This is a genomic window from Deltaproteobacteria bacterium (genome assembly GCA_016875225.1).
Classification (GTDB): Bacteria; Myxococcota_A; UBA9160; order SZUA-336; family SZUA-336; genus VGRW01.
The window spans coordinates 1-55991 of record VGRW01000007.1 but is presented as its reverse complement, the minus strand read 5'-3'; the positions used below and the strand labels follow the sequence as shown (position 1 = coordinate 55991).

At 70.9% G+C, this 55991-nt stretch carries 56 protein-coding genes and 3 tRNA genes (1 of these 59 running past the window's edge); 19 read left to right on the top strand and 40 right to left on the bottom strand.

The features are described 5' to 3' along the window. Positions 1-380 carry the start of an NAD-dependent epimerase/dehydratase family protein gene (locus tag FJ108_03570; GenBank protein ID MBM4334976.1) on the bottom strand. 568 nt of this gene lie to the left of the window's left edge, so the window shows 380 of its 948 coding nt (coding positions 1-380); the start codon lies at positions 378-380; its stop codon lies off the left edge, out of view. Between the two features lie 62 nt (positions 381-442). Between FJ108_03570 and FJ108_03565 the strand changes: the two genes are divergently transcribed. Continuing rightward, complete coding sequence (locus FJ108_03565) at positions 443-1438, top strand: hypothetical protein (protein ID MBM4334975.1); 996 nt, start codon at positions 443-445, stop codon at positions 1436-1438. A 4-nt stretch (positions 1439-1442) separates the two neighbouring features. Here FJ108_03565 and FJ108_03560 read toward each other — a convergent pair whose 3' ends face one another. The 3 genes from FJ108_03560 to FJ108_03550 form a co-directional block, all read right to left on the bottom strand. Further along, positions 1443-2423 (bottom strand): hypothetical protein, encoded by a 981-nt coding sequence (locus FJ108_03560; GenBank protein ID MBM4334974.1) that lies wholly within the window; start codon positions 2421-2423, stop codon positions 1443-1445. Further along, on the bottom strand, positions 2420-3583 hold the full coding sequence (locus FJ108_03555) for a response regulator (protein MBM4334973.1): 1164 nt from the start codon (positions 3581-3583) through the stop codon (positions 2420-2422). Before FJ108_03555 ends, FJ108_03560 begins: the two co-directional genes overlap by 4 nt. Before the next feature lie 329 nt (positions 3584-3912). Next, on the bottom strand, positions 3913-4635 hold the full coding sequence (locus FJ108_03550) for a protein phosphatase 2C domain-containing protein (GenBank protein MBM4334972.1): 723 nt from the start codon (positions 4633-4635) through the stop codon (positions 3913-3915). A gap of 46 nt (positions 4636-4681) precedes the next feature. Between FJ108_03550 and FJ108_03545 the strand changes: the two genes are divergently transcribed. Then, on the top strand, positions 4682-5674 hold the full coding sequence (locus tag FJ108_03545) for an NAD(P)H-quinone oxidoreductase (protein ID MBM4334971.1): 993 nt from the start codon (positions 4682-4684) through the stop codon (positions 5672-5674). On the opposite strand, the gene FJ108_03540 is transcribed toward FJ108_03545, so the two are convergent. Further along, complete coding sequence (locus FJ108_03540) at positions 5671-6387, bottom strand: SOS response-associated peptidase (protein ID MBM4334970.1); 717 nt, start codon at positions 6385-6387, stop codon at positions 5671-5673. The genes FJ108_03545 and FJ108_03540 overlap by 4 nt on opposite strands. Positions 6388-6414: 27 nt before the next feature. Beyond that, a tRNA-Ala gene (locus FJ108_03535) sits at positions 6415-6490 on the bottom strand. Between the two features lie 73 nt (positions 6491-6563). Here FJ108_03535 and FJ108_03530 point away from each other — a divergent pair. From FJ108_03530 to FJ108_03510, 5 genes are all read left to right on the top strand, one after another. After that, positions 6564-6646 (top strand) — tRNA-Leu (locus tag FJ108_03530). A gap of 108 nt (positions 6647-6754) precedes the next feature. Continuing rightward, on the top strand, positions 6755-8857 hold the full coding sequence (locus tag FJ108_03525; GenBank protein ID MBM4334969.1) for a response regulator: 2103 nt from the start codon (positions 6755-6757) through the stop codon (positions 8855-8857). A gap of 50 nt (positions 8858-8907) precedes the next feature. Continuing rightward, positions 8908-10056 carry a molybdopterin-synthase adenylyltransferase MoeB gene (gene moeB / locus FJ108_03520; protein ID MBM4334968.1) on the top strand — a complete coding sequence of 383 codons (1149 nt, stop codon included), beginning with the start codon at positions 8908-8910 and terminating at the stop codon, positions 10054-10056. A gap of 283 nt (positions 10057-10339) precedes the next feature. Beyond that, positions 10340-11668, top strand: coding sequence for an EAL domain-containing protein (locus FJ108_03515; protein ID MBM4334967.1), 1329 nt, complete (start codon positions 10340-10342; stop codon positions 11666-11668). 9 nt (positions 11669-11677) lie between these two features. Next, a complete protein-coding gene (locus FJ108_03510; GenBank protein MBM4334966.1) occupies positions 11678-12043 on the top strand; it encodes an SCP2 sterol-binding domain-containing protein in 366 nt (121 codons plus the stop codon). 23 nt (positions 12044-12066) lie between these two features. On the opposite strand, the gene FJ108_03505 is transcribed toward FJ108_03510, so the two are convergent. From FJ108_03505 to FJ108_03370, 28 genes are all read right to left on the bottom strand, one after another. After that, complete coding sequence (locus FJ108_03505; protein MBM4334965.1) at positions 12067-12375, bottom strand: HPF/RaiA family ribosome-associated protein; 309 nt, start codon at positions 12373-12375, stop codon at positions 12067-12069. Positions 12376-12412: 37 nt separating this feature from the next. Then, positions 12413-12511 (bottom strand) — tRNA-Sec (locus FJ108_03500). A 13-nt stretch (positions 12512-12524) separates the two neighbouring features. Then, positions 12525-13655, bottom strand: a complete 1131-nt coding sequence (locus tag FJ108_03495; protein ID MBM4334964.1) for a methyltransferase domain-containing protein — start codon at positions 13653-13655, stop codon at positions 12525-12527. A 2-nt stretch (positions 13656-13657) separates the two neighbouring features. Then, positions 13658-15292, bottom strand: a complete 1635-nt coding sequence (locus FJ108_03490; protein ID MBM4334963.1) for a tetratricopeptide repeat protein — start codon at positions 15290-15292, stop codon at positions 13658-13660. Continuing rightward, positions 15289-16776: a glycine dehydrogenase subunit 2 gene (locus tag FJ108_03485; protein ID MBM4334962.1), complete on the bottom strand. Its 1488-nt coding sequence runs from the start codon at positions 16774-16776 to the stop codon at positions 15289-15291. The genes FJ108_03490 and FJ108_03485 overlap by 4 nt, the downstream gene beginning before the upstream one ends. Continuing rightward, complete coding sequence (locus FJ108_03480) at positions 16773-18098, bottom strand: aminomethyl-transferring glycine dehydrogenase subunit GcvPA (GenBank protein MBM4334961.1); 1326 nt, start codon at positions 18096-18098, stop codon at positions 16773-16775. Before FJ108_03480 ends, FJ108_03485 begins: the two co-directional genes overlap by 4 nt. Further along, positions 18095-18502: a glycine cleavage system protein GcvH gene (gene gcvH, locus FJ108_03475; protein ID MBM4334960.1), complete on the bottom strand. Its 408-nt coding sequence runs from the start codon at positions 18500-18502 to the stop codon at positions 18095-18097. The genes FJ108_03480 and gcvH overlap by 4 nt, the downstream gene beginning before the upstream one ends. Positions 18503-18520: 18 nt before the next feature. Next, positions 18521-19627 carry a glycine cleavage system aminomethyltransferase GcvT gene (gene gcvT / locus FJ108_03470; protein MBM4334959.1) on the bottom strand — a complete coding sequence of 369 codons (1107 nt, stop codon included), beginning with the start codon at positions 19625-19627 and terminating at the stop codon, positions 18521-18523. Then, on the bottom strand, positions 19624-20472 hold the full coding sequence (locus FJ108_03465; GenBank protein ID MBM4334958.1) for a bifunctional 5,10-methylenetetrahydrofolate dehydrogenase/5,10-methenyltetrahydrofolate cyclohydrolase: 849 nt from the start codon (positions 20470-20472) through the stop codon (positions 19624-19626). The genes gcvT and FJ108_03465 overlap by 4 nt, the downstream gene beginning before the upstream one ends. Beyond that, the gene (locus FJ108_03460) at positions 20469-20786 is read right to left on the bottom strand and encodes a zinc ribbon domain-containing protein (protein ID MBM4334957.1); all 318 of its coding nucleotides are present in this window, start codon (positions 20784-20786) and stop codon (positions 20469-20471) included. Before FJ108_03460 ends, FJ108_03465 begins: the two co-directional genes overlap by 4 nt. Positions 20787-20880: 94 nt before the next feature. Beyond that, positions 20881-21348, bottom strand: a complete 468-nt coding sequence (locus tag FJ108_03455; protein MBM4334956.1) for a DivIVA domain-containing protein — start codon at positions 21346-21348, stop codon at positions 20881-20883. Positions 21349-21416: 68 nt separating this feature from the next. Continuing rightward, positions 21417-22226, bottom strand: coding sequence for a pyrroline-5-carboxylate reductase (locus FJ108_03450; GenBank protein ID MBM4334955.1), 810 nt, complete (start codon positions 22224-22226; stop codon positions 21417-21419). Continuing rightward, positions 22223-22930, bottom strand: a complete 708-nt coding sequence (locus FJ108_03445) for a YggS family pyridoxal phosphate-dependent enzyme (protein MBM4334954.1) — start codon at positions 22928-22930, stop codon at positions 22223-22225. The genes FJ108_03450 and FJ108_03445 overlap by 4 nt, the downstream gene beginning before the upstream one ends. Beyond that, positions 22927-23517 (bottom strand): septum formation protein Maf, encoded by a 591-nt coding sequence (gene maf, locus FJ108_03440; GenBank protein MBM4334953.1) that lies wholly within the window; start codon positions 23515-23517, stop codon positions 22927-22929. The genes FJ108_03445 and maf overlap by 4 nt, the downstream gene beginning before the upstream one ends. Next, on the bottom strand, positions 23510-24229 hold the full coding sequence (locus FJ108_03435; GenBank protein ID MBM4334952.1) for a HEAT repeat domain-containing protein: 720 nt from the start codon (positions 24227-24229) through the stop codon (positions 23510-23512). The genes maf and FJ108_03435 overlap by 8 nt, the downstream gene beginning before the upstream one ends. Then, positions 24226-25092 (bottom strand): beta-lactamase-like protein 2, encoded by an 867-nt coding sequence (locus FJ108_03430; protein ID MBM4334951.1) that lies wholly within the window; start codon positions 25090-25092, stop codon positions 24226-24228. The genes FJ108_03435 and FJ108_03430 overlap by 4 nt, the downstream gene beginning before the upstream one ends. 58 nt (positions 25093-25150) lie before the next feature. Further along, positions 25151-25912: a hypothetical protein gene (locus FJ108_03425; protein ID MBM4334950.1), complete on the bottom strand. Its 762-nt coding sequence runs from the start codon at positions 25910-25912 to the stop codon at positions 25151-25153. A 10-nt stretch (positions 25913-25922) separates the two neighbouring features. Continuing rightward, positions 25923-26486, bottom strand: a complete 564-nt coding sequence (locus tag FJ108_03420) for a type II secretion system protein M (GenBank protein ID MBM4334949.1) — start codon at positions 26484-26486, stop codon at positions 25923-25925. Continuing rightward, positions 26483-28054, bottom strand: a complete 1572-nt coding sequence (locus FJ108_03415) for a hypothetical protein (GenBank protein MBM4334948.1) — start codon at positions 28052-28054, stop codon at positions 26483-26485. Before FJ108_03415 ends, FJ108_03420 begins: the two co-directional genes overlap by 4 nt. Then, complete coding sequence (locus FJ108_03410; GenBank protein MBM4334947.1) at positions 28054-29589, bottom strand: general secretion pathway protein GspK; 1536 nt, start codon at positions 29587-29589, stop codon at positions 28054-28056. The genes FJ108_03415 and FJ108_03410 overlap by 1 nt, the downstream gene beginning before the upstream one ends. Beyond that, on the bottom strand, positions 29106-30041 hold the full coding sequence (locus FJ108_03405; GenBank protein MBM4334946.1) for a prepilin-type N-terminal cleavage/methylation domain-containing protein: 936 nt from the start codon (positions 30039-30041) through the stop codon (positions 29106-29108). Before FJ108_03405 ends, FJ108_03410 begins: the two co-directional genes overlap by 484 nt. Next, positions 30038-30595, bottom strand: coding sequence for a type II secretion system protein (locus FJ108_03400; protein MBM4334945.1), 558 nt, complete (start codon positions 30593-30595; stop codon positions 30038-30040). The genes FJ108_03405 and FJ108_03400 overlap by 4 nt, the downstream gene beginning before the upstream one ends. Further along, positions 30585-31166, bottom strand: coding sequence for a prepilin-type N-terminal cleavage/methylation domain-containing protein (locus tag FJ108_03395; protein ID MBM4334944.1), 582 nt, complete (start codon positions 31164-31166; stop codon positions 30585-30587). Before FJ108_03395 ends, FJ108_03400 begins: the two co-directional genes overlap by 11 nt. Before the next feature lie 3 nt (positions 31167-31169). After that, positions 31170-31619, bottom strand: coding sequence for a type II secretion system protein GspG (gene gspG, locus FJ108_03390; protein ID MBM4334943.1), 450 nt, complete (start codon positions 31617-31619; stop codon positions 31170-31172). Positions 31620-31645: 26 nt separating this feature from the next. Beyond that, a complete protein-coding gene (gene gspF, locus FJ108_03385; GenBank protein ID MBM4334942.1) occupies positions 31646-32869 on the bottom strand; it encodes a type II secretion system protein GspF in 1224 nt (407 codons plus the stop codon). A gap of 5 nt (positions 32870-32874) precedes the next feature. After that, positions 32875-34614 (bottom strand): type II secretion system protein GspE, encoded by a 1740-nt coding sequence (gene gspE / locus FJ108_03380; protein ID MBM4334941.1) that lies wholly within the window; start codon positions 34612-34614, stop codon positions 32875-32877. Between the two features lie 9 nt (positions 34615-34623). Then, the gene (gspD, locus tag FJ108_03375) at positions 34624-37152 is read right to left on the bottom strand and encodes a type II secretion system protein GspD (GenBank protein MBM4334940.1); all 2529 of its coding nucleotides are present in this window, start codon (positions 37150-37152) and stop codon (positions 34624-34626) included. Further along, entirely contained in the window at positions 37143-38024 is an 882-nt protein-coding gene (locus tag FJ108_03370; GenBank protein MBM4334939.1) for a hypothetical protein, read from the bottom strand. Before FJ108_03370 ends, gspD begins: the two co-directional genes overlap by 10 nt. 167 nt (positions 38025-38191) lie before the next feature. Between FJ108_03370 and FJ108_03365 the strand changes: the two genes are divergently transcribed. The 9 genes from FJ108_03365 to FJ108_03325 all read left to right on the top strand — a co-directional run bounded on the left by FJ108_03365 (position 38192) and on the right by FJ108_03325 (position 47429). Continuing rightward, a complete protein-coding gene (locus tag FJ108_03365) occupies positions 38192-38641 on the top strand; it encodes a hypothetical protein (GenBank protein ID MBM4334938.1) in 450 nt (149 codons plus the stop codon). 106 nt (positions 38642-38747) lie between these two features. Further along, positions 38748-40649: a molecular chaperone DnaK gene (gene dnaK, locus FJ108_03360; protein ID MBM4334937.1), complete on the top strand. Its 1902-nt coding sequence runs from the start codon at positions 38748-38750 to the stop codon at positions 40647-40649. Between the two features lie 22 nt (positions 40650-40671). Continuing rightward, positions 40672-41112 (top strand): Hsp20/alpha crystallin family protein, encoded by a 441-nt coding sequence (locus FJ108_03355; GenBank protein MBM4334936.1) that lies wholly within the window; start codon positions 40672-40674, stop codon positions 41110-41112. Then, positions 41109-43505: an endopeptidase La gene (lon, locus tag FJ108_03350; protein MBM4334935.1), complete on the top strand. Its 2397-nt coding sequence runs from the start codon at positions 41109-41111 to the stop codon at positions 43503-43505. The genes FJ108_03355 and lon overlap by 4 nt, the downstream gene beginning before the upstream one ends. After that, positions 43502-44260: a chemotaxis protein MotB gene (locus tag FJ108_03345; protein MBM4334934.1), complete on the top strand. Its 759-nt coding sequence runs from the start codon at positions 43502-43504 to the stop codon at positions 44258-44260. Before lon ends, FJ108_03345 begins: the two co-directional genes overlap by 4 nt. Beyond that, the gene (locus tag FJ108_03340; protein MBM4334933.1) at positions 44257-45543 is read left to right on the top strand and encodes a DUF4147 domain-containing protein; all 1287 of its coding nucleotides are present in this window, start codon (positions 44257-44259) and stop codon (positions 45541-45543) included. The genes FJ108_03345 and FJ108_03340 overlap by 4 nt, the downstream gene beginning before the upstream one ends. Positions 45544-45549: 6 nt before the next feature. After that, the gene (locus tag FJ108_03335) at positions 45550-46107 is read left to right on the top strand and encodes an ammonia-forming cytochrome c nitrite reductase subunit c552 (protein ID MBM4334932.1); all 558 of its coding nucleotides are present in this window, start codon (positions 45550-45552) and stop codon (positions 46105-46107) included. Positions 46108-46110: 3 nt separating this feature from the next. Continuing rightward, complete coding sequence (locus FJ108_03330) at positions 46111-46932, top strand: hypothetical protein (GenBank protein ID MBM4334931.1); 822 nt, start codon at positions 46111-46113, stop codon at positions 46930-46932. Between the two features lie 11 nt (positions 46933-46943). Next, a complete protein-coding gene (locus tag FJ108_03325; protein MBM4334930.1) occupies positions 46944-47429 on the top strand; it encodes a flavin reductase family protein in 486 nt (161 codons plus the stop codon). On the opposite strand, the gene FJ108_03320 is transcribed toward FJ108_03325, so the two are convergent. Next, positions 47390-48337 (bottom strand): NAD(P)-dependent oxidoreductase, encoded by a 948-nt coding sequence (locus tag FJ108_03320; GenBank protein MBM4334929.1) that lies wholly within the window; start codon positions 48335-48337, stop codon positions 47390-47392. The genes FJ108_03325 and FJ108_03320 overlap by 40 nt on opposite strands. After that, entirely contained in the window at positions 48303-49295 is a 993-nt protein-coding gene (gene galE / locus FJ108_03315; protein MBM4334928.1) for a UDP-glucose 4-epimerase GalE, read from the bottom strand. The genes FJ108_03320 and galE overlap by 35 nt, the downstream gene beginning before the upstream one ends. 59 nt (positions 49296-49354) lie before the next feature. Here galE and FJ108_03310 point away from each other — a divergent pair, with 59 nt between their 5' ends. Continuing rightward, positions 49355-49735: an MAPEG family protein gene (locus tag FJ108_03310; GenBank protein ID MBM4334927.1), complete on the top strand. Its 381-nt coding sequence runs from the start codon at positions 49355-49357 to the stop codon at positions 49733-49735. A gap of 1 nt (position 49736) precedes the next feature. Here FJ108_03310 and FJ108_03305 read toward each other — a convergent pair whose 3' ends face one another. The 4 genes from FJ108_03305 to FJ108_03290 are packed head-to-tail and all read right to left on the bottom strand — an operon-like array spanning position 49737 to position 54176. Continuing rightward, entirely contained in the window at positions 49737-51146 is a 1410-nt protein-coding gene (locus FJ108_03305; GenBank protein MBM4334926.1) for a hypothetical protein, read from the bottom strand. After that, positions 51043-52491 carry a hypothetical protein gene (locus tag FJ108_03300; protein MBM4334925.1) on the bottom strand — a complete coding sequence of 483 codons (1449 nt, stop codon included), beginning with the start codon at positions 52489-52491 and terminating at the stop codon, positions 51043-51045. The genes FJ108_03305 and FJ108_03300 overlap by 104 nt, the downstream gene beginning before the upstream one ends. Beyond that, complete coding sequence (gene ispH / locus FJ108_03295; protein MBM4334924.1) at positions 52488-53444, bottom strand: 4-hydroxy-3-methylbut-2-enyl diphosphate reductase; 957 nt, start codon at positions 53442-53444, stop codon at positions 52488-52490. Before ispH ends, FJ108_03300 begins: the two co-directional genes overlap by 4 nt. 12 nt (positions 53445-53456) lie before the next feature. Further along, the gene (locus tag FJ108_03290) at positions 53457-54176 is read right to left on the bottom strand and encodes a CDP-diacylglycerol O-phosphatidyltransferase (protein MBM4334923.1); all 720 of its coding nucleotides are present in this window, start codon (positions 54174-54176) and stop codon (positions 53457-53459) included. A 36-nt stretch (positions 54177-54212) separates the two neighbouring features. On the opposite strand from FJ108_03290, the gene FJ108_03285 reads away from it, so the two are divergent. Both FJ108_03285 and FJ108_03280 read left to right on the top strand, forming a co-directional pair. Next, on the top strand, positions 54213-54758 hold the full coding sequence (locus tag FJ108_03285) for an NADH-quinone oxidoreductase subunit B (GenBank protein ID MBM4334922.1): 546 nt from the start codon (positions 54213-54215) through the stop codon (positions 54756-54758). 133 nt (positions 54759-54891) lie between these two features. After that, positions 54892-55991 (top strand): FAD-dependent oxidoreductase (locus FJ108_03280; GenBank protein ID MBM4334921.1); only part of this gene is annotated, 1100 nt, incomplete at its 3' end.

Here is a 55991-nt window from a genome sequence, read left to right as displayed (position 1 = left end):
GCCGGGGAGAGACCGTAGACCTCGCCGGTCGAGACGAAGAGCAGCCGTGCTCGCGGGGCGCGCTCGCGCAGGGCGAGCAGCAGGTGATCGAGCGCAACGTAGTTCGCGCGCAAGCCCGATAGCGGCTCCCGCTCGACCTGGCTCGGCGAGGCGATCGCGGCCAGGTGCACGACCTCGTCGGGCCGGGCTGCCGAGACGAGCTCGTCGACCGCGGCGCGGCTGCGCAGATCGCACTCTCGCCAGGCGATCTGCGCATCGCAGGCGGGCTGGCCGGGAAGATCGCTGCCGATCGGCTCGCGTCCCGCGGCGCAGAGCGCCGGCACGAGCCATGAGCCCACGAAGCCGGCCGCACCGGTGACGAGCGTTCTGGTCTGCTTCACGACGAGCTCCGGCCGAGGCTAGCAAACGCGTGGTACGCTGCCGGCCGAGGGGAGGAGAGCGAATGCGAGTCGGAGTCGCCGGTCCCAACGCCGCGGGCAAGGGCGAGGTCGTCCGGCTGCTGGAGCGGCGCGGCTTCTACCCGGTCTCGCTCTCGGACGTGATCCGCGAAGACCTCGCGCGCGAGGGCCTCGCGCCGACCCGCGAGAACATGATCGAGCGCGGCCGGCGCCTGCGCGATCGCCACGGCCCGGCGGTCCTGGCGGAGCGAGCGCAGGTGCACCTTCCCGGCGACCGCAACCACGTCATCGACTCGATCCGCCACCCGGCCGAGGTCGAGTGCCTGCGCGCGGGCGGCGGGCTGCTCCTGCTCTGGGTCGACGCTTCCCCGCGGGTGCGCTTCGAGCGCTCGCGCGAGCGCGCGCGCGGCGGTGACGCGGCGACCTTCGAGGCGTTCGTGGCGCAGGAGGCGCGCGAGCTCGGCAGCGCCGACGCGGCCGCGCAGCAGCTGCTCGCCGTGAAGGCGCTGGCCGACGAGACGATCTCGAACGACGGCTCGCTCGAGGAGCTCTCCGCGCAGCTCGGGGAGGTGCTGCGCGACAAGCTGCAGTTTCGCGAGCGGCCGTCCTGGGACGAGTACTTCATGAGCATCGCGCGCGTGGTCTCGTCGCGGAGCAACTGCGTCAAGCGCAAGGTCGGAGCCGTGATCGCGCGCGACCGGCGCATCATCTCGACCGGCTACAACGGCACGCCGCGCGGCACCCGCAACTGCAACGAGGGCGGCTGCCCGCGCTGCAACGGCGTGGCCGAGTCCGGCACGCGCCTGGACGAGTGCCTGTGCAGCCACGCCGAGGAGAACGCGCTGACCCAGTCCGCCTACCACGGCGTGAGCGTGCGCGGCGGCACCATCTACACCACGCTGTGTCCGTGCCTGATGTGCACGAAGATGATCATCAACGCCGGTCTCGAGGAGGTGGTCTACGACGCCCACTTCCTGCTCGGCGAGGTCTCGATCGGGCTGCTGCGCGAGGCGGGGGTCGAGATCCGGCAGTTCGGCTGACGCGCTAGACGAAGCGCGCCAGCTGGAACGCCAGGCGGATCCCTTCGGAGATCTCGGCCGCGCGAAGCGGCAGCGAGAGCGTCGCCGAGCGGGGCAGCCAGGCCGGGTCCGCGAGCCACGGCGGCCCGACCACGATGCTCTCGAGCTTGTTCGCCTCGAGCACCTCGAGCAGCCGAAGCAGCCCGGTCGCTTCGAGCGGCCCGATTCGCGCGCCCGTGAGGTCGAGCACGGCGACGCGGAGCGCGCCCGGACCGAGGTCGCCGAGAATCGTCTCGACCGCCTCGAGCGAGTCGGCGGCGCCCGAGTAGGGGAGGATCATCACCGGACCCCAGACGTGGACCGCGGGCGAGAGCGGGTCGAACGCGCCCATCATCGAGCCCTCCGACTCGTCGACGTCCTGCGCGAGCCGCTCCAGCGCGGCCGATCGCATCGCGTCGTAGTCGAGGTAGGCCAGGCGCGTGGCGGCCCAGGCGTCGCCGGCGTCGAGCCAGGCCGCGGCCGGACGCGCGTCGAAGCTGCACGCGTGCGCGCCCTGCGCGGAGCACGCCAGCTCGCGCACGAGCTGGAACTCGCCGAGCAGTGCCGAGTACCAGCCGGAGCCGTAGCCCGCGCTCACGTGACAGACGGGATCGGGGTCGGGACCGAGCTCGCGCAGGTGGATCGCTGCCTCGACCGAATCCTGGAGCTCCCCGCCGAAGCCGCGATCCGCGCGGATGCGACCGGGCCTGAAGACCATCGGCAGCCCGGGGCCGCTCTGGCGCGGCGCGCCGCCGAGCGCGGCGCCGAAGCGGCGCGCGACGAGCAGCCCGTCGAGCAGGCCGCGGGAGAGACCGATCCCGTACAGGATCCCGTCCGCGTAGGGTCGCCCCACGCCCTCGAAGGCGTTGCGCCGCAGGCGCGCGAGCTCGTCGGGGTTCTCGAACGCGCCGCGAAGCTCGAGCGGCACCTCGACCCCGTCCATGTCCTCGTCCCGCGCGCGGCTCATCGCGCCGTCCAGGTGCCGCGCACGAAGGCCTCGATGTCGAACTTGGACGCGGTCTCGATGAAGGCCTCCTCCTCGCGCTCCGCGATGCGGATGAAGGCGTCGGCGACCGCCGGGTCGAACTGCGTGCCGCTGAAGGTCGCGATCTCCTCGATCACGCGTTCGAACGGCAGCGCGTTGCGGTACGGGCGATCGGAGGTCATCGCCTCGACGGTGTCGGCGACCAGGATGATGCGGCTGGGGTACGGAATCTGCGCGGCGCGGAGCTGCGACGGGTAGCCGTTCGAGGAGCCGTCGTACCACTCGTGGTGGTGGCGCACGCACGGAACGACGTCGGCGAGGAAGGCGACCGGCTCGAGGATCCGCGCGCCGATCTCCGGGTGGCGCTTCATCTGCGCGTACTCCTCGCGCGAGAGGCGCTCGGGCTTGCCGATGATCGCGTCGGGGATGCCGATCTTGCCGATGTCGTGCAGCAGGCCGGCCAGGTAGATCCGCTCGATGAAGTCGAGACCGCAGCCGAGCTCTCGCGCGATTCGCGACGCGTAGACGCCGACGCGTTCGGAGTGGCCGCGCGTGTACGGATCCTTCGCGTCGACCGCCTCCGAGAGCGCGCGCACGGTGGGCAGGTATGCCTTGCGCAGCTCGAGGTTCGCGAGCTGCAGCTCGCGCGTGCGCTCGTCGACCTTCTGCTCGAGCGAGGCGTTCATCGCTTGCAGCTCGGCGTTCTGGAGCTGCGCGATCTGGTTCAGGCGGCGGATCTCCTCGCGCATCGACCAGTCGTCGAGGGCCTGGCGCACCGTGGCGCGCAGCTCGTGATCGTCCCAGGGCTTCGTCATCAGGCGGTAGATCTGGCCGTGGTTGATCGCCTCGATCGCGACGTCGATCTCGGTGTGCCCCGTCAGCATGATGCGCACGATCTCCGGGAAGCGTTCGCGCACCAGCGCGAGCAGCTTCACGCCGGGTCCGCCCGGCATGCGCTGATCGGAGACCACGACCTGGATCGACTCGGTTTCGAGAAGCGCGAGCGCCTGCGCCGAGGAATTCGCCGTGTAGACGCGCACCGGCTCCTGGCGGAACAGGCGCGTGATCGCCTTCAGGATGTTGACCTCGTCGTCGACGAAGAGCACGCCCGGCTTCTCGACGGGCTCGCGGGGGACGGACATGGTCCCCGCTCACTTCAAGCGGCGTGCCTGCACCGGGCGAAGCGCGCGCCCGCGGCGCGGATTCGGCGCCCCGCGCGGGGAGTCGCCCGCGAGTTGCGCGAGCGCTGCGCCCGCGTTGCCGCCGGCAAGCGATTCCCGACGCCGGGACCGAGTTGCGCGCAGTTGCCGCAGAGCTGCGCGGCCAGGTGCCGGCCTTGCGATCGCGTGGAGGCGCAGCTCCGCGCAGATCTCCGCGCCTCGCGCGGGCCGCCGGCCGGTCCCGCCACCTGCGCCTGCCGATGCGTGTCCCGGATCCGGGACGTCTCGGACGCGAGACGCGGCGAAGGGCGTCAGGCGTCGGTGTCTCCGGAGAACGCCGCGACCGCGACGTTGTCGGCCGCGCCCGCGCGAAGCGCGGCGAGCGCGAGCTCGCGCGCGCACTCGAGATCCGTCGCGAATCCGGAAAGCGAGCCCGGGATCAGCGAGGGATCGGGCGTGAAGTTGATCACGCCGTCCGAGACCAGCGCGATCCGCTCTCGCTTCGCGCGCTCGAAGCTCGTGTGCCAGCGGGCCGGCGCGATCTGGCCCGGGCCGCGCTCGCTGCCGACGAGAATCGTGTTCTGCTGCATCAGCGGGAGCGGCGAGCCGGCGCGAAACGCGAACGCGTCGCCGAAGCTCGCCAGCTCGCAGCTCGCGCCGCGAAGCGCCGCGAGCACCAGGCAGGAGCGCGACTCGCTGCCCCTGGGCAGCCGAGTGCGCACGTCGTCGAGCAGCTCGCAGACGCGCTCGCGAAACGCGGCGCCGCTCGCGAGCAGGAGCGGCTCCGCGAGCGCGCGCGTGCGCGCGATCGCGAGCTCGGCCGCCTCGACGCCGTTGAAGCCGTCGGCGACGGCGAGCAGCACGCCCGCCGGAAGGCGCACCAGCAGCGCGGCATCCTCGTTCGGATCCTTGTGCGCGTAGGTCTTCGGCGCCGCGCCGCGCGAGATCGCCAGCGCCCCGCCACCGTCGAGCTCCGCGAGCGCGAGCGGCCCGAGCTCCGGCCAGTGGCGTCCGAGAAGTTCGATCGCGCGCATCCGGGCAGGATAGTAATGTCGGCCTCGCGTTGCGGGAGGGAGCGGTGTGAAGGCGATATTGATCGAGGGCGAGGGCAGGGCCGCGAAGCTGGTGCTGGCCGACGCTCCGCGTCCGGAGCTCCGCGCGGGCGAGCTGCGGATCGCGGTCGCTGCGAGCGCCGTGAACCGCGCCGACCTGATGCAGCGCCGCGGGCTCTACCCGCCGCCGCCCGGCGCGTCGGCCGTGCTCGGGCTCGAGTGCGCGGGCACGGTGGTCGAGGTCGCGAGCGACGTCCGCGGCTTCGCGCCCGGGGACCGGGTGATGGCGCTGCTCTCGGGCGGGGGATACGCGGCCGAGGTCTGCGTCGACGCCGGATCCGCGATGCGCGTGCCGGCGGGGCTCTCGCTGCTCGAAGCTGCTGCGATTCCCGAGGTCTTCCTCACCTGTCACTTGAACCTGTTCCAGCTCGCGCAGGCGCCGGCGGCAGGCTGGGCGCTCGTGCACGGCGGCGGCAGCGGCATCGGAACGGCCGCGATCCAGCTGCTCCGCGAGGCGGGCGTGCGCTCGATCGTGACCGCCGGAAGCCCCGCCAAGTGCGCGCGCTGCCGCGAGCTCGGCGCGGACGTCGCGCTCGATTACTCGAAGGGCGAGTTCGCTCCGGCCGTGCTCGAGGCGACGGGGGGCGCGGGCGTCGATGTCGTGCTCGACTCGATCGGCGCCCCGTACCTGGCGCAGCACCTCGCCTGCCTGCGCGTCGGCGGACGGCTGGTGCTGATCGGCCTGATGGGCGGCGCGAAGGCCGAGCTGAATCTCGGCCTGCTGCTCATGAAACGGCTCACGATCATCGGCTCGACGCTGCGCGCGCGCCCGGCCGCGGAGAAGGCCGAGATCGTGCGCGGATTCCTGGCTCGCTTCGGCGCGGCGCTCGAGCGCGGCTCGCTTCGCGCCGTCGTCGACCGCGTCCTGCCGCTTCGCGACGCCCAGGCCGCCCACGATCGGGTCGAATCGAGCGCGCACTTCGGCAAGGTCGTGCTTCAGGTGGACGACGCGGCTGGCTAGAGGAAGCCGAGCTGAGGATCGTCGGTCGCGAGCTCGAGCAGGGACGGGTCGTCGTTGCGCACCGAGTTCACGCGGGTCGAGACCGGGTGCGCGCGCAGGGCGCGGCCCGCGACCGGAGTGAGGAGCGCTGTGATCGCCTCGACGTTCCCGTCGAGTGAGGGGTCGAGCCAGGCCGACTCGGCGTCGCGCGGCAGGATCACGGGCATGCGCTCGTGGATCGCGTGCACGGCCTCGTTCGCCGCGGCGGTCACGATCACGCACGAGTGCAGCGGCTCGCCGATCTCGCCATCCTTCGGCTGCCAGACCGACCAGAGCCCCGCCATCGCGAACACCTCGGAGCTCGCGAGCCCGATCCAGTGCGGGATCTTGCGCTTCCCGGGCGGCACGGGCGCCTGCCACTCGTAGAAGCCGTCCGCGGGAATCAGGCAGCGCTGCCGGCGCAGCGGCGCGCGGAACGCGGGCTTCGACGCGACACCCTCGCTGCGCGCGTTGATCAGCTGCGGCAGCCCGGCCCGCGTCTTCGCCCACGCCGGCACCAGACCCCAGCGCATGAGCGACGCCACGCGCCGCTCCGCGCCGCCGCGCACCACGACAACGTTCTGTGTCGGGGCGACGTTGTAGCGCGGCGCCAGCGCCGCGAGGTCGCCGGGGTCGAAGTCGAAGCGCTCCGCCAGCGCCTGCTTCTCGGTGTGCAGCGTGTAGCGCCCGCACATCCGCGTCTATCCGGCGCGAGCGCGTCGTGGTGGAGCTGAGCGGGATCGAACCGCCGACCTCCTGAATGCCATTCAGGCGCTCTCCCAGCTGAGCTACAGCCCCACGTCGGTCGCGGCGGAGGCTACCCGCGGCCGGCGGGAGGGTCAAGCAGCCGATGCGCTAGACTGCGCGCCCGGCCGGAGTGGCGGAACTGGCAGACGCGCGCGACTCAAAATCGCGTGCCCAAAAGGCGTGCGGGTTCGATTCCCGCCTCCGGCAAATGCCCGTTCCCGCCAGACGGCGATCCCCCCGCCAGCGTTCAGCGCGCCCCGTTTCCGACCGAATTGGATCTGTGGCGCACCGATGCGAGTGAGGGGACCCACCGCAGTGGATGTCAGGGCGGAGCAGCGCATTCGTGCGCTTCTCGAAGATACCTCTCTGGCGCGTGGCGAGGCGTTCTTCCCCGCGCTGGTGAAGGGGCTCGCGCAGGCGCTCGGAACGCGCTTCGCGCGCATCTCCGTGCTGAACGCCGACGACTCGCTCGAGACGGTGGCGCTCTGGGACGGTGCGGGCGTCACGCGCGGTGCCCGGCAGCCGCTCGCCGGAAGCGCCGCGGCCGACGCGATCGGCGCGGAGTTCTGCGTCTTCCGCGACCGCGCCCAGGAAGTCTTTCCCGACGACGCGTCGCTGCGCGAGCACGGCGTTCGCGGCTACGTGGGTGCGGTCGTCTTCGCGGCGGACGGGCAGGTGCTCGGCGAGCTCTGCGCGATGCACGACGGTCCGCTGCCTTCGGCGGCCGACGATCCGTCGATCCTGCGCGCCAGCGCGGGCCGGGCCGCGACCGAGCTGATGCAGATGCGCTTCTCGGCCGAGCCCGAGGCCAGCGAGGCGCTGACCCGCGGGATCCTCAAGTCGATGACGGACGCGATGATCGTCGTCCGCAGCGATGGCACCGTCGCCTTCCACAACGCTGCGGCCTGCGCGCTGTTCCGGACCGACCCGATCTGGCTCGCGGGCGCCGCGCTCGCCGAGCTTCTGCCCGATCTCGAGGGCGCGGCGTCGGAGATCGGGGGCGGGAATCCGAGCTCGGCCTTCGACGCCGGCGCGCAGCTCGAGCTCACCGCCCACGCGCCGGGCGGGGCGACGGTTCCCGTCGCGGTCACGATCTGCTCGTTCGATCTCGCGGGCGAGCGGCTTCACACCGTGGTTCTGCGCGACATCGAGCGCCGGCGGCGCGAGGAGCAGCGCCTGCGCGGCTACGCGCGCGCGCTCAAGCGCGCGAACGCGGATCTCGAGCGCTCGCGGCGCAAGGCCGAGCAGGCGGCGGCGGCCAAGACCGAGTTCCTCGCCAACATGAGCCACGAGATCCGCACGCCGATGACGGCGATCCTCGGCTTCACCGACATCCTGCTCGAGGACGAAGCCTCCACCCCCGTCGAGCGGCAGGACGCGCTCCGGACCATCCGGCGCAACGGCGCCTATCTTCTGGAGATCCTGAACGACATCCTCGACTTCTCGAAGATCGAGGCGAATCGGCTCGAGATCGAGGAGGTGCCGTGCGCCCCCGCGCGGATCTTCGGCGACGTGGTCGACCTGCTCCGCCCGCGCGCGAGCGAGAAGCGCGTCGAGCTCGTCCTGGAGCTCGACGGCCCGATTCCGGATCGGCTGCTCTCCGACCCGGTCCGCCTGCGCCAGATCCTGCTGAACCTGGTCGGCAATGCGGTGAAGTTCACCTCCGCAGGCTCGGTCCGCGTGATCGCCCGCTACGACGACGCGGACCGAACGCTGGAGTTCTGCGTGCGCGACACCGGGATCGGCATCGACGACGCGGTGCTCGCCGAGATCTTCGAGCCGTTCCGCCAGGGCGATAGCTCGATGACGCGTCGTTTCGGCGGCACCGGGCTGGGGCTGGCGATCACCAAGCGCATCGTCGAGCGGCTCGGCGGCGCGATCTCGGCCACGAGCGTGGTCGGCAAGGGCAGCGATTTCTGCGTTCGCGTTCCCGCGCACCCCATCGACGAGGCGGGCGGCGTTCCCGGGAGCCAGGAATCGGACACGCCGAGCACCGGGCGAATGCGACGCGCGCTCGAGAAGCTGCGCGCCAGCGGTCGGGTCCTGCTGGTCGAGGACGGCCCCGACAACCAGCGCGTGATCCGCCACGTGCTCGAGCGCGCCGGGTTCGAGGTGACGACCGCGGAGAACGGCTCGATCGGCGTCGAGCTCGCGCTCGCCTCGCTCGACGAGGAGCGGCCCTTCCGCGTGATCCTGATGGACGTGCAGATGCCGGTGCTCGACGGATACGAGGCGACGCGCCGCCTGCGCGAGAGCGGCTACACCGGGCCGATCATCGCGCTCACCGCTCACGCGCTTCCCTCCGAGCGACAGCGCTGTCTCGACGCGGGCTGCGACGCCTTCGCGACCAAGCCGATCGAGCGCGTGGTGCTACTCGAGACGATCGCGCTGCACCTGGCCAAGACCGCGGACCCGTAGCGCCCGCCAGCGAGTTCCGGCTCTCGGGTCGCGGTGCTACCTTCGATGCCATGAGTCGGCTCGAACCCGAGCAGCTGGAGCGCTACAAGCGGCATCTGCTGCTCGATGGCGTCGGCGTCGTCGGACAGGAGAAGCTTCTCGCGTCGAGCGTGTTGCTGATCGGCGCAGGCGGTCTGGGCTCGCCCGCGGCGCTGTACCTGGCGGCCGCCGGGGTCGGCCGGATCGGAATCGCGGACTTCGACCTGGTCGACGCCTCGAACCTGCAGCGCCAGGTCCTGTACCGAACGCGCGACGTGGGCCAGCCGAAGGTCTCCGTCGCCGCCGAGCGGCTGCGCGAGCTCAATCCCGACGTCGACGTGCGGGAGCACCGGCTGAAGCTCGAGGCCGCGAACGCGCGCGAGATCCTCGCGGGGTACGACGTCGTGCTCGATGGCACCGACACGTTTCCGAGCCGGTATCTCACCAGCGACCTCTGTGTCTGGCTCGGAAAGCCCCTGGTCTACGGAAGCGTGATGCGATTCGAGGGTCAGGTGGCGGTCTTCGATGCGCGCCGCGGGCCGTGCTACCGCTGCCTGTTCGCCGAGCCGCCGCCGCCCGACCTCGCGCCCAACTGCGCCGAAGCGGGGGTGCTGGGCGTTCTGCCCGGCGTGATCGGAATGCTGCAGGCGACGGAGGTCCTGAAGCTGCTGCTCGGGGCCGGCGAGCCGCTGATCGGACGGCTGCTCGTCTACGACGCGCTCGCGATGGAGTTCCGCCGCTTCCGAATCCCGAAGGATCCCGCCTGCGCGGTCTGCGGCGAGAGCCCGACGATCACGGCCCCGATCGACTACGCGGCGTTCTGCGCCTCGCGCGGCGACGGGGCGGCCGAGGACGCGATTCCGGAGCTCGCGCCGAGCGCGCTGCGCGAGCGCCTCGCGGCCGGGGACGAGCTTCTGCTCCTCGACGTGCGCGAGCCCTTCGAGGCCGAGCAGGCGCGAATTCCGGGAGCCCGGCTGATTCCGCTGGGGTCGCTCGAAGCGTCGCTCGCCGAGCTCGAGTCGTGGCGAGAACGTCCGGTCGTGATCCATTGCAAGAGCGGGGGGCGAAGCCGGCGCGCCTGTCAGCTGCTGCGCTCGAAGGGCTTCCGGAACGTGGAAAATCTGGCCGGGGGGATCGAGGCCTGGGCGGTCTCGGTCGATCCGAAGCTCACGCGGGGCTGATTCCAAACCCGCGGAGGTGGTTCGAATGCAGTCTCTGCGCTGTCGAGTCTTCCGAGGTCTGCCGAAGGAGCTCGAGGAAGAGGTCAACAAGTTCCTCGAGGTCACGCCCTGTCACGTCGTGCAGGTCGTCCAGAGTGAGTCGGGGAATCACATCACGCTCACGATGATGTACGAGCTCGTACCTCACGAAGTCTTTTAGCGCCGCTCGCCCCCGATTCGCGTCCCGCCGATCAAGCTGGAGCAGCGGAAGGCCGATCCAGCGGTGATCGCAGCGGATTCCGAGGTGGGTGTGACGGACGAGATCGACGATTCCGAGCCGCAGGCCGAGGAGCGTGAGCCGACGCTCTCCGCGCTCCGCGCGCTCGCGCCGCTCGGTAGCCGTCTCGGAGAGATCGCGACGGGGCTGGTGAAGCAGGGCGCGCTCGGGATGCTCCTGATCGACGCCACGCCGCTCCTCGCGATCGAGAAGCTCCACGGGCCACGCGCGTTCCGCAGCTCGATCGAGGCGCTCGCCGAAGGCGTTCGAGCGCGCGTGGAGAGCGCGATCGGCGAGGAGATGCTTCTCGCTTCGGGCGCACTCGAGGAGGAACACCTTCTGGTGTTCATGCCGCGCCTTCGCGACGACGCCGAGTTCTTCCTGCACGATCTGCCGCGGGTCTCCGCCGAGCTTCGGGCCTGGGCCTCACAAGGGCTAAAGCGCGTCGTCTATCCCTACCTGAACCGCGTGCCCGAGCTCGCGGTCGGCGCGGGCTTCGTGCTGCACCGGCCGTTCCAGCGCCCCGAGGCGCAGCTCCGGCATCTGATCGACCGAACCCTCGAGGACGCGCGCTTCGAGCACGAGCGATCCCGACGCGAGCGCAACGGCATGCTCGAGAAGATCCTGCTCGAGCAGACGGTGACGACGGTATTCGAGCCGATCGTGGCTCTGGCGACGAATGCGGTGCTCGGCTACGAGGCGCTCTCGCGGGGGCCCGCCGGCACGGGGCTCGAGACGCCGATGGCGCTCTTCGGCACCGCCGAGCTCTTCGACCGCGAGTACGAGCTCGACAGCCTGTGCAGACGGCGCGCGCTCTCGAACGCGCGCGGAATCGCGGCGGATCAGCTGCTGTTCCTGAACATCCTGCCCACCTGCATCCAGGACCCCGACTTCCAGGCCGCGCACGTGTGCGAGACGCTCGCCGAGCTCGGGCTCGGTCCGCGCAATCTGGTGCTCGAGATCTCCGAGCGCCAGGCGATCTCGAATTTCCCGATCTTCCGCGAGGCGATCGACCACTTCTCGGGGCTCGGCTTCCGGATCGCGCTCGACGACACCGGCTCCGGCTTCTCCAGCCTGGAGGCCGCGCTCGAGCTGCAGCCCGACTTCCTGAAGATCGACATGTCGCTGGTGCGGAGCATCGAGGACAGCCCCGAGAAGCAGGAGGTGCTGCGCGGACTCCAGTCGCTCTCCGCGAAGATGGGCTCGCAGGTGATCGCCGAGGGCATCGAGACCGCGCAGGAGCTGTCGGTGATCCGCACGCTCGGCATCGAGTTCGGACAGGGCTTCTACCTGGGGCGCGGCGGCTCGACGCCGAGCGGCGCATCCAGGGCCCTGGCCCCGGGCAGGCCGCGATAGAATCGCGGCGTGAGCAGCGAGCGCGCGCGTCCGCCCGACGACATCGACCCCGCCGACTTCTTCCGCCGCTGGGCTCCCGAGGCGGTGCGGACCGACCCGGAGCGCCGCGCGAAGATCGCGGACCTGAACGCGCGCATCCAGTTCGAGCTCGCCGGTGACGGCGGCGGCCCCTTCTGGCTCGAGCTCAGCGACGGAGCGATCCGCGGCGATTCGGGAAGGATCGAGACGCCGGATCTCGTGCTCTCCACCGACCTCGAGACCTGGCGCAAGCTGAACGCGGGCGAGCTCAAAGCGCCGACGGCGGTGATGAAGGGAAGGCTCCGCTTCCAGGGCTCGATGTACCTGGCGCTGAAGATCCACTTCATTCTGGGGTAGGCGTCGCGAGGCGGCGGGCGGCGTCAGGGCTTGTCGCGGCGGTGCTGGAAGATCTTCCGGTCGTGGTGCTTGCGAAGCTGGGCGTGGAGCTTGTCGAAGGCATCGCGGGCCGACGCGAGAACGGAATCCCGGTGCTTCCCGCTCGACGCCACGTCGACGTGCTTTCCGGTGACGTGGACGTGCACCTCGTGGTCGTCGCCGTCGTGCGACACGGTGACCTCGACCCGCGACGTCTCGGGGAACTCGCTGCGCAGCGCCGCGGCCCAGCCCTCGCACTCGCCGCGCAGATGGTCCGAGTGGGGCGTGTCTCGAAAGTGGATGTGGAATGGCATGCGCCGAGTATAACGAGCGCGCTCGCCCCGACCCGCGTGGCGGAAGCGCACGGGAATCGAACCCGCCGAGGATCCGATCACGGACCCCCCATTGGATTTGAAGTCCAAGGGCGGCACCAGCCTGCCTCGCGCTTCCAGAGCGCCCCGATTCAGCCGGATGCGCGGATCCGCGTCAACCCGCGCGCCCGGCGCAGATGCGCGGAGAGGGCGGCGAGCGAGCTCGAAGCGTTCCTTCCCGAAGTCGACGGCATGAGGTAGGCCGGGCGGCCGGCGAAGCCGCCGCGAAGAACGCCGGGTCGCGCGGAGCGGTCGAACGCGCTCCGAAATCCCTCGAGTCCGACGAAGAGCAGCGCGCGCGGCCGCCAGGTCCGCACCAGTCGCGCGAGCCGCTCTCCGCCGCGCGCGTACTCTCGCGGCGAGACTGCGCTTGCGCTCGCCGTGACGCGCTTCACGAGGTCGGTGAAGCCGACGCCGCGGCGCAGCGCGTCGTCGGAGTCGCGATCGCTTGCGACCAGGCCCGCGCGAATCGCCGCAGGCCAGAAGCGATTGCCCGGTCCCGCGAACGGCACGCCGGTCTCCGCCGCGAGCGGCGACGGATTCGAGCCGCAGACCAGGAGCTCGAGTCGCGGCGCGAGCGAGTCGGGGAGCGAGCGAGCACGGCGGCCTTCGAACCAGAGCCAGAACGGATTCCCACCCGGCTCGCACGAGATCGCGCGGAAGCCGGCGCCCTCGAGCAGGTCCGTCCAGCCCTGCGGATCGCGCGCGACGAAGAGCCGCCCGCGCAGGACGTCCTCGCCACCGCGCCGCGAGAGCAGCGCGGTGCGGCGCTCGCTCGAGCTCGGCGCGAGCGCCTCGAGATTCGCAAGCGAGAGCATCACGTGCGCGCCGGGGCGCAGAACCCGGTGCAGCTCCGCGAAGGCCGCGGGCAGCTCCCGCGCGGGCAGGTGCATGTAGCAGTTTCGCGCCCAGGCGGCGTCGAGCGAGGCGCGTGCGAAGGGCAGGTGCGCGAGATCGGCGCGCACCAGCCGCGCGCCGCGGACTCGTCTTCGCGCCGCGCGGAGCATGGCGCTCGAGAGATCGAGCCCGATCACTTCGAGACCGCGCCGAGCGAGAAGCGCGCCGTGCCAGCCGGGTCCGCAGCCCAGGTCCGCGACGAGCGAGCCGGGGTCGAGCCGGCTCGCGAGCCTCGCGACGCGGCGCCGCCCGTCGGCCGACGTGTCGCGGCGCGCGATCCACTCCGCGGCGCGGCGCTCGTAGATCCCGGCCGTGATCCGGTCCACGGCTACGATCCGGCCGAGAGCTCGAACTCCAGCGTCTCGATCACGAGGTCCTCGACGCTGATCTCGACCTTCCACGCGCCGGGAGGCGACTCGCCCGTGCGCAGCTCCGAGGCGACGCGCCCCCCGGGGCTCATCCGCAGCGTCTGCTGGAACACGGATCCGCCGGACGGCCCGCGCCAGCGCACCAGGAAGAGCGGATTCATCGGGTAGAAGCGCGGGCTCACGTCTCCCCACCAGACCACGCTCTCACCGCGGGTGAAGCTCGAACGCGCCGCCTTCCGGCCGCCGGCCGCCAGCCCGCTCGCTTCCAGGATCGGAAACTCGAGCCGCGCGAGCTCGAACTCGGCGCGCCGTCGCGCTCCGGTGTTGGGCCGGAAGTTCGCGACCGCCTGCTCCAGGTAGAACGCCGCGCGCGACTTGTCGCCGAGCCGCGCGTAGACCGAGCCGAGCTGGTACTGCACCAGCGCCACGTTCGGATCGAGCGCGAGCGCGCGCTCGAGCTGGGCTCGGGCGCGCGGGAGATCTCCGGCCTCGATCGCGAGCTCCGCGCGCGCGAGCGCGACGCGCGGATCGCCGGGCTCGAGCGCCTCGGCCTCCGCGAGCAGCCGGTCTGCGCGCTCGTCGTCGCCGTCGGTGCGCGCCTCGTGCGCGCGCGACATCAGCGGATCGGTCTTCGCGGCGTCGAACGTCGCGCGCGGCTGCAGCCCCTTGGCCAGCGACCGGCGCTCGGAGAGCTCCGCGAGTCGCAGCTGCATCTGCACGAGGCGTCGATTTGCGAGCTCCGTCTCGCTCGCCACGGGCGGCACGCCGGGCTTCGCGGCGGCGCCGCGCTCCGGAGCGGCGTCGGCCGCGGCTCCGCCCTGCGCCGACGGGGCCGAACGCGGCGGCAGGCTTCCCGATCCGCTCCGCACGATCTCGACCTTCGTCGCGGCGATCCGCTCCTTCACCGCGGGGTGCGTGAACAGATAGGCGGGGATGCCCGCCCCGGCGTCGGGATTCGCCGCGAGGATGCGCTGGAAGAATCGCGTCATGCCGTCCGGGTCGTAGCCGGCGGCGCTCATGATCGCGATCCCCTCCCGGTCGGCCTCCTCCTCGAAGCTGCGCGAGTGCTTGAGCTGCAGCGAGACGTTCAGGCCCTGCGTCGCGATCAGGACGCCGGGATCCGCACCCGCGATCACCGCCGCGAGGCTGGCGAGCGTCGCCAGCGTCGCGAGCCCCTGTCCCCCGCTTCGCCGCGCGACGTGGCGCATCTCGACGTGGCCGATCTCGTGCGCGAGCACACCCGCGAACTCGTTCACGTCGCCGGCCTGACCGAGCACTCCCGTGGTGATGTACACGTACCCGCCGCCGATCGTGAAGGCGTTCAGGGCCGGGTCGTCGATCAGGAAGAAGCGGAAGATGAACGGCTGCGGCTCCGTGGTGCGCGCGAGTCCCTCGCCGATCTCCTGCACGTAGCCGACCAGCACCGGATCGGCGACGAGCTTCGCCTGCGAGCGGATCTGCGCGTGGATCTGCGCGGTCATCTCCTGCTCGCGCTCGACGCTGAGGTCGCTCGCGAACGGGTTCTGCGCGCGCGCGGGCACGGCGGCGGCGACGCCCGCGAGCGCCACCGTGAAGAGCGCGAGCCTGCGGATCATGCGCCTTCCGGCGTCCAGCGCAGTCGGGGCTTGCGCGCGGCCCGCACCTCGTCGATCCGGCGCACGATCGGCCGCTCGGGCGCGCCGGTGACCAGGCCCGGCTGCGTCTCCGCCTCGCGGGCGATCGCGCGCATCGCCTCGATGAAGCCGTCGAGCGCCTCCTGCGACTCGCACTCGGTCGGCTCGATCATCATCGCCCCGGAAACCACCAGCGGAAAGTAGATCGTCGGCGGGTGGTAGCCGTAATCCATCAGGCGCTTGGCGATGTCGGCGGTGGTGACGCCGTGCTCGTGCTGTCGTCGGTCGCTGAGCACGCACTCGTGCATGACCCGGCGCTGGTGCGGCACGTCGTAGTCCGCGCGCAGGGACTCGAGCACGTAGTTCGCGTTCAGGATCGCCCGCGAGCTCACTTCGGCAAGGCCCGAGGCGCCGAGTGTCCGGATGTACGCGAGCGCGCGCAGCCAGATTCCGGCGTTGCCGTACCACGCGTGCACGCGCCCGATCGAGTGCGGGAACTCCGAATCGAGCCGATGGCGCCCGTTCTCGAGCCGGATCACCGGCGTGGGCAGATACGGCGCGAGGATGTTGCGGATCGCGACCGGACCCGAGCCCGGCCCGCCGCCGCCGTGCGGCGTCGAGAAGGTCTTGTGCAGGTTGAAGTGCATCACGTCCACGCCCATGTGGCCGGGCTTGGCGACGCCGAGCAGCGCGTTCATGTTCGCGCCGTCCAGGTACACCAGTCCCCCGGCGGCGTGGACCACCCGGGACAGCTCTTCGATGTGACTCTCGAAGAGCCCGAGCGTGTTGGGATTGGTGATCATCAGCGCGGCGGTCCGCTCGTCGGCCAGCGCCGCGAGCGCTTCCGGGTGGACGATGCCGTCGGGGCCGCTCTTCACCTCGACCACCTCGAGGCCGTTCAGCGCGGCGCTCGCGGGGTTGGTGCCGTGGGCGGTGTCGGGGATCAGCACGCGCTTGCGCGCGAGATCGCCGCGCGCGCGGTGGTAGGCGGAGATCATGCGCACGCCGACGAACTCGCCCTGCGCACCCGCGGCCGGCTGCAGCGTCACGCGGTCGAGGCCCGAGATCTCCGCCAGCGCCTCCTCGAGCTCGCACGCCAGCGCCAGCACGCCCTGCAGCGCGGACTCGTCGCTCGCGGGGTGGACCGCCGCGAGGCCGGGCAGCCGCGCGACGGCCTCGTTCACGCGCGGGTTGTACTTCATCGTGCACGAGCCGAGCGGGAAGAAACCGGAGTCGATGCCGTAGTTCCACTGCGACAGGCGCGTGAAGTGGCGCACGACGTCGAGCTCCGAGAGTTCGGGGAAGTCGCGGATCTCGTCGCGCACGAGCCCGGCCCCGAGCTCGCGAACCGGGTCGACCGGCGGAACGTCGGGATCGTCGATCCGCACGCCGCTTCGCCCCGGCCGCGAGGACTCGAAGAGCAGCGGCTCGCGGAAGACGAGGCCGGAGCGCCCCGGAGTGCTCAAGCCGCGAGCCCGCGCACGAGCGCGTCGATCTCGGCGCGCGTGTTCATCTCGGTCGTGCAGACCAGCAGGCGATCGCCCCGCGCTTGCGCCCCTCGTCCCGCGAGCGGAAGCCCCGCCTGGACGCCGCGCGCGGCCAGCGCGTCGAGCTTGCGCGGAAGATCGGGGACCGCGACCACGAACTCGTTGAAGACCGGCGCCGCGAAGGGCAGCGCGAGCCCGGCCTCTGCGCAGGCCCGGCGCGCGTAGGTGGAGAGGGACAGGTTGATCCCGGCGAGCCGCCGGATCCCGGCCTTGCCGACCGCCGCGAGCCAGATCGCCACGCGAAGCGCGCAGAGACCCTGATTCGTGCAGATGTTGCTGGTCGCCTTCTCGCGCCGGATGTGCTGCTCGCGCGTGGTCAGCGTCATCACGAACGCGCGCTGCCCGATCGAGTCGACGCTCTCTCCGATCAGGCGGCCGGGCAGCTGGCGCACGAATTTCTCGCGTGCGGCCAGAAAGCCCGCGTACGGTCCGCCGAACGAGAGCGGCAGCCCGAACGACTGCGCCTCGCCGCAGGCGATGTCGCAGCCGAGCTCGCCGGGCGGGCGGAGCAGGGCGAGCGAGAGCGCCTCCGCGCTGGCCGCGATCGCCAGTGCCCCGACGGCGTGCGCGGCCTCGGATGCTTCGGCCAGATCCTCGATGCAGCCGAAGAAATTCGGCGACTGGACGATCACGGCCGCGGTGTCGGCGGGGAGCGGTCGGGTCGCCGTGCGGCCGGACTCGTCGAGATCGAGCGTCGATAGCGTGAGGCCGATTCCTTCGGTGTAGGTGCGCAGCACCTCGCGCCAGTGCGGGTGCAGCCCCGCGCTGACACAGATCCGTGTCCGGCGCGTGACGCGCGCGGCCATCAGCGCGGCCTCGGCGAGGGAGCTTGCGCCGTCGTAGATCGAGGCGTTCGCGACGTCCATTCCGGTGAGCTGACAGATCAGAGTCTGGAACTCGAAGATCATCTGCAGCGTGCCCTGGCTGATCTCGGCCTGGTAGGGCGTGTAGGCGGTCATGAACTCGCCGCGCGAGGCGAGCGCGTCGACGGCGGCCGGGATGAAGTGGTGATACGCGCCGGCGCCCAGGAAGCTCGGGCCGCTCTCCACCGTGCGGTTCTCCGCCGCGCGCGCGCCGAAGTGGCGCAGCAGATTGCGCTCGTCGAGCGCGGGGGAGAGCTTCAGCTCGGCCCGGCTTCGCAGGCCCGCCGGAACGGATTCGAGCAGCGCATCGGGAGAGCTCGCCCCGACGCGCGAGAGCATCGCGCCAAGCTCCGCGGGCGTGTGGGGGACGTAGCTCACTTCCCCGCGCGAGCCTTCACGTGGGCGCGGTACTCGGCGGCGGTCATCAGCCCGTCGAGCGCGTCCATGTCCTCCGGCGTCATCGCGATGATCCAGCCGCGACCGTAGGCGTCCTCGTTCAGCCACTCGGGGTGGTCGGCGAGCTTCGCGTGCACCTCCGTCACCTCTCCGGAGATCGGCGCGAGCAGATCGCTCACCGCCTTCACCGACTCGACCACGCCGAAGGTCTGCCCGGCCTCGAGCTGCGAGCCGCGCTCGGGAAGCTCGACGAAGACGATGTCGTTCAGCTCGGACTGCGCGTAGTCTGTGATGCCGATCCGCACGGTCGCGCCGTCGACGCGGACCCACTCGTCCGACTCGGTGTAGTGACAGTCATCGGGGATCTTGTAGTCGTGGTCTGCCATCTCGAGCTCTCTTGGTCCCTAGCCTCGCTTGTGGAACGGCGTCGCTACGATCGCGCACGGCGCGTTCTTGCCGCGGATCTCGACGTGAAGCTGCGCGCCCGCTGCGAACCCGGCCGGAACGTAGCCTAGCGCGATCGAGGCATCGACACTCGGTCCGAAGGTGCCGCTGGTGACGACGCCGTCGCCCCGCTCGGAGACGATCCGGAAGCCGGGACGGGCGACCTGCCGCCCCTCGAGCCGCAGGCCGACGAGCCGGCGCTTCGGGCCTTCCTCGGCGCGCCGGCGCAGCGCGGGCTCGCCGCAGAAGCCGCGGCCGAAGGCCAAGAAGCGCTCGAGCCCGGCCTCGATCGGATCGTGCTCGAGGTCGAGCTCGTGGCCGTAGAGCGGGTAGGCCATCTCGGTGCGCAGCGTGTCTCGCGCGCCCAGACCCGCGAGCGCGAGCGACTCGCCGCCCGCCTCGCGAAGCGCGTCCCAGAGCGCGACCGTGCGCTCGGCCGGCGCGAAGATCTCGTAGCCGTCCTCGCCCGTGTAGCCGGTGCGCGAGAGCAGCACACGGACCCCGGCCAGCTCGGTGCGCGCGAAGTGCCAGCGCTTCGGCGCGCGAAAATCCGCCGCGAGGAGCTTCGCCGCGATCGCGAGCGCCTGCGGTCCCTGCAGCGCGACCAGCCCGGTCGCGTCGCTCTCGTCTTCGATCTCGCAGTCCAGCCGCGCACCGGCGTGCACCTGGCGCAGCCAGGAGAGGACCGACGCGACGTTCGACGCGTTCACGCAGAGCAGGATCTCGCGCTCGCCCGTGCGGTAGAGCGTGACGTCGTCGACGACTCCGCCGCTCTCCACACACAGCAGCCCGTAGCGGACGCGTCCCGGGGCGGTGCCCGCGACGTCGTTGCTGAAGACGCGCTGCGCGTTTTCGAGCGCCGCGGGTCCGCGCAGGCGCAGCTCGCCCATGTGCGAGACGTCGAAGAGCCCGGCCCGCGCGCGGACCGCGCGGTGCTCGTCGAGGATCGAGCTGTAGACCACGGGCATGTCGAAGCCCGCGAACGGAGTCATTCGCGCGCCGGCCTCCACGTGCCGGGCCCAGACGGGCGTGCGGCGGAGCGCGGCGCCCGGCGCGTCGGAGCTCACGGTGCGGTGGCGGTCCGGGTTTCGAAGGCCTGCACGGTGTTTCGCAGCAGCATCGCGACCGTCAACAGACCCACCCCTCCCGGAACGGGCGTGAGCACGCCCGCCCGGCCGTTCGCCTGCTCGAAGTCTACGTCGCCGACGATTTTTCCGTCGACCCGATTCACGCCGACGTCGATCACGGCCGCGCCCTCGCGAATCCAATCGCCCTGGACGAAGCGCGGCTTTCCGAGCGCAGCCACGACGATGTCGGCGCGGCGCACGATCTCGGGCAGGTCGCGCGTGCGCGAGTGGCAGATCGTCACCGTGGCGTTCCGGTGCAGGAGCAGCAGCGCGACGGGCTTTCCGACGATGTTGCTGCGCCCGATCACGACCGCGTTCGCGCCCTCGATCGGAACGCCGAAGCGGTCGAGCACGTAGATGCAGCCGAGCGGGGTGCACGAGACCAGCGCGCGTTCATTGGCGACCAGACGCCCCGCGTTCTGAGGATGCAGCCCGTCGACGTCCTTGTCCGGGTCGATCGCCAGGGCCACTCGCCCAGGATCGATGTGCGGGGGCAGCGGCAGCTGCACCAGGAAGCCGTGCACGCCGGGATCGCGGTTGAGCTCCGCGACGACCGCCAGCACCTCGGCTTCGCTGGCCGTCGCCGGCAGTCGGATCTCGCGCGACGCGATTCCGCAGGCGCGCGCGCCGCGGCCCTTGTTGCGCACGTAGATCTGCGATGCGGGGTCTTCACCGACGAGCACGACGGCCAGACACGGCGGCCCGCCGCGAAGCTCGGAGACACGCTTTCGCACGTCGGCCAGGATCTCTTCGGCGAGCTCCTTGCCGCTCGCGATCCTCGTCACGAGCCGCTGCTCGCGGCCGATCCGCCGGACGGCTTGGCGGCGGTCTTCGTCTTGGGCTCGGACTTCGTCTCGGTCCTGGTCTCGGACTTCGGGGCGGGCGTGGATTCCGATTTGGTCTCGCTGCTCGAGCCGGGCTTCGCGCTTCCGTAGCCGTCGGAGTACCAGCCGCCGCCCTTCAGGATGAACGCGCTCGCGGAGATCAGTCGCTGCACTTTCGAACGGCAGACACGGCAGCGCTTCAGCGCGGGATCGTTGATCGACTGCTCGGCCTCGAACCGGTGGCCCTTGGAGCACTCGTACTCGTACGTCGGCATGTACTCGATTCTCCTGGGGAATCCGCGGGCGCGGCGCAATCTAGGCCAGCGCCATTCGCGGGTCAAACGCGGGAGAACGGGCGCGGATCGCGCGCTACGGGTCGCTTGCGTCGTCGGCCGAGGAGAAGGCGTCGATCAGCTTCGCGTAGCCCTCGAGCGAGCGGCGCAGGTCGAGCTCGAGTCGCTGGCGCAGGTAGCGCTGCTCGCGGATCTCGTTCGCGAGCTCGGCTCGGCGCTCGCGCGCCTCGGCGAGGATCTTCTCTGCGCGAAGCTCCGCGTCGACGATCATCGTCTCGCTCTCTTTGATCGCCGTGCGCTTCAGCTGCTCGACGACGGTCTGCGCGGTGGTGAGCGTGTCCTGGATCGTCTTTTCGCGCGCGCGGTACGCGTCGAGATCGCGCGCGAGCCGCTCGGCCTCGCGGCGCAGCTGCGCGTTCTCCCGCACCACGTCCTCGAAGTCGGCGACGACGGTCTCGAGGAAGGCCTGCACCTCGCTCGCGTCGAACCCGCGCAGGCGGGTCGTGAACTGGTGCTGCCGGATCTCGAGCGGGGTGAGGCGCATCTCTAGCCAGCAGAATCGGCCGAAACCCTCGGCGCCTTGAGCGGAACGTCGAACGCGGTGCGCGCCGGTCAGCCCCCGGCGGCAAGCTGCTTCGAGCGCTCGGTGGCCCGGTGGACGGCGGCCAGGATCGCCTCGCGGCCCCCCCCTTCGGAAAGGGCGCCCAGGCCGGCGAGCGTGGTGCCGCCCGGCGAGCTCACGCGCTCGCGAAGCACGGCGGGATCCTCGCCGGATTCGAGCGCCAGCCGCGCGGCGCCGTGGACGGTCTCGAGCGCGAGCGCGCGCGCGGTCTCCGGTGCCAGTCCCTCGCGCGCGCCCGCCTCGATCAGCGCCTCGATGAACGCAAACAGATAGGCGGGGCCGGATCCGGACAGACCCGTCACCGCGTCGAGCGCGGACTCCGGGACGCGCACGACCGAGCCGACCGCGCGGAGCACCGCGCAGGCCAGTTCGAGGTCGCCGGGAGTGGCGCCGCTGTCGCTCGCGACCGCGCTGATCCCCGCGCCGATCAGCGCGGGCGTGTTGGGCATGCTGCGGACGATCCGGGCGTGCGCTCCGAGCTGTCGCCGGAGCACCGCGGTCGTGGCGCCCGCCACGATCGAGAGGTAGAGCGGGCCGCCGTCGCGCGGCAGCGAGGCGGCCGCGCTCGCGAGCTGCTGCGGCTTCACCGCGAGCACGACCAGCTCGGCGCCGCGCGCGAGCTCGAGATTGCTCGCGGTCGTGCGCACGCCGAGCGCCTCGATCCGCTCGCGGCGGCTCGCGTCCGGATCCGCGGCAGAAAGAGAGGCGGGCGAGACCCCGGCGCGCAGTAGCCCGCACAGGATCGCCTCCGCCATGTTGCCCGCGCCGATCGTTCCCACGCTTCCGGGAAGTCCCGTCATTTCCGCTCTCTTTCCCCGAAGAGGGCGGTGCCGATGCGCAGCAGGGTTGCGCCCTCTTGCACCGCGACCTCGTAGTCGCTCGTCATGCCCATCGAGAGCTCGCGCAGCGCGCGCTCGCGCGGGCGCGTCCGGTTCAGATCCGCGAGCAGTCCGCGCAAGCGCGCAAACGCGGGCCGGACCTGCTCCGGATTGTCCCAGGCGCGCGGGATCGCCATCAGTCCGACCAGCTCCAGGCTCGGGCAGGCGTCCGCTTCGGCGGCGAGCTCCGCGAGCTTCGACGGCATGCAGCCGCCCTTCTGCAGCTCGCGGTCGATGTTGACCTGCAGGAGGATGCGCGGTCGGACGCCTCGCTCGCTGGCCGCCTTTTCGAGCGCGACGAGCAGCTCGAGGCGATCCACCGATTCGATCACGTCGAAGAGCTCGACTGCGCGCCGGGCCTTGTTGCGCTGCAGACCCCCGATCAAGTGCCACTCGATGGGCGAATCACAAGCGGCCGTCACGGCGGGGATCTTTCCCTCCGCCTCCTGGACGCGATTCTCGCCGAAGGCGAGCAGGCCCGCGCGCACGGCCTCGAGCACACGCTCCGGCGACTGCATCTTCGAGACGGCGAGAAGCTTGACGGCCGCCGGATCCCGACCGACGGCGAGCGAGGCGCGCTCGATCCGCGCCCTCACGTGCGCAAGCCGTTCGACCAGCTCGCTCATTCGGGCGCGACCCCCAGGCCGGCCAGGCGGGCCACCACCGACTCCATCGGCAGGCCGATCACGTTCGACCGCGAGCCGGAGATCCCGGCGACGAAGCGCCCGCCTTCGCCCTGCGCCGCGTACGCGCCGGCCTTGTCGAGCGGCTCGCCGGAGCGCGCGTAGGCGCGCGCCGTGTCGCGATCGACCGCGTGCATGCGCACCACGCTCTCGACGACGTCGCTCTCCACGACACCCAGCGCGCGAACCACGAACGCAAAGCCCGTGAGCACGCGATGCGTTCGGCCCTGGATGCGCAGCATCATCTCGACCGCCTCGTCGGGGTCGCGCGGCTTGCCGAGCACGTCTTCGTCCACGACGACCAGCGTGTCGGCGGCGAGCACGCAGGCCTCTTCGGGAAAGCGCGCGGCCACCGCGTGCGCCTTCTCGAGCGCGAGCCTGCGCGCCTGCGCCTCGGGCGCCTCGCCCGGACCCGCGACCTCGTCGATGTCGGGCTCGGCGATCTCGAACGCGAAGCCGGCGGCGGCGAGCAGCTCGCGCCGTCGCGGGGAGCTCGACGCGAGCACCAGCGCGCGCCGCTTCTCACGCATTCGAGGCGTCCAGCTGCCTTCGCGCGGCCTGCGCGCCGCGGACCAGCGAGGGATCCGACGAGTGCTCGAGCTCGCCGAGCAAGGTCTCGATCTCACCGCGCAGCTCGGGGTGGAAGCTCGCGAGCCCCGGCAGCACGACCGTCGCGATCCGCGTCATGCGCGGATCGGGGTCGGAGCCGCCTGCGAGCGCGAGCGCGCGACGGGCGAGCGCGAGGTCGGGATCGGTGAGCTTGGCGAAGCACGAGAGGGCGGCGCGCCGCACCTCCGGGTCGCGATCGTCGAGCGCGGCGAGGTAGACCGCGCCGGTCTCGGCGCGCTCCGGCGCGAGCTCGCGCAGCACGAAGATCGCCATCCGACGCCGCACCGCGGACTCGGAGGCTCGCGCCTCATGCAGAACCACGGGAAGGACTTCGGGTGCGAGTCGGCCGAGCGCCGTCAGCATCTGAGCGGCTTGCCAGCGCAGGTCTCCGTCGGGGAGCTCGAGCGCGCCGAGCAGCGCGGGCAGCAGGCGAAGCGTCGGACGCTCGGCCTGGAACAGCACCCAGACCGCCGAGAAGCGCGCGTGCGGGTCGGGGCTGCCGAGCAGGGCGCGAAGCGGCTCGCGAAGTGCCGGATCCGCGCGCAGCCGCGACAGCGCCTCGTCGCAGGCGGCGTGCTTGACCCGGTGGCTCGGCGACGCCAGCCGCTCGAAGAGTGTGTCGGGCTCGCTCACGAGACCGCCCAGTGCTCCTCGCCTCCGGCGTCCCGGCTTCGGGAGGCGCGGCGCTCACGCTCCAGCTTGTGCAGGTGCGAGAGCACGGACTGCCCCGCCGCCGGCCAGAGCGCGCGCGGCGTGTCGGTGTAGATGCGCTCGACCATCCGGTCGACGGTGCTCGCGCCTGCGCGCACCGCCGCGACGATCTGCCGCTCGCGCGCCAGGCGGTGCTCGATGTACTCGCGAAGCTTCGCCTTCGGGTCCGCGATCAGCGGGCCGTGGCCCGGATAGATGCGTTCGAGCTCGAGCCCGAGCAGCTGCTCCAGCGACGCGAGATACGCGCCCATGTCGCCGCCGTCGAGCGGAATCACGGTGGTGCCCGCACCGAGCACGAGGTCGCCGGTGAAGAGCGCGCGCTCTTCCTCCAGGTAGAAGCAGATGTGGTCTTCGGCGTGGCCGGGCGTGTGGATCGCGCGCAGCGTCGCGCCTTCGCTGCGGAACACGTCGCCCGATCGGATCGGCGTGAGCGCGAGTCCGAAGCGCTCGTCCTTGCCGGGCCACGGTCGCTTCGAGACGCGAAGCGGACCGAAGCGGCCGAGCACCTCCGCCACTCCGCCGATGTGATCCGGGTGGACGTGCGTGACCAGGATCTCCGCGGGAGCTGCGCCCGCGAAGTCGCTCGCGAGCGCCTGCTCGAGCAGCGTCAGGTAACCGGCATGGCCCGATCCGGGATCGATCAGGAGCGGACGCGAGCCGCGCCCGACCAGATAGCTGTTCGTCCCCGGCCCGGTGAACGGGCCGGGATTCTGTCCGCGCACCACGAGCACCTGCGCAGACCAGCGCTCGATGTCGGGGAGCTTCATGCCCCACATGGAATCCACGCCTGCACTCTACCCGGCGCCTCGCGCAATCGAAAGACGCGCGGGTCGGGCGCGCGGCCTAGCGGGCGAGCGGCGAGAAGATCGGTGCCTCGAGCGTTCCCCCGATCCTCGCGCGGAACGGCGTCGGTCCAGTCGGGAGCCCGGCCATGGCGAAGGCTTCGCGCGCCGGCTCCTCGAGCCGCGTGACCTCGACGTCGAACGCGAGCCCGCCTTCCGGGCCGATCCTTCCTGTGGCTCGGGCCGAGAGCGGCGGGCCGGAGATGTCTGCGAGCTCGACGCGCCAGCCGCCGTCGCGCTCGCGAACCGCCGCGACGACGAGCTGCGCGAACGCGAGCTCGAAGGCCACCGGGGCGCGAAGCCGCAGCGCCCCGCGCGAGAGCGTGAGCTCGAGCGCCTCGCGGTCGCCGAAGCGGTACACGCCGTCGGCGGTTCCGCGCAAGCCGAAGGACGGCGCGAGGTCGACCAGCCGGTCGAGCGGGAACGACTGCGCGCGCAGCACGCCGCCGCGAAGCCGGATCCCTCGCGTCGAAAGGAGCAGCGATCCTGCACCGACCTGCGCTTCCGCGCGAAGCCCCGACGGAAACAGCCGCGCGCGTAAGGCCGCGAACTCGAGCGCAGATGCGCCCCGTACGACGCGGGCCCGCTCGACCGCCGCTCCCCAGGGCCATGCCGGGCGCACGCCGTCGAGCTCGATCGAGATCCCGGAGGATGCGAGGAGGCGCGTGCAGACCGGACGCAGCAAGAGCGCCGGCGCCAGCCAGATCGCGATCGCAAGGCCCGCCGCAGCCAGCGCAAATCCGCGCAGCCATCGCGACCTCAACGCGGATCCCCTAGGCGCGTTCGAAGCTCGAGACCGAGAAGCTCACGTCCAGCACGCCGCCGCTCGCGCCGTCTCCGCGGGCGCGGATCTTCAGCGAGCGCACGATCAGGTGCGAGCCCGAGGTCTCGATCTTGTGCAGGAACTCGACCGTCTGCTCGAGCGACGCACCCTTCAGGCGCACCTCCGCTCGCGTCTCCGGGTACTTCGCGTTGGTCGACGGCTGCCGGGGCTCGATCGACTCCAGCTGCTCCTGCGAGATTCGGGCGTCGGCCGCGAGCGTGGAGAGCAGCGCGATCAGGTTCGTGTCGGAACCGGGCTGGATCCGACTCTCGACGCTCGCGAGCTCGCCCTGCAGCGCGCGCATCTCGCCGGCAATGCCGATCGCCCGGATCAGCTCGAGCTCGAGCTGCGCGACGCGCCGGTCCGCCTCGCGCGAGCGATCGTCGAGCGGAACCACGAGCCCGGCGTACACGATCACCAGCGCCAGCGCGCAGGCGCCGGCGACCAGAAGCCAGCGCTCCCGCGGCGAGCGCGAGGCGAGGTAGCCGCGCAGCGGCGCGAGCAGGTCGTTCATTCCTCGCCCCCCCCGAGCCGGATCGAGAGCGTGAAGGTCTTGCCGCCGCGGCGCGAGTCGGTCTTGACGTCGGTCACCAGCACGCGCTGGAAGCCCTCGAACTTGGAGAGCTCGGCCTTGAGCTGGTCCGCCGAGACGAAGTCCGAGCTGTGGCCGCGCGCGACGATGCTCTGGCGCTCGATCGAGAGCTCGTCCAGCGAGACGTCCAGGGATTCGGGCGCGAGCGCCGAGATCTGCCTCAGGATCTCCAGCACCGAGAGCCCTTTTCCAGTGACACCGAGGTGTGCCGCGAGCTCGCGCGTCTCGGCCGCGCGCTTCTCCAGCGACTGGAGCGGCGCGCTCGACGGCGGGGAGTCGGGAAACACCTGCCGGTAGATCGAGTCGAGCTGCGCCTGGGCCTGCGCCACACGCCGGCTCTCCAGCCAGGATCCGAGGGCCGCGCTCGCGACCCAGATGACGAGAAAGAGCGCGAAGAGGCCCACCGTGAAGCGGAGCTGCGGGCGCAGGCCGGAGAGGTCGGGCGCGTAGGCGAGGTCGCCCTGGCGGAAATCGCTCTGCGTGACCCGGTCCGTCGACGAGCCGCGCAGCGCCAGCGCCGCGGCCTGCGCGAAAAGCGCCGGGCCGGCCTCGATGAAGCGGTCGCCACCGTCGCTGGTGCGCGCGCTTTCGAGCACGCGCGTGGGCAGGCCCGTCTGCTCGGCGAAGAAGCCGGCCAGCCCGCGGAGCTGCGCGGAGCCGCCGACGAGCAGGATCTCGGTCGGATGGACCGGATCGAGCGGATCGCCGACGATCGCCTGCACGGAGCGCTGCACCTCGCGCGCGAGGCGCTCGAGCGCGTCGCGGATGCCGGGCGAGATCGGCTTCGAGCTTCCGAGCTCGAAGACGCCCATCTCGTGTTTGTGTTCCTCGGCGGCTTCGAGCGAGAGCTTCATGTCGCGCGCGAGCGCCTCGCTGAGCTGGCGCCCGGCGATCGGGATCCGGCGCAGCGCGATCGGCTTCCCGTCGACGAGCAGGCAGAGGTTCGTCTTCGCGTGGCCGACGTCGAGGATCAGGCGCGACACGTCGTCGAGTCCCAGGAACGAGGACAGGTTCGCGAGCGACGCGCCCTCGCACTCGATCACGCGCGGCTCGAGCTCCATCCGGCGCAACGAGGCGAGGTGCGCAAAGACGTCGGAACGCGGCGCGATCGCGACCAGCACGTCCGTCTGGTCGGGGCGCGTGAGAACCTGCTCGTGCGCGAGCACGACGCTCGAGAGCGGGAGCGGCAGCTCCTCGTCGATCTCGAACGCGAGCGCGGCGGCGACCCGCTTGGCCCCCGCGAACGGGAAGCGCAGGTGGCGCTGGGTCAGGTGGCCGGTCGCGAGCGCCGTGACCAGAGTCTCGGGGGAGAGGTTCCGGCTCTGCACCCAGAGCTGGATCGTCGCCTCGATCTCTTCGGACGGGGCGTTGCGCGGCAGCCGCAGCTCCGCGAAGCGCACGAACCTCGCGCCGCGCAGGCCCGCGGAAAGCTCGGCGACCTTGACCGACCAGGAGCCGATGTCTAGGCCGACGACGCTCCTCTCGAACATCAGCAGCCCAGCCGGTAGTAGAGGGTGGTGGGCTCCGCGCCGTTGCCGCGGTCGACCACGCTGCTCACGCACGCGCGCGTCTCGCCGACTCGCGCCTCGGAGTCGATCCGGAACACGCGGCTCGTGTACGAGAGCGGTGGGAAGACCTCCTCGCCCTCGGCGATCCCGAGCGTGCGGTAGAAGCTGGCGCAGGGCTCGGGCCCCTCGGTGGGACAGAAGACCCGTCCCTCCTGGCGCGCGCGGAGCAGGCCGAAGACGTCGCGCGAATCGAGCAGCTCGAACTCCTTTCCGAGACCGTGGTAGATCATCCCGAGCACGTGTGGCGGGGCGGTGTTGAGATTCGCTCCGCCGGAGCCCGGGGCAGGAAACATAGGGTAGGTCGTAAAGTAGGCCTTGAGCGATTCGAGCATCAAGGCGTCGAGTCCGGGAACCGCGGCGAGCTCGTCCAGCGAGAAGACGGGCCGATCCAGCGGCGCGCTCGCGGCCTTCTTGATCCCGACGTAGTACTCCTCCTCCGGCGTGCCCACGCGCGTCTCTTCGTCCTTGTCGAGCCAGTCGAGGAGCGCGTCGGCGAGTTCGTCGACATCCTCGTCGCCATACGCGCTCGAGCCCTTGAACGCCGGCGCGGTCTCGGCGATGTGCGCCAGGGCCGCCTTCAGGAACGCCTTGCTGTTCTCGCCGATGCGCGCGCCCTTCGCGTCCACGAGCGCGTTCAGGTTCAGCCGACCCCCGGTGTCGCGAACCGTCACGTGCAGCACCGCCTCGCCCGGGAGCTCGATCTCCTGCTTCGAGAGCAGCGCCCAGGCGTCGAGCTCCGACTCCACCTGTTTCGTGATCGGGTCGCCCTCGAGCACGTCGTCCTGGAGCGTGCGGACGGCGAGGGCGATTCCCGAGCGCGCGAGCAGCGTCGCCCGCGCGTACTGACCGTACTGGCGCGTGCTGATCGCCTCGATCACCGATGTCTTGGCGAGCGCGTACGCCGTCGAGATCGCGACCACCACCAGGACGAGCACGAGAAGCAGGACCACGCCGTCCTCGTCGCGGGCTCGGGTCACGGGCAGCTCCCCTCGTCGAAGCCGGGCAGCCCGTTCAGCAACACCTTCAGGCGCTGCAGCGCCGGAGACGGCTCGGGGTCGCTCCAGCAGGCGTCCTCCGTCTGGTTCCGGGCCTCCTCGATCGCCGCCGCGAGCGCCGGGCTCGCCGCCGCGAGCTCCGCCTCGAAGCCCGCCAGGCAGACGGCCACCGTCACGCCGGATCCGCAGTCGGCCGCGCCCCGGTTCTTCTCTGCATCCTCGGCGCTCAGTCGGAACGGACGAACCGGCAGGTCCACGAGCCGCGTGATCTCGAGACCGGGCCAGGGCTCGCCGTCCGGTCCCATCTCCCAGAGCGCGAGCCTGAGCTCGATCGAGAGGGGAAGCTGGTCGAGCTGTGCCACGCTCGTCGAGTCCCAGACCCCTGGGGCCTCGCTTCCTTCGCCGACGAAGCTCATCGAGAAGATCGCGAGCTCGTCGGCCACGGTCTGCGGCTGGGTCCACTCCACCTCCTTGCGGAGCTCCGCGGGCAGCGCCTCCTCCTGCCGGAGCAGGTCGACGCCGTGGCCGGATCGCGACGCCACCGTGCCGTACGACACGAGCGCCAGCGGCGCGGGCGGGCTGCCCGGCGAGCGAAGCGGCGTCTGGGTGACGAAGCGCAGCTCGAAGCCCTCGGAGTCGCTCTGCTGGAGCGGCTGGCCGTAGAAGACGTAGGGGTGGGTGAGCGGGTCCACCCCGAGCTCGCGCTGCACGAGGACCGCGCCGACGAGCTCGCGCTCGATCCGATCGAGCAGGATTCGCGCCGCGCGATCGCGCGACGTGCCGTCCGAGACGCGCGTGTAGGCCTCCGCGATTCCCTGGTACGCCTGGAAGGCGAACGTGATCACCAGCGCCATGATGAAGATGGCGACCATCACCTCGAGAAGCGTGAACCCGCGCGCCGACCGCGGGCTCATGGCGTGGCCCCTCCTGTCTTGGGAGCCTCGGGCGGCGGCGCCTGCTCGCGCTGCTTGCGCAGCTCCTCGAGCCGCGCGGGATCGGGAGGGGCGGTCACGAGCAGGACGAACGGCGTCGCGCTCTCGGGCTCGTCCTCGACCGCGAAGACGCGCACCTCGACCAGCCGAAGCGGCGGGACCCGGCCCGGCAACGCGGCCGGGCGCGCAGCCCCCGGCACGGCGAAGAGCGGGGAGGGCGAGACCTCGGCGGGATAGTCCTCCGGCAGCTCGAGCGTCTGCTCCGACACGTTCACGTGCCAGCGCAGATCCGCGTCGGGAGGCTCGTACTCGCCTTCGGTCTCGCCGTCCTCGATCTCGGCCCCTGCGCTGATCTCGCCCGCGAGCTGGCGCGCGCGTTCCTCGGCCAGCTGCGTCGCGCGAGCCTCCAGACGCGCGCGCCCGAGATCGTCGAGGTTCGCGGTCACCGATTCGAGCAAGAGGCCGAAGACCAGCCCGACGATCAGCAGCGCCGCCAGGACTTCGATCAGCGTGAATCCGTCGCGGCTACGGGCCACCGGCGTCGACCTCCTCGACGCGGATCTCGCCGGTGAAGGCGACCACGCGGATTAGCAGCTCGTAGCCGCCGTCGTCGCGCAGCCAGATCTCCGCGGGATCGCTCGCGCCGTCGGAAGAGAAGCCGATTCCGACCGCGCCCTCGTGGCTGGGCGCGCCGCCGAGCCGCACCTCGAGGAATCGCACTTCGTCCGCGTCGTCGAGTGCGCGCCACTCGCCGATCCGTCCCTCGACGGGAGCGAAGACCGCTTCCGAGAGCGGCGGGGCCAGGTCGAGGTTCTCGGCGTGCTCGGGAAGCTCCGCTTCGGTCGCGGGCGCTTCCGGCGGCAGCTCTTCGAGGCGGAAGACCTGCTGGTCCAGGTCGATCACGAAGCGCTGCGCCCGACCCGTGGTCACCGCGCGCTGGCCGACGTACTCGAGCTCCGCGGCGAGCGTGCGTCCGGAGTTGCGCAGGTGAACGCCGAATCCGCCGCCGATGCGGGTCGTGAACACGCCCGTCACGAGCACGATCAGCAGCAGCACGACCAGCAGCTCGAGCAGGGTGAAGCCGGCTTCGGCGCCTCGAAGGTTCACGGCTCAGCGCGGTTCGGTCACTTCCCAGTTTCCGATCTCGGCGTTCTCGCCGTCGCCACCGGGCTGACCGTCCGCGCCGAAGCTGTACAGATCGAAGCTCCGCGCGTTGTTCTTTCCCGGTCGCTCGTACTTGAAGGGCACCTGCCAGGGATCGAGCAGATCCTTCGACGAGACGTAGCCGCCGTCCGGGTAGCGCCGCGGCCGCGGCTCGGTGGTCGGCTCGTGGACCAGCGCATCGAGCCCCTGCTCGCTCGTGGGGTAGGTGCCGTTGTCGAGCTTGTACAGCTCGAGCTGCTGCGAGAGCTTCGAGACCTGCAGGCGCGCGATGTCGGCCTGCGCGCCGCCGAGCCGCCGGAAGACGTTGGTCGCGAGCACCGTCATCAAGAGGCCGACGATCAGCACGACCACCATGATCTCGATCAGGGTGAAGCCGTCGCGTTCTTCGAGTCGCATGGGGGGAATCTCCTTGAAGGGCCGCCCTAGAGCGCGGACGTCATGTTCATGAGCGGCAGAAGCGTCGAGAGGATGATCACCAGGATCACGATCGCGACGAAGACGAGCAGGATCGGACCGAGCAGTGCGAGCATGCGCTGCAGCGCGTTCTCGACCTGGGTGTCGTAGGTGTCGGCGAGCTTTCCGAGCATCGAGGGGAGCTCCCCGGAAGCCTCGCCGACCGAGATCATGTGCGTGACGAGCGGCGGGAACTCGCCGCTCGTGCGCATCTGCGCGGCGATCGAGGAGCCGCGCGTGATCGCATCCTTCACGCCGTCGACGGCCTTGGCGATCACGGCATTGGCGGTCACGCTGCGCGCGATCTCGAGCGCGCCGACGATGTTCACGCCGCCGGCGGAGAGCGTCGCGAGCGTCCGCGCGAAGCGGGCGATCGCCACGTAGCGGATCAGCCGGCCGAAGACCGGGGTGCGGAGCATGAACCCGTCCCAGGCGAAGCGGCCGCGCTCGGTCCGGACGATCCGGGTCCAGATCAAGAGCGCCGCCGCGAGCACGACCAGTGCGGGAAACCAGTACACCGTGACGACGTCCGAGACCGCCACCACGACTCGCGTCACGAGCGGCAGCTCCTGCTTCATGTCGCGGAGCATCGTCGTGATGTTCGGGATCACCTTCACCAGCAGGACGCCCGCGACCGCGGCACTGAACGCGAGCATCAGCGCGGGATAGATCATCGCGTTGATCAGCTGGTTGCGCAGATCCATCCGGCTCTCGACGTAGTCGGCGAGCCGCAAGAGCACCGGCGCGAGCGCGCCCGAGGATTCTCCCGCCCGCACCATCGAGCAGTAGAGCTCGTCGAAGACGTGCGGGTGCTCGGCCAGCGCCTCGGCGAGCGACGAGCCCTGGTTCACGGACTCGCGCACCGCTCCGACCACGGTCTTGAAGCGCTCGCGCTCGACCTGCTCGGTGAGCGCGGAGAGCGCCTGGACCAGCGGCACACCCGCGGAGATCAGCGTCGAGAGCTGGCTCGAGAACATCGAGAGATCCAGGTCGGGGACGCGCCGCAACGCGGGCAGCCGCAGTTTCGAGAGCAGCTCCGAGGTCTCGCCGCGCGTCTTTCCGGCGACGATCTCGGTGGGGAAGATCCCGTCCGCGCGCAGCTTCAGGCGCGCGGCGCGCAGGCTGTCCGCGTCGATCGTCGCGGAGACCGCGCGATTTCCCGCGGCGACCCCCTTGTAGCGGTAGACCGGCATCGCCCTCAGGCCGCCTGCGGATCGAGCGCCGCGACCGCTTCCTCCTCGGTCTGCCGCACGATCTCCGCGATCGACGTCGTGCCTTCGAGCACCATCCGCGCGCCGTGCATGCGCATGGTCTGCATTCCCGCCGCGAGCGCCGCGTCCTGGATCTGCTTCGAGTCGACGCCGCGCGTGATCATCGGCCGGATCGTCTCGTCGATGGGCAGGATCTCGAAGATGCCGGTGCGGCCGTGGTAGCCGGTGTGGTTGCAGTGCACGCAGCCCTTGGCGCGGTAGATCGTCTTGCCGGCGATCTTCGCGCGCGACAGCGAAAGCTCCGCGAGCTCCTCGTCGCCCGGCGCGTACGGCTCGCGGCAGCGCTTGCACAGCACGCGGATCAGCCGCTGGCCGATCGCGGCGACGAGCGACGACGCGATCAGGAACGGCTCGACACCCATGTCGATCAAGCGGGTGATCGTGCCTGCGGCCTCGTTGGTGTGCAGCGTCGAGAAGACCAGGTGGCCGGTGAGGCTGGCCTGGATCGCGATCTCGGCCGTCTCCAAGTCGCGGATCTCGCCGATCAGGATCACGTTCGGGTTCTGGCGCAGGATCGAGCGCAGGCCCGCGGCGAAGGTCAGGCCGATCGCCGACTTCACCTCGATCTGGCTGATTCCCGGCAGCCGGATCTCGACCGGGTCCTCGATCGTGATGATGTTCTGATCGGGCTTGTTGATGTCGGCCAGCGCCGCGTAGAGCGTATTGGTCTTGCCGGAGCCGGTCGGCCCGGTGACCAGGATGATCCCGTTGTTGCGCCGGATCAGCTTTCGCAGCGTCTCCTGGTGGCCGGGCGAGAGGCCGATCTTCTCGATCGAGAGCAGCTCCTGCGTGCGCGGCAGAAGCCGGAGCACGCAGCGTTCACCGTACTGTGTCGGCAGCGTCGAGAGGCGCACGTCGTAGTCCCGACCGGCGATCTTGAGCACGATCCGGCCGTCCTGCGGCAGGCGCTTCTCGGCGATGTCCAGTCGGCCCATGATCTTGATGCGCGTCGTGATCGCCTGCTGCATGCGCCGCGGCAGCGGCCTTATCGGCTCGTGCAGCAGGTTGTCGATCCGGAAGCGCACGACGAGGTCCTTCTCGCCGGGCTGGATGTGGATGTCGCTCGCGCGCTCCTTCACCGCCTGCTGAAGCAGCGAGTTCACCAGCCGGATGATCGGCGCGCTCTCCTCGGAGGAGTCGAGCAGGTCCTCCGGCTCCGAGATCAGCTCGCTCGCGATGTCGGCGAGGTCGGTCTCCGCGAACTCCTCGGCCACGTCCTCCGCGGAGCTCGCCTGGTCGTAGACGTGATTGATGCAGTTCAGGATCGCGCGGCGCGTGACCAGCACGGGCTCGCAGCGCGCGCCGGCGAAGACCATTCGCACGTCGTCGAGCGGATCGGTGAGCAGCGGATCCGCGATCGCGACCTCGAGCCGGTCCCCGTCGCGGCGGATCGGCAGCACGTGGTGGTGCTTCGCGAACGAGATCGGAAGCTGGGTGGCGAGCTCCGCGTCGATGTCCTCGGGCGCGAGCGTCTCGCGGGTGGGAATTCCGTACATGGCGGCGAGCGCGCCGATCAGCTCGCCTTCGGGCACGAGCTCGAGCTCGAGCAGGAGATCGGTGAGACGCCGTCCCGACTGCTCCTGCTTCTTCATCGCCTGGGCGAGGTCCGATTCGCTGAGCGAGGTGTGCTGGAGCAGGGCCGCGCGGAGCTGCACGGGGCTGGCCATCGCTGCCTCCTACGGCTCCACGATCACGAGGGAGGTGAAGCCGTGGGTCGCGTTCAGGTCGCGCGCGACCGCCTGTGCGCGGGTCTCGGTCACGTACGGTCCGAGCTGCACCCAGTTCGTCGTCTGGCCTTGCTCGCTGCGCGTGAGCACCGTGCCGTCGTAGCCGTCGGCCATCAGCTTCTGCAGCAGCGACACCGCGTCTTCGGCGCGCGCGAAGCGGGCGACCTGCACGAGGTAGCTTCCGCTGGCCTCGCTCGCCTTCATCTCTTCGATCTCCTTCACGCGTGCGCGCTCGTTCGCTCGAGTCTGGTCGCGAAGCTCGGGGAGCTCCCGGATCGGGTAGCGACCGTCGTGGCGCTCGAGCTCGCGGCGTACCGGATTTGGGTCGCGCGGCAGGGGCACGCCGGCCTCGAGCGCGGCTCGCCGCTCCTCCCGCTCGTCCTCGCTCAGGTTCATCTGCTCGCGTGAGGCATCGCGGAAGCGCTCGCGTCCCTCGACGGTGACGCGCGCGAGGTCGTCCGGCCCGCGCACGATCTTCGGCGTGAGCACCACGAGCAGGTTCGTCTTGCGCACCACGTCCTTGGTCCCCTTGAACGCCCAGCCCAGGATCGGGATGTCGCCCAGCCACGGAACCTTGGTCTCGGTCGAGCCCTGCGCCTCGGCCAGGATCCCGCCGATCATCACCGCCTCGCCGTCGCGCACGTAGACGGTGTTCTCGACCTTGCGGTTGCGTGTGGTCGGTCCGAGCGTGTCGTTGGACTTGCTCTCGTCGACCTCGCTGATCTCCTGGAAGATGTTCAGTCGGACGGTGTCGCCTTCGCTGATCTGCGGCGTCACGCGCAGCGTCACGCCGACGTCCTCGCGCGCGATGTTCTGCGAGGTCTGGAACGGGTTGTTCGGATCGGTCGTCGTGCTGGTGGCTTGCAGGCGCGAGGTCGGCACGGGGATGTTCTCGCCGACGACGATCTCCGCCTCCTCGTTGTCCGCGGTCAGGATCGTCGGCGCCGAGATGATGTTCACGTCGTTGTCCGACTTCGAGGCGGTGATGATCGCCTGGATGATCGGGATCTGAACGATGTCGCCATCGGCGTTCACGACCTCGATCGAGCCGGCGAGAAGCGCCGTCGTGAAGTTCGGGGCGCCCGCCGCGGTGCTCGCCAGCCCGCCGAGAAGCGCGCTCACCGAGGGCGGCGCCGCGCCCGTGGCGCTGCCCATGCTCAGCACGCCGTTGCTGCCGATCTTCGTGTTGTAGATCCAACCCGCGCCGAGATCCTCCGAGTCGGTGACGTCGACCTCCATGATCAGCGCCTCGACCATCACCTGCGGACGACGGATGTCGAGCGCCTCGATCACCTCGGAGAGCGTCGCGAACGCCTCGGGGCTGGCCTGGATGATCAACGAATTCGTCGGCGCGTCGGCGCTGATTCGCACGCCGTCGCCGAGATCCGCGACGGTGCCGCCCAGACCGCCTGCGCCACCCGCCGCCGCCGCGCTCACCTGAGCCGCCGCGCCGCCGAGACCGGACAGGCTGGTCCGCGTGGTCGCCGGTCGGGGCGCGCCCGACGTTCCCGTCGCCAGGCTCGAGAGCGTCTGGGCGATCTCCTCGGCGTCGGCGTTCTGAAGCCGGTAGACGTGGATCCGCCCCGCGCCCTTCCGCTCGTAGTCGAGCAACTCGATGATCCGCTCGACCTCGCGCAGCACGGCCTTGGTGGCGATCACGACGATCGAGTTGGTGCGCTCGTCCGGGATGAAGCGGGGCTCTCCGCCGCCCCCGACCACCGTCTCGACGCCGGGCACTCCCGCCTGCGGCTGGCCGGGCTGGGCCGCGCGCGCGCGGCGAATCCGCGAGCCGGCCTGGCTTGCGGCGGCCCCGCTGCTCTCACTGCCGAAGATCTCGGCGAGCTGCCCGGTGAGCGCGGCTGCGCCCGCGTAGCGGATCGGGATCAGCTTGATCTGCTCCTGGTAGGTCGACACGTCGATCTGGTCGATGATGTTCACGAGGCGCCGGATGTTCGAGGCCGAGTCGGTGATGATCAGCGTGTTGGTCGGCGCGTAGGAGATGACGCTCGCTTCCTTCGAGACGAGGGGCTTCAGCGTCTCGCTGATCTGCTCCGCCTTCACGAAGCGCAGCGGCAGCAGGCGCGTGATGAACAGGTCGCGGTTCTCGAACGGCTTCGGTCCCGCGACCGTCTCGATCGGGTTCTCCTTCGCGTCGCGAAGCGGCACGATCTTCAGGATCCCGCCGGGCGAGGGAACCGTCGTGAAGCCCTTCACCTGCAGGATCGATTCGAAGACGCGGTAGGCCTCGTCCGCGGAGACGGGCTCGGGCGAGATCACGGTCACGCGGCCACGCACGCGATCGTCGTAGAGGAAGTTCTTGCCCGTGGCCTGCGCGATCACGCCGATCACCTCGGTGATCTCCGCGTCCTGGAAGTCGAGCGTGACCATCGTCCCGCCCACGGGCGGTGCGTCCTGCGCTCCCGCGGCGCCGGCGCTTCCGAGCAGCAGCAAGAGCGCGAGCAGGACGGCTACAGGCATCGCGTGACCTCCTGGCCGTCCGGCAGTCGGCAGCGCAGGCAGGCGTCGCCATCGCTGTTCATCACCAACCCGGTGGGGAGCGCCTGCGGAGAGTCGAGCTTGATGCCGTTGACCTCGAAGCAGACCGTGTTCTCGGCCAGCCCCGCGAACGGCCCGCCGGGCTGGATTCCGGAGACGCGAATTCCGTCGAAGCTGCCGCTCTCGCCGTACACGGGGAGAAGCTGCGCTCCGTTCAGCGCCTTCTCGAGCTTGCTCGGCGCGGGTGCGCCCGCGGGCGGCGACTCGGCTGCGGGCGCCCGCTCGCGAAGCTGACGCAGGCGCTCGGAGAGTCGAGGTGTGGCCGCTCGCGCCGGCGCGCCCGCCGGCGCAGCGCGCGCCGCGGCGGGGTTGCGCGGAGCGATGGCGCCTCCGGCCGCAGCCTCTTCCATCTTCAGCTGCTCGCGCGCGCCATGGTTGTCGATCACCGCACGCCGGCGGTCGACCGCGAGCAGCCGCACGCCGGGGCTGATCTCCTGGCCGACCCTGAACGCGCGGCGCTTCTGGGTGCCCTGGTCGTCGATGCAGGCGACGGACTGGTCGGCGGGCTGCGCGGCCCAGGTTCCGCAGAGCTTCAGCCGCAGCGCGCTCTCCTTGAGCTCTTCAGTGACGGGCGCGGTCGGCGCAGCGACGCTGCTTCGAAACAGATTCCGGCTGGAGATCACGCGGTAGCGGTCGAGGCTCGCGTCCCTCTCGCCTGGGGCCTGCAGCGGCGGAACCGAGGCATCCGCGATCGGTCCGGCGCGCAGGACGGGAGCGAGGCCCGCGTACACCACCGCCAGACACGCGATCCCGAGCGCGATCTGTAGGGCTCGCATGCCGTAGCGCAGAAACACTCGCTCACTACCCCCGCCGGCTGGGCTCCTGAAGTGCGATGAAAACCCGAGAAATTCCGCTGGAGTCGGGGCGGACACGCGCGCCGTTGCCAGATCCGGGCCTCGTGCAGAAACGGTTCATGGATCGGCAACCGCGCGGCGCCGACTGTAGGATCCCCGCCCGGTAGATGAAGCGCTCCATCGTCCTATTCGCCGTCCTCGTCGCGATCGCCGGAGTCGGCGGGCTCGAGCTCGTCCGTTCCGGCGGCGGCGCCGACGATCTTCGCGAGGCGCTGCTGCGCCGGGTCTATCTGGGCTCGCCGCTGATGGAGGTGCAGATCCCGCCGGGAGAGTTCGAGACCCCGCTCGGCGCGGTCGACCTGTTGGTCTCGTTCGTCGGCGGGCCCCGCGTCGCGGTCGAGACGTTCCAGTGCCTGTTGAACGATCGCGACGTGACCGCGTCGCTGACGCTCGGGCGAAACGGTGCCGGCGGCTCGTTGATGGGGCTTCACGACGGCGAGAACCGGATCGTCCTGCGCGTGTTCGGCCGCAGCTGGTGGGGAGCCCTCGGCTTCGTAGAGGAGCGGCGCAGCCTGATCGTGCGCGTCCGCCCGCTTCCGTTCCTGGACGTCGCCTGACCCTGCTTGACACTCGAGGGGTCGGCCCTAGCTTGCGCCGCGTCTCTGGATCGGGCTGCAAGTACCCGATTCAGCTTAGGATTTCAGTCATCGGGGGAATAGCTTCATGGGACGTGTGATCGGGATCGACCTGGGTACGACGAACTCCGTCGTGGCGGTCATGGAAGGCGGCGAGCCGAAGGTGATCGCGAACGAGGAGGGGGGTCGCACGACGCCATCCGTCGTCGCGTTCACCAAGGACGGGCAGCGTCTGGTCGGCCAGATCGCGCGGCGCCAGGCGATCACCAATCCCGTGAACACGGTCTACTCGATCAAGCGATTCATGGGGCGGCGGATGGCCGAGGTGACCAACGAGATGAAGCTGGTCCCGTACAAGGTCGTGCCGGGCAAGAACGATCTGGTCACCGTCGAGGCGGGCGGCAAGTCGTACACGCCGCCCGAGATCTCCGCGATGATCCTGCAGAAGCTCAAGGCCGCCGCCGAGGCCTACCTCGGCCAGCCCGTGACGCAGGCGGTGATCACGGTCCCCGCGTACTTCAACGACGCCCAGCGCCAGGCGACCAAGGACGCGGGAACGATCGCGGGTCTCGAGGTGCTGCGGCTCGTGAACGAGCCGACTGCGGCGTCGCTGGCGTACTCGCTCGACAAGAAGAAGGACGAGAAGATCGCCGTCTACGACCTCGGCGGCGGCACGTTCGACATCAGCGTGCTCGAGGTCGGTGACAACACCGTCGAGGTTCTCTCGACCAACGGCGACACGCACCTCGGCGGCGACGACTTCGACGACCGCGTGATCCGCTACCTGGTCGAGGAGTTCAAGAAGGACCAGGGCGTCGACCTCGGCAAGGACCCGATGGCGATGCAGCGGCTGAAGGAAGCCGCGGAGAAGGCGAAGATCGAGCTCTCGACCGTGACGGAGACGGAGATCAATCTGCCCTACGTCACCGCGGACGCGTCGGGCCCCAAGCACATGAACCTGCGCCTGTCGCGCGCGAAGTTCGAGCAGCTGATCGAGGATCTGGTGCAGCGCACGCTCGATCCGGTGCGCCAGGTGTGCAAGGACGCGGGGCTCGCGCCTGGCGAGATCGACGAGGTCGTGCTCGTCGGCGGCTCCACGCGGATCCCGAAGGTGCAAGAGCTCGTGAAGTCGTTCTTCGGCCGCGAGCCGCACCGCGGTGTGAACCCGGACGAGGTGGTCGCGGTCGGCGCCGCGATCCAGGCGGGCGTGCTCACCGGCGAGGTGAAGGACGTGCTCCTGCTCGACGTGACGCCGCTCTCGCTCGGAATCGAGACGCTCGGCGGCGTGATGACCAAGCTCGTCGAGCGCAACACCACGATCCCGACCAAGCGCAGCCAGGTGTTCTCGACCGCGAGCGACAACCAGCCGCAGGTCGAGATCCACGTCCTGCAGGGCGAGCGCGAGATGGCGGTCGACAACCGCACGCTCGGACGCTTCGTGCTCGACGGACTGCCGCCCGCGCCACGCGGCGTGCCGCAGGTCGAGGTGAGCTTCGACATCGACGCGAACGGAATCCTCTCGGTCTCCGCGCTCGACAAGGCGTCGAAGAAGCAGCAGTCGATCCGCATCGAGGGATCGAGCGGCCTCGACAAGACCGCGATCGAGAAGATGGTCCGCGACGCCGAGCTGAACGCCTCGGACGACAAGCAGCGGCGCGAGCGCATCGACGCGCGTAACGCGCTCGACGCGATGGTCTACGAGGCGGAGAAGACCGTGCGCGAGCACAAGGAGAAGATCCCGCTCGCGCAGCTGAACCCGCTCGAGAGCGCGATCTCCGACTGCAAGACGCTGCTCGCCAACGAGGCGGCCGATGCCGCCGAGCTGAAGGCGAAGGGCGAGGCGCTGCAGCGCGCGCTCCACGCGGTTTCCGAGGCGCTCTACAAGGCGGAGGCGGCGCAGGGCCAGGCGACGGAGCCGGGAGCGGCGGAGAAGAGCGGAGCGAGCGAAGACGGCCAGGTCGTCGACGCGGACTTCACCGAGGAGAAGTGAACCCCGGCCTCGGGAGTCGCTGATGCGCGTACAGCGGGGCAAGATTGCCCGCGAGCTGGCACAGCTCGAAGAGCAGATGGACCGCGCCTTCGAGCGGGTGCTCGCGTCGGCGATGCGGCTGCCCGGCGGCGTCGACGCGTGGCGTCCCGCGCTCGACGTGTACCAGACGGAGCGCTCGGTCGTGGTGCGCGTCGAGCTAGCGGGCGTGTCGAGCGAGGACGTGCGCGTGGTCGTCGACGGCGAATACGTGCAGATCAGCGGTCGTCGCAGGTTCGGATGCTCCGAAGACCGACAGCACCACCTTCTGATCGAGATTCCCCAGGGCCCGTTCGAGCGGGTGCTGCGCATGCGCGAGCCCTATGACGCCGACCGGGTCGGAGCCCGGCTCGAGAACGGCGTACTCACGATCGAGCTTCCCCAGCGACAGAGCGGCGCGAGACTGATCGCGGTGAGGTCCACATGACGAGTGACGAGTTCATGCACGGCGCGCCCGACGAAGAGGTCGAGCCGTCCGCCGTCCCGAGTCGCGAGGAGCCGCTGCCCGAGATCCTGCCGGTGCTGCCGCTGCGCAACACCGTTCTGTTTCCCACGATCGTCGCCCCGATGGCCGCGACCACCGAGCGCGCGAAGCGCCTGGTGGACGACGCGCTCGCCGCGGACCGCCTGATCGTCACAGTCGCCGCGCGCGACCCCGAGGTGACGGAGCCCGGCGCGGAGGACTTGTACACGGTCGGCACGGCGGTGCGAATCCTGCGCATGACCAAGACCGAGGACGGCGCGCAGCGGCTCTGGGTGCAGGGGCTGCGCCGCGTCGAGGTCGGCGCGTACGAGCAGACCAGGCCCTATCTGCGCGCGCACGTGAAGGCGCTGGCCGAGGACCGCTCCGCGAGCCTCGAGCTCGAGGCGCTGCACCGCAACGTGGCACGCCAGTTCGCGATCGTCGCCGAGGGCTCGCAGACCATCTCCGAGCCGGTGCGCGGGATGGTCGCGCAGCTCGAGGACTCCTCGGCGCTCGGCGACGTGGTCGCCGCGAACCTCGGTCTCACGGTGGCGGATCGACAGCAGCTGCTCGAGCAACTCGACGTGCAGAAGCGCCTGGAGCGCCTCTCCGAGCATCTCGCGCGCGAAGCCGAGGTACGCTCGCTCGAGCAGGAGATCCGCACGCAGGTGCAAGAGGAGCTGACCCGAAACCAGCGCGAGTACGTGCTTCGCGAGCAGGCGCGCGCGATCCGCAGGCAGCTCGGCGAGTACGAGACGCCGACCGAGCAGGTCGAGGAGCTGCGCCGGCGGATCGAGGCGGCCAAGGTCCCCGAGAGCGTGATGGAGGTCGCCGAGCGCGAGCTCGGCCGGCTGGCGGCACAGCCGCCCGGCGCGATGGAGGCCGGCTCGATCCGCTCGTACCTGGAGTGGATCGCGGATCTGCCCTGGTCGACCTCGACCGAGGACACCCTCGACATCGCGGGCGCTCGCGTGATCCTCGACGAGGACCACTACGACATCGAGAAGGTGAAGGAGCGGATCCTCGAGTTCATCGCGGTGGTGAAGCTCAAGCGCGACCTGCGCGGCCCGATCCTGTGCTTCGTGGGCCCGCCGGGCACCGGCAAGACGTCGCTCGGTCGGTCGATCGCAAGGGCGGTCGGGCGCAAGTTCGCGCGCCTCTCGCTCGGCGGGGTGCGCGACGAAGCGGAGATCCGCGGACACCGGCGCACCTACGTGAGCTCGCTTCCGGGACGGATCCTGCAGACACTTCGGCGCGTCGGGACCAACAACCCGGTCTTCATCCTCGACGAGATCGACAAGCTCGGCGCGGATTTCCGCGGCGATCCGTCGTCGGCGCTGCTCGAGGTGCTGGATCCGGAGCAGAACTCGGCGTTCAGCGATCACTACCTGGAGGTTCCCTTCGACCTTTCGAAGGTGCTGTTCATCGCCACCGCGAACATGCTCGAGAACATCCCGCCGGCGCTCCGCGATCGGATGGAGGTGATCGAGCTGCCGGGCTACACCGAAGAGGACAAGCTCGAGATCGCGCGGCGCCACCTGCTGCCGCGACAGCTCGCGCAGCACGGTCTGACCGAGCGCGCGCCGCGGATCAGCGACGAGGCGATCCGCGCCGTGATTCGCAACTACACGCACGAGGCGGGCCTGCGAAATCTCGAGCGCGAGCTCGGCAAGGTCGCGCGCAAGCTCGCGCGCAGGATCGTCGAGGCCGGCGACGCGAGCGCCGCGACCCTCGAGGCTGGTGATCTGCACGGCCTGCTCGGGCCCGCACGCTTCGAGCCCGAGGTCGCCGGCCGGGTGCAGATCCCGGGCGTCTCCGTGGGCCTCGCGGTCACCGAGGGCGGCGGCGAGATCCTGTTCATCGAGGCGACGCGCATGAAGGGGAAGGGCGAGCTGCAGATCACCGGCTCGGTGCGCGACGTGATGCGCGAGTCCGCCATGACGGCCGTGGCGCTCGTGCGCACGAGCGCCGCGCAGCTCCGGCTCGACCCCGCGCTGTTCGGAGAAAGCGCGATCCACATCCACGTCCCTGCGGGCGCGACGCCCAAGGACGGGCCGAGCGCGGGGATCGCGATCGTGACGGCGCTGGCGAGCCTGCTGCTCGACAAGCCGGTCCCGCCGGATCTGGCCATGACCGGGGAGATCACGCTTCGCGGCAAGGTCTTGCCGGTCGGCGGTATCAAGGAGAAGATCCTCGCGGCGAAGCGAGCCGGCGTCACGCACGTGCTGATTCCGGCGGGGAACGAGAAGGACCTGGTCGAGATCCCAGCGGATCGCATCTCGGACCTGAAGATCGAGCCCGTGGAGAGGATCGAGCAGGTGTTGCAGATCGTGTTCGGCCGGGACGTGTGGGTTTGAATCGGATCCCGCGCCCGCTGCTCGCGCTCGGGCTGTTGCTGCTCGCCAGCGCCTGCGCGACGCCGGCGCGCCACGAAGCCGAGATCGCGCGGCAGCGAGCGCTCTCCGCCGATCTCGTGCAGTGCAAGCAGCGCGCGCTCGACATGAGGGGGACGCGAGAGAAGCTGCTTCTCGAGAAGCAGTCGCTGGATCAGGAGCGACTAAACCTGATCGCCGAGATCGAGGCCGAGCGCGGCGGGAACTCCGAGCTGCGCAAGACGCTCGAGGCGGAGCGCAGCTCGAAGAAAGCCGAGATCCAGCAGCTCTCCGGCACCTACCAGAGCCTGGTCGAGCAGCTCGAGTCGGAGGTGCGCTCGGGCGAGGTCGAGATCGAGGAGCTCCGCGGCCGGCTGCAGGTGCGCGCGCTCGACCAGATCCTGTTCGACTCGGGAAGCGCCGAGCTCGAGCCGCGCGGGCGCGAGGTGCTGGCGAAGGTGGCGAGGCAGCTCGCCAAGGTCTCCGACCGCCGCGTGCGCGTCGAAGGCCACACCGACGACGTGCCGATCGCGACCGCACGCTTCCCGTCGAACTGGGAGCTGTCGGTCGGCCGCGCCGCGACGGTGGCGCGCTTCCTCGCCGAGCAGGGTGTCGCGGCCGAGCGGCTCGAGGCGGCGGGCTTCGGCGAGTTCCGGCCGATCGCGAGCAACGCCGATCCCGCGGGCCGCGCGAGAAATCGCCGCATCGAGATCGTGCTGGCGCCGCTCGCCGCGGAGTGAGCGCGCGCGAGCTGCTCGCGGCGCTGCACGCTGTAGCGCTGGACGCGGTACACGCCGGGCGCGCGCTCGAACGCGCGCTCGAAGCCGACGATCCGGGGACCGGCCCGTTCCAGCTTCTCGCCGCGGGGAAGGCGGGCTGCGCGATGGCGGAGGCCGCGATCTCGGTTCTCGGCACGCGAATCGCGTCTGGCGCGGTCACCACCAAGGACGGCCACGCGCGCAGGATCGCCGGCCTCGAAGTTCGCGAGGCCGCGCATCCGCTTCCGGACTCCAGAAGCGAGGCCGCGGCGCGCGACGCTCTCCTCCGGGCGGGCTCGCTCGCCGGCGCGGAGCAGCTGATCGTCCTGATCTCTGGCGGGGCGTCGGCGCTCTGGTGCGCGCCGGCCGCGGGCATCACGCTCGCCGAGAAGCGCGCGCTCACCCGGACTCTGCTGCGCTCGGGAGTGTCGATCCGCGAGCTCAACACCGTCCGCAAGCACGTCTCCGCGATCAAGGGCGGAGGACTGGTTCGCGCCGCGGCCGGGCGACGCGTTCGCGTGTATGCCGTCTCCGACGTGCCGGGTGACGCGCTGTCGGAGATCGGCTCGGGACCCGCGAGCCCGGACCCGACGCGCTTTCGCGACGCGCTCGAGATCGTGCGCGCGCACCGCGTGGAGCATGGGCTCGCGCCATCCGTGCGGGAACACCTCGAGCGCGGCGCTTCGGGGGAAATCGAGGAAACGCTCGAGCCGGACGACGCGCGCGCCGCGCTCTGCGAGGGGCGTGTCGTCGCTTCTCTCGACGACGCGCTCGCGGCCGTGTCGACCGCGGCGAAAGCCCGCGGGCTGCGTGCGCGCGCGCTCGGTCGCGCGCTCGACGACGACGTCGCCGATCTGGCACCGCGACTCGCGGACGAGGTGCGACGCGCGCGCGCGGACGGCTTCGATCTGCTCGTCGCGGGCGGAGAGCCGACCGTGACGGTTCGCGGCTCGGGGCGGGGAGGGCGCGCGCAGGAGCTCGCCGTGCGCCTCGCGCTCGAGCTCTCGAGCGAGCCGGGCTGGGCCGCGCTCAGCGCGGGCACGGACGGAAGTGATGGCCCGACCGACGCCGCTGGCGCCTGGGCCGATCCCGCGAGTCTCGCTCGTGCGGGCGCGCTCGGCTTCGAGCCCCGCTCGCGCCTCGCCGCGAGCGACGTCTACCCGATGCTCGACGCCGCGGGCGATCTGTTCCGCACCGGCCCCACGCAGACCAACGTCGCCGACCTTCTGCTCGTGCGGGTGCAGCCGGGCTCCGGCCTGGACTAAGCTCGGATGTGCGTGCGAAGACTCGGCTGGATCGCGCTGCTCGTGCTCGCCGCCAGTGCTCCGGCCGGCTGGCTGATCAGCGACCGGCTCGAGTCGCGAAACGAGTTCTGCACGAGCTGTCACCTGGACGCCGCGACGCCGCTCCACGAGCAGAAGGCCGCGGACTTCGCCGAGGGCCCCGCATCGAGCCTGGCCGCGGCGCACCGCGAGGCAAAGCTCGAGTTCCGCTGCATCGATTGCCACGGCGGCGCGAGCTTCGCGAATCGGCTCCGGGTCAAGTCCGTGGCCGCGCGCGACGCGCTCCGGTACCTGCTCGGCCGCTTCGAGGAGCCGCAGACCATGCAGCACCCGCTCTGGAACGAGGACTGCGCGAAGTGCCACGGCGTGTACTCGCCCGCGCGAGCCGACGCATTCCACGCGATCGAGGTGCACAATCTTCCCGCGTTCGAGTTCGACTGTGTAGAGTGCCACGATGCGCATCCAAAGGGCCGCAGGGCGTCGCTCGCGTACCTGCAGAGCGAGCGGCTCGTCGCGGTGTGCCGAAACTGCCATGAGGAGTTCTGACCGATGAGCCGACGCCGGATCTCAGCCCTGGCAATCTCCGCGCTGATCGGTGCGATTCTCGCGCCGGCCGCCCTCACGCACGCGTATCCGGGCGGCACGCCCGGCTACGTCGCCGACGTCGCGCCGTACTGCGCGTCGTGCCACTCGTCCGCTTCGGACGACCAGCTCGCCGGAGTCCCCGCGCCGCGCGTAGCCGCGGAGCTCGCCGCGAACAAGCACATCGCGAAGATCCAGACCGCGGGCGAGGGCTCACCCTACAAGGGTCTGGGCGCCGCGGAGCGGAAGGCGCTGATCGCGGCGATCCAGAAGGTCGACGCCGCGACGAAGATCTCGCTCGCGGCGCCCGCGAGCGCGAAGGCCGGCGAGCTGATCGAGATCGTCGTCGAGGTGACCGGCGGCTCGGCGCCCGTGCTCGGAATCGCGCTCGTGGATTCGAATCAGCGCTGGCAGTCGAGCCCCGCGACCTCGGCCGGCTGGCAGGTGAGCGGAAAGCCGGTCGTCACGGGACCCGACGGCAAGCCACAGACGAAGTTCACCGACGGCCGCAACCCCGCGCTGCGGCCTGGCACGAGCTACGTGAACGTCGAAGGCATCGCGTCCGACCCGGTGGCCGGAACGTATTCGACCGTGAAGGTCGCCTGGAAGCTGCGCGCGCCGGCACAGGCCGGCGACGTACCGCTGGCGGCGGTGCTGCTCTACGGCACCGAGCTGTCCTCGCCGCACGGCGCGGTCGAGACGCCGACCGGAAAGGTGCCGCTCGGAGGATTCACCGGCAGCTCCGGGCGCGTGAAGTTCAGCGACGTGAAGACGATCCGGGTCCAGTAGGGCGCCCGCGGATGCCCGTCGATGGCGAGACGTTCAAGAAGGCGCTCGGTGCCTGGGCGAGCGGAGTCACGATCGTGACATCGCAGCTCGGCGCCGAGCGCATGGGCATGACGGTGTCGGCCTTCTCGTCGGTGAGTCTCTCGCCGCCGCTGGTGCTGGTCTGCGCCGACAAGGGCTCGAACACCCACGCTCTGATCCGAAAGTCACACGCGTTCACCGTGAACGTGCTCTCGAGCGAGCAGAGCGCGCTCTCGAACCTGTTCGCGGACAAGGAACGCGAGGCGATCCGCTTCGACGGGCTCGACTGCGCGCTCGGCGCGACCGGCTGCCCGCGACTTCCCGGCGCCCTCGCCGCGCTCGACTGCCGCGTTCGCGACGAGATCGACGCTGGAGACCACATCGTCTACATCGGGCTGGTCGAGGCCGCCTCGCTCGACGCCGCGCGAGAGCCGCTCGTCTACTTCCGCGGCGGGTACAAGTCGCTCTCTTCGCTCTGAGCCAGCCGCTCCAGCGCCAGGACCAGCGCCTGCGTGCCGCTGCGGCCGTGCCCGAGCGGTGGAAGCTCGCGGTACAGCCGCTCGGCGAGTTCGAGCCCGGGCAGAGCGAGCCCCATCCGCTTCGCCTCGCGCAGCGCGATGCCCATGTCCTTCACGAAGTGCTCGACGTAGAAGCCCGGCGCGAAATCGCGCGCGGCGATCTTCGGGCCGAGCTGGTGGATCGCCCAGGACGAGGCCGCGCCGCCGCCCACGGACGCGATCACCCGCAGCGGATCGAGCCCCGCTCGCCGCGCGTACAGCAGTGCCTCGCAGACGCCCACCATGTTCGCGGCGATCAGCGTCTGGTTCACCATCTTGGTGTGCTGGCCTGCGCCGGCGTCCCCTTGGAGCACGATCGTCCGGCCGAGTCGAGCGAGCAGCGGTCGGACCCGCTCGAGCACGGACGCGTCGCCGCCGACCATGATCGAGAGCGTCGCGGAGATCGCGCCGACGTCTCCGCCGGAGACCGGGGCGTCCAAAGCCCAGGCGCCGCGAGCTCGCGCCGCGGCATGGATCTCGCGCGCCAGGCTCGGCTCGCTCGTCGTCATGTCGACCAGGATCGCGTCGGTTCGAATGCGGCCGAGCGCGCCGCGCGGCCCGAGCACGACCTCGCGAACGTCTGCCGGGAAGCCGACGATCGTGAAGATCACGTCGCTCCGCGCGGCGACCTCGGCAGGCGAGTCGGCCCAGACGGCGCCGCGCGAGAGCAGCGGCTCGGCGCGCGCGCGGGTCCGGGAGTGCACGGTGACGGGGTGCCCTGCCTCGATCATGTGCGCGCACATCGCGGCGCCCATCACGCCGGTGCCGATCCAGCCCACGGGCCTTCGAGCGGCGTCACTCACGCGTGTAGCCACGTGGATTCCGGCGATGCCACTCCCAGGCGCTCGCGAGGATCTCGTCGAGGCTCGCGCGCGGAGCCCAGCCGAGCACGCGCTGGGCTCGCTCGCGGCTCGCGACGAGTCGCGCCGTGTCGCCGGGGCGCCGTTCGCCGACCTCGAAGCGGACGCTCCGGCCCGTGACGCGCTCGGTCGCGCGGATCACCTCGAGCACCGAGTGCCCCGTCCCGGTACCCAGGTTGATCGCCTCGCCCGCGCCGGACGCGGCGCGCGCGGTCCAGTCGAGCGCGAGCGCGTGCGCGCTGGCGAGGTCGGCCACGTGGACGTAGTCGCGGATGCAGGTGCCGTCGGGCGTGGCGAAGTCGTGCCCGTACACGGTCAGGCGATCGCGCAAGCCGAGCAGAGTCTGCAGCACGATCGGGACCAGGTGCGTCTCGGGCTCGTGGTGCTCACCGTGCACGCCGTCGGCGCTGCCGCCCGCGGCGTTGAAGTAGCGCAGCGCCACGAAGCGCAAGCCCTGCCCGCGCGCGAAGTCTGCGAGCATGCGCTCGACCGCGAGCTTGGTGGTCGCGTAGGGGCTCGCCGGTGCGAGCGGCGCGGTCTCGACGAGCGGCATCTCGGAGGTCTCGCCGAAGACCGCGGCCGTGCTCGAGAAGACGATCCGATCCGCTCCTCCGTCGCGCATCGCCTCGAGCAGAGCGAGCGTGCCCGCGACGTTGTTGCGCCAGTAGGCCTCGGGCCTGCGCACGGAGTCGGCGACCGAGGTGAACGCGGCGAAGTGGAGCACCGCCTCGATCTGGTGATCGCGGATCAGCGCCGCGATCCGCTCGCGCTCGTGGATGCCGCAGACGGTCAGGCTTCCGGGCGGGGCGGCCTCCCGGTGGCCGGCCGAGAGGTCGTCGATCACGTGGAGCTCGTGTCCCAGCGCCGCGAGGTGCCGGGCCGTGAACCCGCCCACGTAGCCGGCTCCGCCGGTCAGCAACAGGCGCATGAGTTTTCCGGGTTCACGCTACCATCGCCGCATGGAAGTCGACTGACTTCGGAGGAACCATGGATTACCTCGGAATCGTGACCGTGCTCGCCCTCTTCGAATACCTGGCGTTCTCGATCATGGTCGGGCGCGCGCGGGTAACGTACGGGATCAAGGCTCCTGCGACCACCGGGCACGAGATCTTCGAGCGGTTCTACCGCGTGCACCAGAACACGCTCGAGCAGCTGGTGCTCTTCCTGCCCGCGCTCTGGGTCTTCGGCACGCACGTGAGCGAGAAGTGGGGCGCGATCCTGGGCCTGCTGTTCATCGTCGGCCGCGCGGTCTACGCCCGGGGCTACCTCGCGAATCCGGAGCGGCGCGGGATCGGCTTCCTGATCGGCTTCGTCGCGAACGGCATCCTGCTGATCGGCGGCCTGGTCGGCGCGATCTACGGCACCTGAGTCAGGTCGCGAGCGCGTCCACCGAGCCGCGCGCGCAGACGAGCTCGAACGCGTGTGCGATTCGCGCGCGAGAGGCGCCGACGCGCGCGCCGAGCTCGCGCGCGGTCTCGCCGCGGCCGAGCAGGGCCGCGACCAGCTCGGCGATCTCGCCTTGTAGCGGCAGCGTCTCGACCGCGCGTCCCGCGTGCCAGCGCGCGCAGGCCTCGACCTGCCGCAGAATCGCGTAGTCCGCGAGCAGCGCCTCGATCCGCGCCCCCGCGCTGGCCGCCCGAAGCATCGCGGGCACGGACGGGAGCGCGCTGTCGGTGATCTGCAATCCACGCTCGAGAAGCGCGCCCGCCGCCAGGAACTCGACGTCCATCACGCCGCCTCGGCCGGCCTTCAGCGCGGCCTGCTTCTCGTCCTCGACGCCGCGCTCCTCGACGACGCGCTTGCGCATGTCGGCGACGTACGTCCACGGGTTCTCCTCCTGGCGCGCGATCCGATCGCGAGTCTCGGTGAGGGTGCGCTGCGCGCGCTCGAGATCGCCCGCCACCGCGCGCGAGCGAAGCAGCGCGAGGTGCTCCCAGGTGGCGGCATGCTCGACCTGGTAGCGCGAGAAGGCCTCGTGCGTGGTGACCAGCGATCCTTGCTGCCCCGAAGGGCGAAGCCGCGAGTCCACGTGGTAGGCGTAGCCCGCCCCGGTCATCGTCGACAGATAGCTGATCCAGCGCTGCGCGATCCGGGAAGGCTGCAGCGCGTCGGGAAGCTCGTCTCGGTACAGGAAGATCACGTCGAGGTCGGAGTGGTAGGTGAACTCCCGGCCGGCGAGCTTTCCCATTCCCAGCACGGCGAGCCCGGATCCACTGCCGTCGGCGACGCGCCCCTCCGCTGCGGCGAGCGCCTGCCGCATGCAGCTCTCCGCGATCAGCGAGAGAAACTCCGACACCTCCTCCGGGTCCGCGAGCCCGCCGAGCTGCAGGCACGCGGCGAAGAGCATCTCGTCGCGGCGCAGCAGGCGCAGCGAGTCGAGGAAGTCCTCGAGCTCGACGCCGGGGTCGTACGCGGCGGCGCGGTCGAGCTCGGCCGCGCGCGCGCGCAGCGCGCCTGGAGCGGCGCTCGCGATTCGCGCCAGGAGCTCGGGGCGGTGCGCGAGGTAGCGGCCCCAGGCGGCATGCCCGGCAATGGCGCGGGCAACGCCGGCGAGCTGGCGATCGTCGAAGCGGTCCCAGATCGGGTCGCTGCCGCGGCGCTCGACCAGCGGGGCCGCGGCGTTGGCGAGCATCGCTCGCAGCGGCGATTCGCCCAAGGCGGCCTCGAGCTTTGCTTCAAGGTTCATCGGCTCTCGCGCTCTCGAGCACCAGGTTTTCGAAGTGCCGGCGAACTTCGGTCCGGACGCGCGTCCAGTCGTCGAGGAGCGCCTCGCGCGCATGGCGCCCTTCGGGCTCCGCGTATCCCATCCGGCGCGCCAGTCCGAGCTGGGCGGTCGGCTCGCGCGGAAAGGCCTGGGTCTGGCGCTCGTCGACCATCTGCACGCAGTGCTCGGCGCGGCGCAGCCAAAGGTAGGCGTCGCGCAGTGCCTCGGTGACGGGCTCGGGAAGCTGGCCGAGCCGCGCGAGTGCGTCGAGCCCGAGCAGCACGTTCCCCGTGCGCAGGGCCGGCTCCCGGCCCCCGAAGAAGAGCTGGAACGCCTGCAGCAGGAACTCGACGTCGCGAATTCCTCCCGGGCCCTCCTTCAGGTCGGCTTCGAGATCGCGGCCGGCTTCGAGCCGCTCGTCCTCGATGCGCCGCTTCATCGCGCGCACGCCCCGGATCGCCTCGGGCCCGACGGAGCGGCGCCAGACGAACGGTCCGATCCCGCGCTCGAACGCCTCGGCCGTCGCGCGCGGGCCGGCGACGTGGCGCAGCCGGATCATCATCTGGCGCTCCCAGTCCGCGCCGAAGCTCTCGTAGTAGCCGAGCGCCGCGTCGACGGGATTTGCGATCACGCCGCCGCGCCCCTCGGGCCGAAGCTCGAGATCGACGCGGTAGCCGAAGCCGTCCTCACTCGGAACCTCGAGGTGTTTCTTGAAGACCTGCACCAGGCGCGCGACGCTCGCGTGGCGCTCCATGTCGGGCTCGCCCTCCGCGGACTCGTACAGGAAGAGCAGGTCGACGTCGGACGAGAAGTTCAGCTCCGCGCCGCCGAGTTTGCCGAGCGCGAAGAGCGCGGGCGGCGGCGCGTCGGTCTCGCGCGAGGCCGCGCCGAGCGCAGCGCCGAGGCAGCGATCGGCGAGCTGCGACAGCTCGTCGAGGCTGTGCTCGAAGGGCCGTCCCGCGATGTCGCGCGCGGCGATGCGCAGCAGGCCCTTGTATTTCGCGATCCGGATCGCGGTCCAGTCGGGCTCGATCGTCCCGGCGTCGGGTGCGTCGGGCGGATCGCCCGCGAGCTCCTCGCACCAATGCGGGTGGCGAAGCAGCAGGCGCGCGAGGAAGTCGCTCGACCCGAGCAGGCGAGGCAGGCCCGGCATTCTCGAGAGATCGAGCGGACGTCCGCGCGTGCCGCGGTAGCGCGCCGCGAGCTCCACCAGGCAGTGCGCCGCGTAGCCGGGTCGAGCGGAGAGCAGGAGCTCGGGAAGCCAGCGCTCGCGCGCGGCCGCGAGATCGTCGTGTGCCACGGCCTCGCCCACCCGTGTCGCGGTGAGCGCGGGGTCGCTGGCGCCGAGCGCCTCGAATGCGCCGCTCGTGGCCTCGCCGCGCAGGGCCGCGGCGATCAGGGTATCGAGCAGGGAACTCACTCGCCGGGGGCCGCGAAGCGCGCGCCGCGTTTGAGCTCGGGCGGCAATGTGAATCGAACGCCTTCGTCGACGATCGCGAGCGACTCCACGCGACGTCCGCCGAGCTCGACCAGCCGCTCGGTCACCGCCTTCACCAGGAACTCTGGCGTCGAGGCGCCGGCGGTCACGCCGACGCAGCTCGAACCCTCGAGCCAGCGCGGGTCGATGCTCTGCGCGTCCTCGACCAGCTGTGCGCGCGCGCCGCGCGCGGCGGCGACCTCGACCAGTCGATTCGAATTGCTCGAGCTCGTCGCGCCCACCACCAGTACGACGTCGCAGCGTTCGGTCAGCGCCTTGACCGCGTTCTGGCGGTTCTGCGTCGCGTAGCAGATGTCGTCCTTGCCGGGCAGGCGGATGTTCGGGAAGCGCGCGCGGAGCGCGGCGATGATCTCGCGCGTGTCGTCCACCGAGAGCGTGGTCTGGGTCACCACCGCGAGCTTGTCGGGGCTGCGAATCTCGAGCTTCGCGACGTCGGCGATCGTCTCGACCAGGTGCATGCGGCCCGGAGCGTGGCCGAGCGTGCCCTCGACCTCGACGTGGCCGCGGTGTCCGACCAGCACGATGTCGAAGCCGTCGCGCGCGTAGCGCAGCGCCTCGACGTGCACCTTGGTAACGAGCGGGCAGGTGGCGTCGAGTGTGCGGAGCTTGCGCTGCTCGGCCTCGCGGCGCACGGCCGGCGAGATCCCGTGCGCGCTGAAGATCAGCAGGCTGCCCTCGGGAACCTCCGCGAGATTCTCGGTGAAGATCGCGCCCTGCCGGCGCAGGCCGCCGACCACGTGTCGGTTGTGCACGATCTCGTGGCGCACGTAGACGGGCTTCCCGTAGACTTCGAGCGCGAGCTCGACGATCTCGATCGCACGGTCGACGCCGGCGCAGAAGCCGCGCGGGCTCGCGAGCAGGATCTCGAAGGGCATGGCCGGGCTAGCTTATCGCGGCTGCGCGCCGGCCGCCTCGGCGCTTCCCAGAGCCGCGCGGATCCGCGGCACGTTGAGCAGCGCCGAAAGCCCGACGTAGTAGCCCGGACCGAGCGCGAGAGTGATCCAGATCCAGCGCGGCGACGGATCGGGCCGGACCGCGAGGCACGAGAACGTGAGCACCCACGCGGCGAGCACCGCGAGCGAGAGCGGTCGGAGCATTCGCGTGCGGCTGGGATAGATGTACTTCAGCGGCACGAAGATCGCGGCCGAGAGCCCGATCACCCAAGCGAGCACGGTGTAGGGCGCGGACTGCATCAAGTACAGGTACATGACCGCGACGTTCCAGTACGAGGGCCAGCCCAGGAAGAAGAAGTCGTCGGTCTTCGCTTTGTCCTGGCTGAATCCGTACGCGGAGGCGAGCACGGGAAGCGCGACCCAGGCGGGGTTCGGGAGCATCTGTGCGGCGATCAGGAAGCACACCGGCAGCAGCACGTAGGTGAAGTAGTCGCAGATGTCGTCCAGCCGGCGGCCGTCGAACCAGGGGATCTGCTTGCGCACGTCGACGGCGCGCGCGAGCGCCCCGTCGGTGGAGTCGATCACCATCGTCAGCATCATCAGATACATGGCCAGACGGAACTGACCCTGGAAGCAGGCGACGACGCCATACACGCCGAGCACGGCCGAAGACGCCGTGTAGAGGTGCACGAGCCAGGCTGCGAAGCGGCGCACGGGCACAGCATAGCGGAGGCGGTATATTGGGACGCGATGACCGAGAAGCGCGAGATCCTGAGGCAGGGCCAGGACTCCTTCCTCACGACCAAGATGGACGCGGTCGTGAACTGGGGTCGGAAGTATTCGTTCTTCCTGTATCCGTTCGTGACCGCGTGCTGTGGCATGGAGTTCATGTCGGCGGCCGGACCGCGCTACGACTTGGATCGCTTCGGCGCCGCGCTGCCGCGCTTCTCTCCGCGCCAGGCGGACCTCCTGATGGTGGTCGGCACGATCAGCCACCGACAGGCGCCCATACTGAAGAAGGTCTACGACCAGATGGCCGAGCCGAAGTGGGTCGTGGCCTGGGGAGCCTGCACCTGCTCGGGTGGACCGTACAACAACTACTCGACGGTCCAGGGCATCGACACGATCGTCCCGGTCGACATCTACATACCGGGCTGCCCGCCGCGCCCGGAGGCCGTGCTCGACGGCCTGATCAGGCTGCAGGGCGTGGTTCAGCGCACCCCCGGATGGAACGTGCCCCATCACAAGGAGACGAAGGACCTGCTCCTGCCGATCATCGAAAAACCGGTCGCCTGAGGCCCGTTCTCGCCCCCATCTGCCGCTCAAGGGAGCGGCAACTCCGCACGAAGAGTAGGGAAGAGACCGCGGCCGCCGAGGCGAACCAGAACAGGGGCGCGCCGAGACGGGCGCGCTTCGAGACGGGGCGAGGATGAAGGCGTTCGACCTGGTCGTGATCGGTTCCGGGCCCGGCGGGTACGTCGCCGCGATTCGCGCGGCGCAGCTGGGCATGCAGGTCGCGATCGTCGAGGAGCAGCCGAACCTGGGCGGCGTCTGCCTGAACTGGGGCTGCATTCCGACCAAGGCGATCCTGTCCTCCGCCGAGATCTTCGAGGCGGTGAAGCACGGCGTCCCGGGGCTCTCGGTCGAGAAGCTCACCGCCGACTACGGCGCGGTGATCGACGCGAGTCGCAAGGTGGCGGAGCGCCTCGCGCGCGGCGTGCGCAGCCTGATGAAGAAGAACAAGATCGAGGTGGTCGCGGGCCGCGGTCGGCTCGCGAGCGGCAGCCAGGTGGTCGTCACCGCGGACGGAGCCGAGCAGGCGCTCGAGGCGAGCCACGTGATTCTCGCCACCGGCTCGACGGAGTTCGTGTTTCCGGGTCTCGCGATCGACGGCAAGCGCGTGCTCACCAGCCGCGAGGCGCTCGAGGCGCGCGAGCGCCCGGAGTCGCTCGTGGTGATCGGCGGCGGCGCGGTGGGTCTCGAATTCGCCTACGCGTACAACGCCTACGGCACGAAGGTGACCGTGGTGGAGATGAAGGATCAGCTCCTGCCCGGCTTCGACGCGGAGACCGCGAAGGCGCTCGCGAGCTCGCTCTCGCGCGCCGGGATCAAGATCCTGACCGGAACCGCCTACAAGGGTCTGGAGAGCGACGCGAAGGGCGTCGCGGTCACGGTCACCGGCGGGAAGGGCGACGAGACGCTGCGCGCGGACCAGGCGCTGGTCGCCGTCGGCCGCCGCGCGCTGGGAAAGGATCTGGGCCTGGAGACGCGGGGCGTCGAGATCGAACGCGGCTTCGTGAAGGTCGATGCGAGCTACCGGACCAAAGCGGCGGGCGTGTACGCGGTCGGGGATTGCAGCGGTCCGCCGCTGCTCGCCCACAAGGCGTCACATGAGGGCGTCGCCGCGGTCGAGATCATCGCCGGAATCCGCACGCACGGCATCGATCTGCGCAAGGTTCCGGCCTGCATCTACAGCCAGCCGCAGGTCGCGAGCATCGGACTCTCCGAGGCGGACGCGCGCGCGGCCCC

Coding starts and splice junctions, on each gene's coding strand:
- FJ108_03565 (MBM4334975.1), top strand. CDS start 443: ATGCGAGTCGGAGTCGCCGGTCCCAACGCCGCGGGCAAGGGCGAGGTC.
- FJ108_03560 (MBM4334974.1), bottom strand. CDS start 2,423: ATGAGCCGCGCGCGGGACGAGGACATGGACGGGGTCGAGGTGCCGCTC.
- FJ108_03555 (MBM4334973.1), bottom strand. CDS start 3,583: ATGTCCGTCCCCCGCGAGCCCGTCGAGAAGCCGGGCGTGCTCTTCGTC.
- FJ108_03550 (MBM4334972.1), bottom strand. CDS start 4,635: ATGCGCGCGATCGAACTTCTCGGACGCCACTGGCCGGAGCTCGGGCCG.
- FJ108_03540 (MBM4334970.1), bottom strand. CDS start 6,387: ATGTGCGGGCGCTACACGCTGCACACCGAGAAGCAGGCGCTGGCGGAG.
- moeB (MBM4334968.1), top strand. CDS start 8,908: ATGAGTCGGCTCGAACCCGAGCAGCTGGAGCGCTACAAGCGGCATCTG.
- FJ108_03505 (MBM4334965.1), bottom strand. CDS start 12,375: ATGCCATTCCACATCCACTTTCGAGACACGCCCCACTCGGACCATCTG.
- FJ108_03490 (MBM4334963.1), bottom strand. CDS start 15,292: ATGATCCGCAGGCTCGCGCTCTTCACGGTGGCGCTCGCGGGCGTCGCC.
- gcvH (MBM4334960.1), bottom strand. CDS start 18,502: ATGGCAGACCACGACTACAAGATCCCCGATGACTGTCACTACACCGAG.
- FJ108_03460 (MBM4334957.1), bottom strand. CDS start 20,786: ATGCCGACGTACGAGTACGAGTGCTCCAAGGGCCACCGGTTCGAGGCC.
- FJ108_03455 (MBM4334956.1), bottom strand. CDS start 21,348: ATGCGCCTCACCCCGCTCGAGATCCGGCAGCACCAGTTCACGACCCGC.
- FJ108_03450 (MBM4334955.1), bottom strand. CDS start 22,226: ATGACGGGACTTCCCGGAAGCGTGGGAACGATCGGCGCGGGCAACATG.
- FJ108_03445 (MBM4334954.1), bottom strand. CDS start 22,930: ATGAGCGAGCTGGTCGAACGGCTTGCGCACGTGAGGGCGCGGATCGAG.
- maf (MBM4334953.1), bottom strand. CDS start 23,517: ATGCGTGAGAAGCGGCGCGCGCTGGTGCTCGCGTCGAGCTCCCCGCGA.
- FJ108_03420 (MBM4334949.1), bottom strand. CDS start 26,486: ATGAACGACCTGCTCGCGCCGCTGCGCGGCTACCTCGCCTCGCGCTCG.
- FJ108_03415 (MBM4334948.1), bottom strand. CDS start 28,054: ATGTTCGAGAGGAGCGTCGTCGGCCTAGACATCGGCTCCTGGTCGGTC.
- FJ108_03405 (MBM4334946.1), bottom strand. CDS start 30,041: ATGAGCCCGCGGTCGGCGCGCGGGTTCACGCTTCTCGAGGTGATGGTC.
- gspG (MBM4334943.1), bottom strand. CDS start 31,619: ATGCGACTCGAAGAACGCGACGGCTTCACCCTGATCGAGATCATGGTG.
- gspF (MBM4334942.1), bottom strand. CDS start 32,869: ATGCCGGTCTACCGCTACAAGGGGGTCGCCGCGGGAAATCGCGCGGTC.
- gspE (MBM4334941.1), bottom strand. CDS start 34,614: ATGGCCAGCCCCGTGCAGCTCCGCGCGGCCCTGCTCCAGCACACCTCG.
- gspD (MBM4334940.1), bottom strand. CDS start 37,152: ATGCCTGTAGCCGTCCTGCTCGCGCTCTTGCTGCTGCTCGGAAGCGCC.
- FJ108_03365 (MBM4334938.1), top strand. CDS start 38,192: ATGAAGCGCTCCATCGTCCTATTCGCCGTCCTCGTCGCGATCGCCGGA.
- dnaK (MBM4334937.1), top strand. CDS start 38,748: ATGGGACGTGTGATCGGGATCGACCTGGGTACGACGAACTCCGTCGTG.
- FJ108_03355 (MBM4334936.1), top strand. CDS start 40,672: ATGCGCGTACAGCGGGGCAAGATTGCCCGCGAGCTGGCACAGCTCGAA.
- lon (MBM4334935.1), top strand. CDS start 41,109: ATGACGAGTGACGAGTTCATGCACGGCGCGCCCGACGAAGAGGTCGAG.
- FJ108_03335 (MBM4334932.1), top strand. CDS start 45,550: ATGTGCGTGCGAAGACTCGGCTGGATCGCGCTGCTCGTGCTCGCCGCC.
- FJ108_03330 (MBM4334931.1), top strand. CDS start 46,111: ATGAGCCGACGCCGGATCTCAGCCCTGGCAATCTCCGCGCTGATCGGT.
- FJ108_03325 (MBM4334930.1), top strand. CDS start 46,944: ATGCCCGTCGATGGCGAGACGTTCAAGAAGGCGCTCGGTGCCTGGGCG.
- galE (MBM4334928.1), bottom strand. CDS start 49,295: ATGCGCCTGTTGCTGACCGGCGGAGCCGGCTACGTGGGCGGGTTCACG.
- FJ108_03310 (MBM4334927.1), top strand. CDS start 49,355: ATGGATTACCTCGGAATCGTGACCGTGCTCGCCCTCTTCGAATACCTG.
- FJ108_03305 (MBM4334926.1), bottom strand. CDS start 51,146: ATGCGCGCGAGGCGCTCCTCGACGACTGGACGCGCGTCCGGACCGAAG.
- ispH (MBM4334924.1), bottom strand. CDS start 53,444: ATGCCCTTCGAGATCCTGCTCGCGAGCCCGCGCGGCTTCTGCGCCGGC.
- FJ108_03285 (MBM4334922.1), top strand. CDS start 54,213: ATGACCGAGAAGCGCGAGATCCTGAGGCAGGGCCAGGACTCCTTCCTC.